Origin of the sequence: Candidatus Skiveiella danica (genome assembly GCF_022705245.1) — a bacterium.
Lineage (GTDB): Bacteria > Pseudomonadota > Gammaproteobacteria > Burkholderiales > Burkholderiaceae_C > Skiveiella > Skiveiella danica.
The window spans coordinates 56,378-112,209 of record NZ_JAKJEW010000002.1 but is presented as its reverse complement, the minus strand read 5'-3'; the positions used below and the strand labels follow the sequence as shown (position 1 = coordinate 112,209).

The window sequence follows — 55,832 nt, the reverse complement described above, 5'->3', positions numbered from 1 at the left end:
CAGCACCGGCAATGCGGGCGACGTTTTCCTGCCCAAGATCGCCGGCGTGAAGGTCTACCGCTCAGCGGCCGAAGGGGTTGAACTGCTCAGCCTGAGCAAGTTCGACGAAGTGATCTTCGAAGGCGAGGAGCAGAACGGCTTCATGAAGGTCGCCACGGCGAGGGGTTCGGGCTGGGTCAAGGCGATCATGATGCGCAAGCAATAAGCCTTGCCGCTGCGAAAAAAGGGCCTGCTATGCAGGCCCTTCGTGCTTTGGAGCGATCACTCACTTTGGTGAAAACCATTCCCGAGTCTAGAGAGAGAAAATCTTCCCCGGGTTCATGATGTTCTTGGGGTCCAGCGCGCGCTTGATGGTGCGCATCATGTCCACCGCGCCCGCTCCGGCTTCGGAGAGCAGGAAATCCATCTTGTGCAGCCCGACGCCGTGTTCGCCGGTGCAGGTGCCCTCCAGCTGCAGCGCGCGCGTGACCAGCTTGTGGTTCAGTACCTCGGCGATTTCGCGTTCCTCGGGTTTGTCGGGGTCGATCAGGTAGCCAAAGTGGAAATTGCCATCGCCCACATGGCCGACCAGGAAGTAGGGCAGGCCGGACGCATCGGCCTCGGCCACCGAGTCGAGCAGGCAGTCGGCCAGCCGGCTGATCGGCACGCAGGTGTCGGTGCTGATGGCCCGGCAACCGGGCTTGCTCTGGATCGCGGCGAAGTAGGCGTTGTGCCGCGCCGTCCACAGCCGGGTGCGCTCCTCCGGGGTGGTGGCCCATTCGAAGGCTTGGGCGCCGTGCTCGCTGGCAATGTCCTGCACCGTCTCGGCCTGCTCCTTCACGCTGGCCGGCGAGCCGTGGAACTCCATCAGCAGCAGGTGCTCCTCGCGCAGTCCGAGCTTCGCGTAGGCGTTGACCATCTTCACGGTGTTGGCGTCGATCAGCTCCACGCGGGCAATCGGCACGCCGAGCTGGATGGTCTGGATGGTCGTCTGCACGGCTGCGTCGATGGTCGGGAACGAGCAGATCGCCGCCGAGATCGCCTCGGGCAGCGGGTAGATGCGCACCGTGACCTCGGTGATCACGCCCAGCGTGCCCTCGCTGCCGACGAACAGGCGCGTCAGGTCGTAGCCCGCGCTGGACTTCTTGGCGCGCGTGCCGGTGCGGATGACCTCGCCGCTGGCGGTGACCACTTCGAGCGCCAGCACGTTTTCGCGCATGGTGCCGTAGCGCACCGCGTTGGTGCCGCTGGCGCGTGTGGCGCTCATACCACCGAGGGTGGCGTCGGCGCCGGGGTCGATCGGGAAGAACAGGCCGGTGGACTTGATCTCGTCGTTGAGCTGCTTGCGCGTGACGCCGGGCTGCACTGTCACCGTCAGGTCTTCGGCGTTGATGCTCAGCACGCGGTTCATGCGGCCCACATCGATGCTGATGCCGCCCTGCACCGCCAGCAGGTGGCCTTCGAGCGACGAACCCACACCGAAGGGGATCACCGGCACCTCGTGCTCACTGGCCAGCTTCACGGCATCGGCCACGTCCTGCGTGCTCTCGGCAAACACCACGGCGGCCGGTGGCGGCACGGTGGTGAAGGCCGACTCGTCGCGCCCGTGCTGCTCGCGCACGGCCAGCGCGGTGGAGCAGCGCTCGCCGAAGCGGGCCTTCAGGGCGTCGATCAGCGCGGCGGGTACCGTGCGTTGACGCACGTCGGGCACGAGATGGGCGAGGGCGGCGGGTGCATTCATGGCGGGTCTCCTGACTTTGCCGGCAGTTTACGGCCAGACCCGCTGCCGCGCCGGGGGCAGGGCCGGCAGCACTTCGCCGGGATCGGGCCGGGAGCATCGGCGTCCGCAGGAAACGCTATGTCATTGATAGCTGAAGGCGCTCAGCCGACAATGGGAAATGCCCGGGACGACACAGAATCCCGGATTTGGGGACGCCGCTCAGCCTGTGGGCATGGCCGGGCTTCTCAAGCGGTCGCCGGCACGCGCTCTTTCAGCGCAAACTTGAGGTCTTCCTTCAGGATGTGGTCGGTGATGACCTCGTAGGCGATGAAACCGACCAGCTCGCTGAGCTCCAGTTCGTGCTGGCGGTAGCGGTCGCGCAGCGACTGGGCTTTGGCCAGCAGCGCCGCATGGTGGGCCTGATGCTGCGCGGACAGCGGGAACCGTGTGCGCGCCATCACCGCCTCTTCGGTGATGAAGTGCTCCTGGATGTGCTCGGTGAGCTCGTCCAGCAGGAACTCGATGTGGTCACGCGCCTTGTTCTTCACCGCCGCGTTGATCAGGTTGTCACCGATGTCGAACAGTCCCCTGTGCTGGGCGTCGATCTGGGGATGGCCGCATTCGAACGACTTGCGCCAGCGCAACTGGATCAGCGACTGCGCGGAATCGCCGTCCGAGGTGCGGCTCATGCGCGAATGCTGGCGCGAGTTCAGCCGGGATTCGCTTTGCTCCAGTTCGCGCTGGAACCGGGTGCGTCTCAACAGTTCAATCCCAGCGACCGCCATCAGGATAAGGCCGCTGAAGACAGCGAGCGAACTGCGCAAGGCCACCATGGCCAGCACGCCGCCGGCCAGGTAGACAAACGGCAAGGCGTGGAAAAGACGGTCAGAAAGCGGGCTGCTTGCCAAGGGATTCTCCAAAAAAAATCCCCGAAGACACCGTGTTTTCGAAGACCGGAGAAATGTAGCAAAAAGTTTCAACGCGGCATTGATAAAAATCAAACGCCAGGAACGGGAGGGGGCCCCCGGCGACTGCGCGGGCATACGGCTTGATAGCACGGGAAGACGGTCCCGCAATGGGCGGAGGCGCAGGAGCACGAAAGGCCGCCGCCGGGCTTCAGGCCGCCGTCGCTGACGGCCGATCCTTCAGCGCGAACTTGAGGTCTTCCTTGATGATGTGCTCGGCGATGACCTCGTAGGTGATGAAGCCGACCAGCTCGCCCAGATCGAGCCGGTGGCTGCGGTAGGCGTCGCGCAAGGACTGCGCCCGCGAGAGCAGGTCGGCATGATGGGCCCGGTGCTCCCCGGAGAGCGGATACCGGGTGCGCGCCAGCACGGCTTCCTCAGTGACGAAATGCTCCTGGATGTGCTCGGTCATTTCGTCGAGCAGAAACTCGATGTGGTCGCGCGACTTGCCCTTGACCGCCGCATTGATGAGGCCGTCGCCGATGTCGAACAGCTTGCGGTGCTGGGCATCGATCACCGGATGGCCGCATTCGAAGGACTTGCGCCAGGACAGCTGGATGAGCGACTGGGTGGAATCGCCATCGAGGTTGCGGCTCATGCGCGAGTCCATGCGCGAATGCTGGCGCGAATTCAGGCGGGATTCGCTGCGCTCCAGCTCGCGCTGGAAACGGGCGCGGCGCAGCAGCTCGATACCGCCGACCCCGATCAGGATCAGGCCGCTCAAGACAGCCAATCCGTTGCGCAGGGCGAGCATGGCCGCCACGCCGGTCACCATGTAGATGAACGGCAGCGCCTTGAAGAACCGGTCTGAACCCTTGCTTCGTGCCATCTGGAAGGAGAAATCTGTATCCAAGTGTAAACGGATTGTCGAGGGCGTTGCGCTCCGCGGGCCCCGGCGGCGCGGAGCCATCCGGTTTCCCTCGGTGGCGCCACCGCAGACGAGCGAGGGCGCTCGCGGCGACAATCGGCACCACGAAGGAGACACACCATGGGCAACCGACTTACGCAGATCGCTACCCGCACCGGCGACAACGGCACCACCGGCTTGGGCGACAACCAGCGCGTCAGCAAGAACAGCCTGCGTGTGCACGCGATGGGCGACGTGGATGAGCTGAACTCGAACCTGGGCGTGCTGCTCTGCGAGCCGATGCCCGACGAGGTGCGCAACCTGCTGGTGGAGATCCAGCACCAGCTGTTCAACCTCGGCGGCGAGCTCAGCATTCCCGGCTTTGAGCTGCTCAAGCCCGAGGCGGTGCTGGCGCTGGACGAAGCGCTGGCCACCTACAACGAGCAACTGCCGCGACTGCAGGAGTTCATCCTGCCCGCCGGCACGCGCGGCGCGGCGCTGGCCCATGTCTGCCGCACGGTGGCGCGGCGTGCCGAGCGAGCGGTGGTGGCGTTGGGCAACGAGGAGGCGCTGAAGGAGACGCCCCGCCAGTACCTGAACCGCTTGAGCGACCTGATGTTTGTGCTGGCCCGCGTGCTGAACCGCCACCGCAGCGACGGCAGCGTCGGGGACGATGTGTACTGGCGCAGCGAGCGCTTGAAGCAGGGCGCGGCCGAGTGAGCGAAACGGCGGCACTTGCTGAATACTCACGAATCCATAGCGCACGGTGACCCTTCCACGCTGGGGAAAGGCACTTTTGATTCAGTTTTTCACCGCGGGTGCTCGCCCAGCCCCTGACTGACGCGCTCGCTCATCCAGCGCAGCAAATCGATCCACATCTGGCGCATCTCGGCATTCAGCGGCGTGCGCTGGGCGTTCGGCAACTCCACCGTCACCACCGGCACGCCCTTGTGCACGCCGCCGTAGTTGCCCAGCGAGCCGGGGTAGATGCCCACCTGGTCGAGGTACAGGCGTCCCAGGCGCGCCGGAGGCACACTGGGCCCGTCGAAATCGAGCACGCCGAAGGGCGCGTGGATGCTCACGATCAGGTGCGGCTTGAAGCGCGCCATCTCGTCGTGCAGGTAGCGGCTCTCCGGCTCGGACAGCGGCCGAGGGCCGGGCCAGCGGCGCGGGTCCTTGCGAGTGCGCTGTTCCCAGTAGAACGGCGCTTCGCGGTCCCAGCGCGGGGTGGGGAAGTTCCGGTTCAGGTCGACGCCATTGGCGTTGACGCGCCGCGGCGGGCGCGCCGTCAGGCCGTCCGGGTTCAGCGCGGGAATGAAGCGCCAATGCACCGGCTGCGCCAGATCCATCGGCTGGCTCTGTGCCAGGGCGAGCCAGTGCAGGGCGACCGAGGTCGATGACAGCTCGTCACCATGCATGCCGCCGAGCACCAGCACGCGCAGCTTCGCGTCAGGGCTGGGCATGTCGCGCAGCAGGATGGAGCGCCCCTTCACCGAGCGCGCCGGGCCGGGCACCAGCAAGGCATCACGGCACAGGGCGGCCGACACGTTGGGCAGGTGTGCCACCAGCTCGTCGCAGGGGGGCACAGCGGGCCGTTCGGCGCCGGTTTTAGGGATTTTTTCGGCCCATCCCAGCGCCGGAAGGCCACAAACTGCTATCAAAAAGAGACGGGTCAGACGCTGGCGCAAACGCCGTCCGGCGGCGGCCGGGAGCCTGGTGAGCGGCGCGAGGGGCGTCAAAGGGCTGATCACCCCGTCATTATTGGCCCGATCACTCGTCGCGCTCGCCGGCTTCGTACAGCGTCTCGCGGCCCATGCGGTCGATGACCAGTTCGGCCGTCCAGGGCAGCATCAGCGCGCCGCAACGGCTGTCGCGGTACATGCGCTCCAGCGGCAGGTGGCGCATCATGCTGGTGCCGCCGCAGGTGCGGATGGCCAGGCGCGCGATGTCGTTGGCGCCTTCCATCACGCTGTAGTGCGCGGCGTACAGGCGCAGCTTCTCGTCCTTGCTCGGGTTGGGCTTGGCCTCCTGCACCGCGCGCAGGAACAGCGAGCGCATGCTCTCCAGCTGGATGCGCATCTGCGCCACGGCCATCTGCTTGGTCGGGAACTGGCGGCGCTTGACCGGCGGCTCGCCGGGTACTTCGCCGCGCAGGTACTGCACCGTGAAATCGTAGGCGCCAGCGGCCAGGCCCATGTAGGTGGCAGCGATGGTGAAGAACATCGCCGGCCAGGTCTGGGCGCCCTTGAAGTACACGCCGCGCGGCATGAGCTGTTCGTCGTCGCTGACGAACACATCCTGGAAGGTGAGGGTGCGGCTGACCGTGCCGCGCATGCCCAGCACATCCCAGTCGCCGCTCACGGCCACGCCGGGTGCGTCGGCGGGCACGGCCATGTAGAGGGTGTCACGCGCGTCGGGCTTGTCGTCGCCCTTGTCCTCGGTGCACAGCACGCCGTAGAAGTTGGCGGCCCCGGCGAGCGAGGCGAAGATCTTGCGCCCGTTGATGCGCCAGCCCCCTTCCACCTTGCGCGCCGTGGTGCCGAACGGCGCGCGGCCTGCGGCGGCGGCGCTGCCTTCGCTGAAGGGCTGGGCGTAGACCGCGCCGTCCTTCACCACGCGCTCGAAGTGGATCTGGCGGCGGCGCAGGTGCTCGGCGCGCTCCTGGTCGCTCATCGGGATGCCGTCGGCCAGCACACCGGTCCACATGGTGGAGCAGATGTGCATGTTGTAGGTCAGCGCGGTGGTGCCGCAGAAGCGCCCCAGCTCGGCGGCCACGAACATGTAGGTGGCGTAGTCGGCGCCCAGGCCGCCGTCGGCCTCGGGCACGCACAGGCGCAGCAGGCCGGCCTCGCGCAGGTCGTCGTAGTTGGCAAAGGGGAAGCTGCCCTCGCGGTCCCACAACGCGGCGCGGCCGGCGAACTTGTCGCGGCCCAGTTCATGCGCCAGGGTCAGCAGGCGGCGCTGCTTGGCCGTCAGTGGGGTGTCGCCGACGGCTGGGGTGAAGCTCAAAGGGGCTTGCTCGGTCATGGGTGGTGTCTCCTGGAAGGTCGGTGGATGCGATCGGTTCGTGCGGTGCAATGGGTCAGTCGAGGGAGCCGCCCAGCGTGGCCAGCACGCCGCGCCACAGGGCGTCGCGCTCGGCGTGCGGCTCGGGGTCGGTGCGCCCGCTGGCCTGGTCAAAGACCGCCGTCTGCACCATGACGATGCCGCTGGCAGGCTGCACGTAGATTGTCTGGCCGTGGATGCCCTGCAGCGCGAAGGTGCGGGTCTTCAGCGGGTACAGCCAGAACTGGTAGCCGTAGCCGAAGAAGGGGGTGGCGCGGCGCGGGCCAAAAGCCGGGGGCCGGCGCGTGGCGTCGGTGGCCTCAAGCAGGTACACGCGTGGCACGATGGCGCGGCCGTCCCGCTGCCCGTCCTGGGCCAGCAGCAGAGCGGCGCGGGTTCGTGCTTCGGCCATGAGCAACAACAATCCGGTCTGCTCAGTGCAGGGTGCGCCGGGCCTGCGCCGCCGTGTCGGCGAGGAAGCCGAGCACCAGGGCATCGAATTCGTCGGGCGCCTCCAGGTTCTGCAGGTGGCCGATGCCGGGCAGCTCGGCATAACGGCTGCCGGCGATCTGGCCCGCCATCTTCTGCATCACGGCCGGCGGCGCGTTGCGGTCGAATTCGCCGGCCACCAGCAGCGTGGGCACCCGGATCAGCGGCAGCGCGGCGCGGCGGTCGAAGGTGACGATGGCCTCCAGCGCCTTGCGGTAGGCCGGCGGGTGCACACCCGCCATGCAGCGCGTGGCCAGTGCGACGCCTTCGGGCAGCGAGCCGGGGCCGATCATCTGGGGCACCAGCACCTGCGCCAGGTCGGCCATGCTCTGGCCCGCGTCCAGCGGCGCGGTGCGCTGGGCGATGAAGTCGCGCTGCCAATCGCCATCGGGCTTGCCGAAGGAGGGCGAGGTGCCGCACAGGATCAACCGGTTCACCAGCTCGGGCCGGCGCGCCACCACCTCCTGCGCCACCATGGCTCCCATGCTGTGCCCCAGCAGGATGACCGAGCCCCCATGCTCGGCACGGCGGCGCTCGTCGTCGGCACCGAGCAGGGCTTCGATCAGCGCGATGCAGCTCTGCGCCAGACCCTTGAAGGTGTAGGGCTCGATCGGCGCGCTGTGGCCGTAGCCGGGCATGTCCCAGGCCACTGCGCGGTAGCCCAGCGAGGCGAAGGTTTCAACCTGCGGCGCGAACGCGCGGTGCCCGCCGCCGATGCCGTGCAGCATCAGGATGATGGGGCCGGAGCCCAGCGAGGAAAAGGTTGGCAAGGCGGTCATCGGGAAGCCTGTGTACGCGCTCGGTCAGTCCACCACGCGGCCGTGGTCGACCACCGTGGCGCCGTCGAGCTGCACTGTGCAGTGGCGCATCGGCAGGTCGAAGTGGCCCAGCGTGTAGCGCCCGGCCACCTCGTTGGCGCCGGTGCTGTAGAGGAAATTGCCGGCAAAGGCGCGCAGCTCGGTGCCGTTGAAGTCGCGCTTGTCGTACAGCGCCATGCTGTCCCAGCGCGCGGCGTCGCACAGGCCGTAGCCGACGTGTGAAACCGCGTACGCCTCCCGGTCGCCCCACGCCTCGATGTAGCTGCGCATCAGCTGCGCGTCCAGCCCCGCGCCCTCGATGGCGGTGACGTAGTCGTTCTCGATGGTCAGCGTGATCGCCGATTCGACGTACCGCTTGAAGGTCAGGTTCACATCGCCGGACGCCAGCACCAGCGTGCCGTTCACGCTGCCCGCCGCCGGGAAGGCCAGCGCAATGCCGCCGGGCCAGTGGGTCAGGGTGCCGGGCCGTGTGGTGAAGCCCCAGTTGCCGCCGGCCACTGCGCCTTCGAGCGAAATGCGCAGATTGGTCCCCGCCGGGGATGAGACGGTCATGGCCTTGGCCGCGCGCAGGCGCTTGATGTGGTCCTTCACGCGCGCCTCCGTGGCGTCGTCGGGCATCAGGCGCACCAGCGCCTCGGGGTGTTCATTGCTGATGTAGATGACGCGGGTGCCGCCTTTCAGGATGGCGGGCAGCTCGGGGGCATGCATCAGGCCTTCCACGGTGCAGTCCACCACCAGCGTGCTGGCGGCCAGCGCGTGGATCACCGGCTTGATTTGCTGGATCGCGTCCGACGCGCCCGTCGACCGGGTGGGTGGCCCGGCGCGGCCCACCACGCTGGGCAGCGTCAGAGTGAACACTTGCGCACCCAGACGCTGGGCCGCGAGGCGCGCCAGCAGCGGCAGTATCGGGCGGCTCTGGGTTTCGGCCAGAATGGCCACCGTGTCGCCTTTTTGCAGCGCGCAGCGGCCCAGCACCGCCTCGAAGGCGTCCAGCCAGGCCGGTTCGATGATTTCCTGCAGCATGAATCGCCTTTCACCAATCCCGCGCTCCCGGAATGGGCATTGCGGTTCGTCCGAATCGGTATCATTATTCATGAAATTTCATGTAATTGGCAATCCACGATGAGCCCACCCCGCAAGGCCGCGCCGCCGGTGTTTTCACCGCGGGAGTTCCGCGCCAGCCTGGGCATGTTTGCCACGGGTGTCACCATCGTCACGGCCCGCACGGCCGAAGGCGAGCAGGTGGGGCTGACCGCCAATTCGTTCAATTCGGTCTCGCTCGATCCGCCGCTGGTGCTCTGGAGCCTGGCGCGCGCGGCCGGCTCGCTGCCGGCCTTCAGTGCCGGCTCGCACTACGCGATCAACATCCTGGCGGCCGACCAGAAGGCGCTGGCCGAGCGCTTCGCCGCGCGCGGCGCGGACCGCTGGACCGGCGTGGCCTTCACCGAGGGCGCCGGCCGCGCACCGCTGCTGGCCGGCGCGGCGGCCACTTTCGAATGCTTCAACCGCAGCCGCTACGAGGAGGGCGACCACGTCATCTTCGTCGGCGAGGTGGAGCGCTGCAGCCACCGCGCGGACGCCTCGCCGCTGCTGTTTCATGGCGGCAAGTTCTACACCGAGCACCCGTTGCAGGCCGACAGCTCGGCCCCGCAGGCGCCAGACCCGCGCTTCGTGGGCGGCTACCTGGGCTACCTGCTCGGTCAGGCCAGCCATGCGGTGTACCGCAACTTCGAGCGCTCGGTGGCCGCGCAGGGGCTCACCCACATCGCCTGGCGGGTGCTGGCGCTGCTGCATGACGCCCATGCGGCAGCCACTGCAGCTGGCGCGGGTGCAGCGCCTGCGGCGGACGGCACGATCCCAGGCGTTGATGGTGCGGTGCCCGTGGGCCAGCTGGCGCGCGACGTGCTGGCCAAGCAGCCCACCGTGACCAAGCTCGTGCAGCGCATGGCCGACGAAGGCCTGCTGGTGCTGCGCGCCGACCCGCAGGACCAGCGCCGCACCCTGGTGGCGGCCAGCGAGGCGGGGCTGAAGGCGGCGCGCATTCTGATCACCGAAGCCCGGGCCCAGGAGCAGGGCCAGCTCGCGCACTGGTCCGCCAGCGAGGTCGACGCCCTCAAACGCATGCTGCAGCGGCTGGCGGCGGGTGGGTGATGGGCCTGCCAACAGAATTTCAAACAAAATCAGCCCCATCCCAGCATATTCAGGTCATTGTTTGCTATCAATAAATAAGTTACTGATGCTCGTGACCCTGGCCACCGACGTCGCAGCTGTCGCCTCGCGGACCGCCTTGCCGGGCGCGCGGCCCGTACCATGCACGCCATGACCGTCCGCAAAGACCACCTCGACGTCACTGCGACCACGCTGCTGTTGGCCTGCTGCCTGTTCTGGGGTTTCCAGCAGGTGCTGGTGAAAGCCACGCTGGCCGAGGTGCCGCCGGTGTTTCAGGCGGCGGTGCGTTTTGCGGGGGCCACGCTGCTGCTGTGGATCTGGTGCCGCATGCGCGGCGTGGCGCTGTTCACGCGCGACGGCTCGCTGGGGGCGGGCCTGCTGGCCGGCGCTTTGTTCGCCGGGGAGTTCGCCTGCATCTACCTGGGGCTGCAGCACACCTCCGCTTCCCGCCTGACCGTGTTTCTCTACACCTCGCCGTTCTGGGTGGCGGCCCTGCTGCCGTTGTTCGTGAAGACCGAGCGGCTGCGTCCGGTGCAATGGGCTGGGCTGGCCTGCGCGTTTGCGGCCGTGGCCTTTGCGCTGCGCGAGGGCTTCCTCGGTGGCGGTGCGGGCGTCACCTGGCCCGGTGACTTGCTCGGGCTGGCAGCGGGCGCCCTCTGGGGCCTGACCACGGTGACCATCCGCTCGACGACGCTGGCGCGGGTTTCGGCGGAGAAGATGCTGTACTACCAGGTGGCGGTCAGCACCATCGTGCTGCCCTTCCTGTCAGCGGGCCTCGGCGAGCACTGGGATTTCGAATTCAGCGCCTTCGCCGCGGTGTCGCTGCTGGTGCAGACCGTGGTCGGCGCGTTCGCGAGCTACCTGGCGTGGATGTGGATGCTGGGGCGCTACCCGGCCACGAAGATTTCGGTGTTCGTGTTCTTCACGCCGATCTTCGCGCTGCTGTTCGGCGCGCTGTGGTTGCGCGAGGCGGTCACGCCCAGCCTGCTGGCCGCGCTGGCGCTGGTGGCGGCGGGCATCGTGCTGGTGAACCGCAAGCCGGGCTGAGCGGCTCGTTGCTCAGTGAGGCTGCGCGCGCGTCGCCGCGCCAAGGGGGGCCATCCGGTCTTCGCGCAATCCCCTCGCGGCGAGTACCTGCTGGTAGAACTCCTGCATCCGCCGCGCCAGGCGGCTGGCCGACCACCCTTGTGCATAGTCGCGCCCGGCCGCGCCCAGTGTCTCGCGCAGGGCGCTGTCGTTCAGCAGCCGCATCACCTTGGCGGAAAAGTCGGCCGCATCCTCCTGCGCGATGTGGACCCCGAGCCCCTCGCGCAGCACGTCGCGGGTGCCCAGCTCGGCGGTCGAGACCACCGGCACGCCTTGCGCCATGGCCTCCAGCAGCACCAGACCCTGGGTCTCGGTGCGCGAGGCGAACACGAACACGTCGGCGGCGCGGTAGCAGCTGTTCAGCGCACGGTGGCGGTCCAGGTAGCCGATGAACAGCGTGTGGGCACCGAGGCCGAGGCGGCGCGCCTCGTGGCGCAGGCTCTCCAGGGCCGGACCCTCGCCTGCGATCACGAGCAAGACACCGGCAATCGTCTTGCGGACTTCATCGACGGTTTTCAGCAGGAACTCGATGTTCTTTTCGTGCGCCACGCGACCGACAAACAGCAGCACCGGCCGGTCTGGGGGGATGGCGTGGTCGCGGCGGAAGCCGGGGCGGTCGCCCGGCACAAACCGACCGGCCTCCATGCCCGTGGGGATGACTTCGGTCGGCGTCGTGATGCCGTAGGCCTTCAGCACCTGCAACATGGGGTGCGACGGCACCACCATGCCATCCAGGCGGTTGCCCTGGTGCCGGGAGAACCGCTTGGCCAGGAGCCGTGTGACCGCACGCGGAATCAGCGGGACGTAGTGGTGCAGGTACTCTTCAAAGAAGGTGTGGTAGGTCTCCACACAGGGAATGCCCAGCTGCCGTGACAGCCGGACGCCCAGGTAGTGGGCCACGAACGGCGTCTGGATGTGCAGGATGTCGTAGCGCTCGGCGCGCAGTTGTTCGGTGCGCCCGATGACCCACCGGTAGCTCATCAGGCGGTCTTCGGGGTCGAACGGGATGCGCCGCGAAGGCACGCGCGTGATCTCCGCTTCGTCGTCGCCGGCGCTGCCGTAATCCGGCGCAATCAGGTGCACCGTGTGGCCCTGATCGCGCAGGTGGTGGCGAAAGGTTTCGATCGACGTCGAGACGCCGTTGACCCGGGGGAAATAGACGTCGGAGATGAACAGAATTTTCATGTCGGATGAGCGGTTGAATCCACCACGAGTTGATCTGGGTACATGCGGCGCACAGCGGGCGGGTCGGGTGGCTCCGTGCGGGGTCAGCGCAACAGGACCAGGGCCCAGACCAGCGCCAGGTTGACCAGGCTGAGCAGCACGGCGGCGCTTCCGATGTCCTTGGCGCGCTTGGCGAGCCGGTGGTTGTCCAGCGAGATGCGATCCACCGTCGCTTCGATGGCCGAGTTGATCAGCTCGACGATCAACAGCAACAGGACGCAGGCAATCATCAAGGCCCGAGCGGCCATGTCTTGCTCCAGCACAAAAGCCAGCGGCACCAGCACGCCGGCCAGCAGGACCTCCTGGCGAAACGCATCTTCATTGCGAAAAGCCTCCCGAAGGCCAGCGCACGAATAGCCGAAGGCAATCAGCAGCCGCCGGATCCCGGTCTTGCCTTTGTGCGGGCTTTCCATCGGCTCCATGTCAGGCGGCGAGCAACGGGGGTGTGGCCGGGACCACCACCCGATTCCAGTGGATCAGCTCCATGCGCCCGTCCAGGTGCTCGACGATGGCGGTGCAGCTGTCCACCCAGTCGCCGCAATTGATGTAGGACAGGCCATCGACTTCCTTGATCATCGGCCAGTGGATATGGCCACAGATCGCGCCGTCCAGGCCCTTCTCGCGGGCGTGGCGGATCACGGATTCTTCAAAGTTGAAGATGAAGTTGATCGCCGTCTTGACTTTGCGCTTGGCATAGCCGGCAAGCGACCAATAACCCGGGCGCTTGAGCGTGCGGCGCAGCCAGGAGAGATAGATGTTCAGCCGCACGAGCAGGTTGTAGGACTGGTCTCCCAGGATCGCAATCCACCGGTGGTGCCGCGTCACCTGGTCGAATTCATCACCGTGCAGCAGCAGATAGCGCCGCCCGTCGGCGGCGGTGTGGATGTAATCGTTCTCGACCAGGATGTTGCCAAACGAGGAACCGATGTATTCCCGGATGGCTTCATCATGGTTGCCGGGAATGAAGATGACCTTCTCGCCATGGCGCGCGCGCCGCAGCATTTTCTGGACGAAGGTGTTCTGTGCCGGCGGCCAGTGGATGCCGCCCCGGCTCATGGACCAGAGGTCGACGATGTCACCGAGCAGGAACACATGTTCGGCCGAATACGCTTTCAGAAAATCCAGCAGGTGGTGGGCCTGGCAGGCTTTTGTGCCCAGATGAATGTCGGAGAGAAAGATGGAACGGACCTGGCGCATCGTCACACCGAAGCCGGGGTCAGGGAAACGAAGCAGCAAGGCTTCAGGTCTGTGGGCGTGGGTCTCTCGAAATCGCGTTCCATGCCCTAGCATGGCAGGCGCATGTTGCAGTGGCGTGACAGCCTATTTCATCGGCACGAAGTGACCGTTCCAGCCGACCGTTGCGATCCTGAGCCGGTCCGCTGCCAGTCTTGATATCCGGAAGGTCCCCCCTTGACCCAGCGATTGGCGCATGAGCCAGTTCGCCGCCGGCCCCAGGCGGATCTGCTCTCGGGAAAACACGATTTCCAGATCGACGCCGGACAGGCAGATGACCCCGGTGCTTTCAGCCCAGAGGCCTTCCCGGGTCTTGGTGAATTCAAGCGCCAGCACGCCCTGGCGCTCCGAGATGGAGACCAGCAGGGGCTTGCCATCGCCCATGGTGGTCTCGGTCCATTTCAACGGAAAGGCCGGCTCTCCGGTCATGCGCGCCAGTTCCTGGACCGTTGCAGCGCACCCGGGTGTCGCGGCGGACACCGAGATGCACGCCACGTTCAGGCACGCCAGAAGGAACAGGCTTGTCGGGCGCATCACCTGGGGTCCGTCAGACGCGACGGTTCCCGTCCCGCCAGGACAGGCCTGTGGCGGCGCCGGCGTCGTTGCGTGCTCTTCTTCGTTCAAAGTGTTTCAGGGCCACGTAGGTCGCGGTGCCCATCAGGATCGAGACGATCAGGAAGGCGCCGTAGGCCAGCGGCCAGGGCATGCCCTGCGTCATCATGGAGAACTCCGACATGCCGCCCATGCCGGCCAGGATGTTGACGGGCATGAACACCACGCCGAAGACCGTCAGCTGGTTGATGCGCTTGTTCTGGTTGATGTTGATGAAGCCGACGGTGGCATCCATCAGGAAGTTGATCTTGTCGAAAAGAAACGAGGTGTGGCTGTTCAGCGACTCGATGTTGCGCAGGATCTGCTTGGCATCCTCCAGCTGGGCAGCCGACAGGGTCTTGCTGCGCATCAGAAAGTTGATGGCGCGCTGGGTGTCCAGGATGTTGCCGCGGATGCGGCCGTTCAGGTCTTCTTCCTCGGCGATGTCGCCCAGGATGGCGGCTGCCTGCCCGTCGCTGATGGTCTCGCTGAGCACCTGGCGGCCCACTTTGCCAAGCGTGGCGTAGATGGCTTCCAGCGAATCGGCCGAGTATTCGACGTCGGCCCCGTACAGATCGAGCAGCACGTCGTGGCTGTCGGATGCATAGCCCACCTGCGTGGCCGCCAGTCGTCGCTGCAGGCGGAACACCGGCAGCTCTTCATTGCGCAGTGAAAACAGAATCCCCTTGTGCAGGATGAAGGCGACCGGCACGCTGCGGGAGTCGCCTTCCTTGTCGAGCAGAAAGTTGGAATGCAGGTAGATGCCTCCGCTTTCCTCGACGTGGTAGCGCGTGCTGACTTCCAGGTCCGTCACATCGTCGGGGTCGGGCAGGGTGAGGCCGAAATGCGCGCCCACATAGGCCCGCTCGGCCTTGGTGGCGCCCAGCAGGTCGATCCAGATGGCCGAGAGTCCGTCGAGGTCTTTCCGGCTTTCGATCACCACCTGCCGGAGCTTGCCGTCGACCCGTTCGAACGCCTGAATCTGGCTGTCGCCAAAGGAGGGTTCCCGGCTGCCGACCAGCTGCTCCCGGCGCGCATCCGACATTTCCCAGAGGACTTCGTTTTCGCGGCCCGGCGGCACCTGCGCCCACAGATACGTGGCATCGGCCAGGGGCAATGCCTCAAGGATCGCGCCGAGCTCGGGGGTGCTGAGGGGGGCCATCAACTGGTGCAGTTCAGCCAGATGCTGTCGGTGCACCAGCGTTTCCACGATGTCCTGGCGAGGCATGTGCTGCCCCTGCACCATGCCCTCGACGCGCCGTTGCTTCTTCAGGATGTCCGCAACCCTGTCCAGCAACCCAGGCAGGTCGGCAGGTGGGTTCAGTCGGGCGTCCACGGCGTTGACAGGGCGGGGCGTCGCAAGGGGGGCTGGGCTTCCGGCCGCCGGTCACCCTGGGCGAAACGACGGCCGCTGGGGTCGAGGGACATCGTTCGGCGTGCCGCTCAGGCGGACGGCTTGGCGCGGTTGATTTCCGCCGACTGCAGGGAGACGTCGAACAGGCGCGCCTTGCCCGCGTAATACCGGTCGAGGCGCCACTCATCCAGAATTCTCAGCGCCAGCGCGAAACGCTGGAAATCGAGGGTGTAGAGCTGGGAGATAGGAAAGTCCACCTCCGATTCCAGGGCCAGCACCAGACGGGACAGGGTCTGGGCGGCGGGGTCGAAAGGGTCCTTTTCAATGAACTTCCGGGCTTCCTTGAGGGCATGCATGGGTGGGCTTTCGAGAGGGCGGTCAAGCGGCAGGTGAATCCATCGGATCGATGGAGGATCCCGCGCGATTGGTCGTTGAAGGGGGTGCCCGATTGTGCGCTGGAGCTCACCCTTCGTTGATGAAGGTTTTGTGACAGGGGCGCGCCGGGTCAGCCCGCGCTGCCGGTGCCTGAGCCCCAGTAAAGGCGGTTTGGATTGTCGACGCGCGCCGCCTCGACAGCGGCGCGGTCCAGCAGCCAGTCGTCCAGCGCGTGGTGCAGCGCCGGGTAGTCGGCATGGGCTTCATGGTTGGTGCAGGGCCAGTCGCTGCCCCAGAGCAGACGGTCGAGCCCCAGTTCGCCCAGCCACAAGCGCGCCAGCGCGCCGGCGTCCAGCCCGCCCAGCCGATAGGCGCCGCTGAGCTTCACGTGCACGGGCGCCTGCCGCGCGCGGGTTGCGAGCGCACGCACGGTGGCGTCACCCGCCGCCATGGTTTCGGGCTTGCCCAGGTGGTCGATCACCAGCGGCAGTGCGGCGGGCAGTTGCGCCAGCACGCCGGGCAGCCGGCCGATGTCGGTGTGCAGCTCCACGTGCCAGCCCAGGGCGGCCAGGGCGTCCCACAAGGCGGTGGCGGCAGACCACTCCGGAATGTGGTGCGAGACGCCTGACAGGTTCAGCCGGATGCCGCGCACGCCCGCAGCGTGCAGTCGCGCCAGCGTGTCCGCGTTGGCGGTGGGCGCCACCACGGCGACGCCGCGCAGCGTCTCGGGGTGCTGCGCCAGCGTGGACAGCAGCAGGCGGTTGTCGGTGCCCAGAAAACTGGTCTGCACCAGCACGCCGCGCCGCACGCCCAGCGGCCGGGCGGCGGCCTGCCATGTTGCCAGGGGCGCGGCATAGGCTGGCGTGTAGCGCGCGCCGGGCTGAGCCTGGTGCGCGTCGAACACATGAAAGTGGCTGTCCACCGCCGTTTTTGACAAATCAGGAACCATGGTTTACATTCTAGTCATCTAGAGGACTAAATCAATGGATGCCGCCTTTTCTTCTGCCGCCGGCCTTGGAGCCGACCAGCCTGCGCCCGGCCAGAGCCGCTACGGCTGGCTGGCCGCCAGCCTGCGCGCACGGATCACGCGGGGGGAATGGGTGCCCGGCACGGCGCTGCCGGCCGAAGCCGCACTGGCGCGCGAGCACGGCGTGGCGCTGGGCACATTGCGCCAGGCGCTGGCGCTGCTGGTGGCCGAGGGCCTGCTGGAGCGCCAACACGGGCGTGGCACCTTTGTGCGCGCGGGGCTGGGCGGGGCGTCGATGCTGCGCTTCTTCCGCTTTCGCCACGGCGGTGACCTGACAGCCACGCCGACCTCCACCATCCTGTCGCGCCGCGTGGTGGCCGCCGTGCCGGAAACGGCCGAGGCCCTGGGCCTGCCGACGGGTGCCAGCGTGCTGGAACTGGAGCGCCTGCGCAGCCTGGACGGCGAGCCCTGCCTGCTGGAGCAGCTGTGGCTGCCGCTGCCGGCTTTCGACGCGCTGAAAGATTCCGACCCCGCCGCCTGGGGCGACCTGCTCTACCCGCTGTACCAGGGCCTGTGCGGCGTCACGGTCAACAGGGCCGAGGACGACCTGCGCTTCGGCCTGCTGACCCGCGAACAGGCCGCGCTGCTGCGCCTGGACGCCGGCCACCCCTGCGTGCAGGTGAACCGCCGCGCCTTCGACCTGGCCGGGCGCTGCATCGAGCAACGAACCACGCTGGGTGATGCCTTTGCCTTCCAGTACACCGCGCAGGTGCGCTGAGCACCGCAACCCCCCAAAATCAAAGGAGACAGCCATGTGGATCATGAATTTCAAGCCAAATAAGGCACTTCCCAGCGTCGTGCGGTCACTTTCAGCTATTGCATTGATAGCGTTTTCAGCTACGGCGTCGGGCCAGGCCCCGGCCGCCTGGCCCACCAAACCGATCGCGCTGGTGGTCACCTACCCACCCGGCGGCGGGGCCGACGCCATGGCGCGCCTGATCGCCCCCAAACTGGGCGAGGCGCTGGGCCAGAACGTGATCGTCGAGAACAAGCCGGGTGCCGGCGGGCAGATCGGCGCGGCCGCCGTGGCCAAGGCCGCGCCGGACGGCTACACGCTGATGCTGGACGCCTCGTCGTTCGCGGTGAACCCGTCGCTCTATCCCAAGCTGCCGTATGACACCGAGAAAGCCTTTCGCCCCATCGGTGTGATCGCGCTGTTTCCCAACGTGGTGCTGGTCAACGCCCAGTTCCCGGCGAAGAACGTGGCCGAGCTGATCACGGCGGCCAAGGTCAAGAAGGACGCGGTGTCGTTTGCCTCGTCCGGCAACGGCTCGGCACAGCACCTGGCCGGCGCGCTGTTCGAATCGGCCGCCAAGGCGGACATGGTGCACGTGCCCTACAAGGGCGGTGGCCCGGCCCTGAACGACGTGATCGGCGGGCAGGTGCCGGTGTTCTTCGGCAACCTGGCCTCCACGCTGCAGCACATCCAGAGTGGCAAACTGCGCGCCCTCGCGGTGACTTCGGGCAAGCGCACGCCCATCCTGCCGGACGTGCCCACGCTGGCCGAGGCCGGCGTGCCCGGCGCCGAGGTGTACGAGTGGAACGTGGTGCTGGCCCCCGCCGGCACGCCCGAGCCGGTGGTCGCCAGGCTGTCGGCCGCGCTGCAGAAGGCGCTGGATGCGCCCGAGGTCAAAGCCCGCATCGCCACGCTCGGCGGCGAGATCCAGAAGGGCAACCCCGAGGCCGCTCAGGCCTTTGTCAACCAGCAGATCGCGCTGTGGGCCCGGGTGGTGAAAGCCCGTGGCATCACGCTCGAATGAACCCGCAACTCTTTTCACCGTGCAACCCAGGACTGACATGACCGACGCTTTCTCCTCCCTCACCCGCCGCCAGTGGCTGGCCACCTCCGGCGCCGTTGCGCTGGCCACCTCGCCCTGGCTGGCGCGCGCCCAGGCCGACTGGCCGACCAAGCCGCTGCGACTGGTGGTGCCTTTTGCGCCGGGCGGGAGCTCGGAGATCGTCGCGCGCGCGGTGGCCGGCGAAATGGCCAAGACCATGGGCCAGAACGTTTTCGTGGACAACAAGCCCGGCGCGGCCGGCAACATCGCGATGCAGGAGGTGGCCAACTCCACCGACGGCCATACGTTGATCCTGGGCCACATCGGCACGATGGCGGTGAACCCCTACATCTTTGCCAAGGTGCCCTACGAGATGAAGGACTTCATCCCGATCACGCTGGTCTCCAAGGTGCCCAGCCTGTACGTGGTGCATCCGGACCTCCCGGTGAAGAACCTGACCGAGTTCGTCGCCTACGCCAAGGCCCGGCCCGGCCAGCTCAACTACGGCTCTGCGGGCAATGGCAGCGCCGGCCACCTGGCGTTTGAATACCTGAAGATGGCCACCGGCATCTTCGTGGTGCACGTGCCCTACCGCGGCACCGGGCCGATGCTGACCGACCTGCTGTCCGGCCGGCTTCAGGCCGCGGCCGTGGGCGCACCGGCGTTGCTTCAATTCATCAAGGCCGGCAAGCTGCGCTGCATCGCCACCGGCTCCGCGCAGCGCCTGCCCCAACTGCCCGATGTGCCCACGGTGGCCGAACAGGGCTTCAAAGGCTTCGAGATGACGCAGTGGTATGGCCTGCTGGTGCCCGCCAAATGGCCCAAGGCGCACGTGGCGAAGATCGAGGCCGAGGCCATCCGGGCCACGCGCAGCGCGGCGGTGAAGGACAAGCTGGCCCAGGACACCGCGCTGGCCGTCGGCAACACCGGCGCCGAGTTCGACGCCTTCATCAAGGCCGAGCAGGCGCGCTGGAAGCCGGTGATCGCGCGCGCGCAGATCAAGCCCGACGGCGTGTAGTCGCCGCCACGGCCGTCGCGCGGGGCCGGTGGCAGGGTGCGCGGCGCCTTGGGCACAATCCGGCAATCGGGTTCCGTTCAGGTGCTGGACATGCTTGGATTCCTTCCTCCGCTCGCGCGCGGGGTCATTGCATTTTTGCTGCTGCTGCTCAACACCCTTTTCTGGGTCGGTCCGTTGCTTGCCTTGGCGCTGGTGCGGCTGGCCTTGCCGTTCAAGGGCGCGCGCCTGCGCATCGATCCCTGGACCAACGCCATCGCCACGCAGTGGATCGCCGGCAACAGCGGCTGGATGCGGTTGACGCAGCGCACCGTCTGGGACGTGCAGGGCGTGGACGAACTGGCCTACCACGGCTGGTACCTGGTGAACTGCAACCACCTGGGCGCGGTCGACATCTTTGCCTTGCAGCACGTGCTGAACCGGCGCATCCCGCTGCTCAAGTTCTTCATCAAGCAGCAGTTGCTCTACGTGCCGATCATGGGGCTGGCCTGGTGGGCGCTGGATTTTCCGTTCATGAAGCGGCACTCCGCCGCGGCGCTCAAGCGCAACCCCGCCTTGCGCGAACAGGACCGCGAGACCACCCGGCGCGCCTGCGAAAAGTTCGCCCTGGTGCCGACCAGCCTGATGAACTTCACCGAGGGCACACGCTTCACGCCGGCGAAGCACGCGGCCCAGGGCTCACCCTACCGCCACCTGCTCAAGCCCCGCACCGGGGCGCTCGCGCTGGCCCTGCATGCGATGGGCCGGCAGTTTCATTCCCTGCTCGATGTGACGCTGGCCTACCCGGACGGGGTGCCCACCTTCTGGCAGTTCCTGTGCGGGCGCGGGACGCGGGTGGTCATGCGGGTGCGCCAATTGCCCATTCCGGTGGCTTTCTGCGACGGTGATTACGAGCGCGACCCCGAATTCCGCGCGGCCCTGCACGACTGGTTGCACGCCCTGTGGGCCGAGAAGGACCGCGAGATCGACCGCCTCCTGCGTGTCTGATGGCCGCCCGGCGGGGGCACATTTCTCCCTCCGACAAGGGGAATTGCTTGGTGCCGGCCGTGCTTGCGCCTAAGATGCCGCCCAATCGCCCGAAACATTCCGGGACCCCCGGGGAAGGATGCGCCATGTACAAGAAAATCGTGCTCGCCTACGACGGCTCCGAATCGGGCCAGCAGGCCCTGCTCGACTGCCATGAAATCGCCCAGTGGAGCCAGGCCGAACTGACTCTCATTGCCGTCATGCCACTGCCCCTGTCCGTCATCGGGCCCGAAGGCGGCGTCTACGACCCGGAGCTGGAACGTGAAGAAAAGGCCCACTTCCAGGAGATCCTGGACGCCGGTGTGCGCAAGCTCGCCGATGCCGGCTTGGTGGCGCGCGGCGAAGTGGTGACCGGTGACGCGGTGAGCGAAATCGCCGCCTGTGCGCGGCGCATCGGCGCCAACCTGATCGTGGTGGGCCACAAGCACCTGGACGGCTGGGCGGCGCGCTGGTGGCGCGGCTCGGTGTCGCGCTCGCTGATCGATGACGCGCCCTGCAGCGTGCTGGTGGTCATCACGCGCTGAACCCTGCCGGCCGCGGCCGCTCACGGAGCTTCGAACAGACCGCCCGCGTTGGCGATCTCCCAGGCGATCTGCGGCCGCTTCTCGATGCCGCGCCGTATCGCGGCGGGAATCGCCTGGCGGGTCTTGCGGCACAAGCCAGGCTGCTCCTGCACCCTGATCAGGATGCCGCGCAGGCTGCGCACGCCGCGCGGGCTGGTGACGAGGGTCAGGCGGATGCCGAGCTGCTGTTCCATTCTTTCTTCCAGGTGCCGCAGGTCGGCCAGGTCGCGCAGGTTTTCCAGCCGTTGCAGCAGGCTCTTTTCGTCCGCGCGCGACAGGCGCAGGATGCGCAGGTCACCCTGCGGGTCCGCCAGCAGCCTGTCGCGTGCGCAGATGCAGGCGCCGGGCGGGCATTCGGTGCGCAGGGGAAACGGTGGCAGGTGCGAAGTCACAGGCGCAGTCCATCCCCGTCGCGTGCCGGGCGGGCGGCCCGAATGATCGTGATCAAGCGGGTGGATGGTGCGATCCGTGGCATGGTCTGGCTGTTACGCTGTCGGCATCGGATCGTATCCGAGGCGCGGCGTGCAACTTTCCTTTCGAGGTGCGACATGAATTTCCAGACTCTGACCGTCACTGCCCTGGTCGCCGGGTTCTTTGCCGCCGGTGTGGTGGCCCAGACCTCCGCGGCACAGCCGGCTGCGCCATCGGCGTCTGCCGTTGCCGCCGGGCGTGCGGCCGTGAACGCCGACAAGGAGAAGTTGAGCCGGGACAAGGCGATGCGTGCCGATCCGGCCGTCATCAAGGCGGACCAGGCGCAGCTCGATGCCGACCAGAAGAAGCTCAAGGCAGACCGGGCCCAACTCCATTCGGAGAAGAAGCAGATCAAGGCCGACAGGAAGAAGGCCAAGGAGGAGCGGTCGCAGGCCACGGCGGAAAAAAAGGCGCGCGACGCAGAAAAGAAGAAACAGAAGGCCGAGAACAGGAAAGCCAAATCCGAGAAGGCCCAGCCGCAGCCCGCACAGAACCCCGCGTCGGCTCCAGCGGCAAGGTAGGCGCAACGTGCTTCGGGCCAGAGCCGCCGCGCTCACTGCGCGTGGGCGCTCCCGGCCTGTCAGGACATGGCCTTGCGGCAGTAGCAGTAAACGAATTGTTGGACGGTGCCTGCGGGTGTGTGATGCGCCTCTTTCTCGTGCCGCAGCAGTGTGAAGGGCGAGCCGAACTGCGCGTGCAGCTGGTCCGGGCTGTAGCGCATGACGGGCAGACCGCTGCATCGGTCAGGGCCGTCTTCGGAAAAGGTGGCAACGATCACATGGCCGCCTGGCTTCACGGCACGCAGCACGGCTTGTACGTAGGCCTGCCGCTCTTCGGGGCTTGTCAGGAAATGAAAGACGGCGCGGTCATGCCAGACGTCATAGGCGTGGAAAGGGAGATCGGCCTCGGTGATGTTGGCCTCGATCCACTGAACCGATCGGGCTTGGATACCCAGGCGCCGCTGTGCGGCAGCCAGGGCCGTACCGGACAGGTCCAGCACGGTCAGCGACCGATAACCGGCGCTCAGCAAATCGTCGACCAGCGTCGATGCGCCACCCCCGACGTCGATGATGGAGGCCTCCAGCGAAACGCCGGTTTCGCGAATCAGGCGCAGGGAATGCTCGGGATGTTCCTGAAACCAGCTGACCGTGTGGGCGGGTTTGGTCTCATAGACATTCTCCCAATGGGCCTTGGGTTGCATAAGGCATCTCCTCGACGTGACGGGTGGGCTCGGGGCCGCAAGCGGATCCCATGCTCACGGGCAGCCGTTATGTAGCTTCCATTTGTCCTCGTGCCCCATTTTCCGGGCAAATTCAGGGACACGGCAACGCTCTTCTTCCGCGGCACTTGGCGGCGGTGAGCCGGGGGCTGGTGCCACAGTGGTCGTTCCCCGGATTGGCGATTCGGGCAGCGCGCCCGCGGCAAACCACAGCCCCGCAAGAAACGCCACCAGGGATCCGTATTGAGCCGCGGACACCTGCTGGATGGGTTGCCGGTCTTGTACGTCGCAAACTCCACCGGGACAGAGTTGGGCTCGTTCCCGGTTGAACAGGTTGTAGATCCTGCAGCCGATGCAGATGCCAAAGGCCGTCTCGAAAAAAAGCAACAGCAGGCACAGTGCGCAGACCAGGATGTTGACGGGCCCCCGGACGTTGTTGAACACCACCAGGTAGAGCATCGCTGAAGCGAGGGCCAATCCAATCGCCCAGGCAAACCGCTTCTGGGGTGCACCCACGTACTCGGGCAACTGGTTTCGCACTGCAATGCGTCCCAAAACGAGGCTCGGAGAAAAGCGGGGATTGACCAGCACCCTCAGGAAAAAGTCCGCAAAGAACCCCGTCACCACCAGTTTGGTGGGTGCGAAATTCCCGCTCAGCCAGGCGTTCATGAAGGCAATCAGAGCCAGCAGGAACAGGATGCCCGCCCCGGCCCGTGCCTCCCGCTCGTTGATGACGGGAACCGCATAGTCCGCGTGATGTTCGCCGAACTGGAAAATATTGGTCATGACGGAATTATGGGGGTGCAACCGGCCAGGTCGACCCTTGTGAGGGGTTTTCTAAACTTGCCTTTCGCTGCTGGTGCGTGCGCATCAGACGGGTTCATTCGTCTGTCTTGTGGAGATTCAGGGGTGCGGTTTGGCAAAGGGATTCGGATTCTGGCGACTTCTTTCGTGATGGCATTGCCGCTGGCGCAAGCCGCGGACTGTGGCGCACCGGTCATCGAGGTGGTGGACGCGGCGGCGCTGAAGGGCATCAAGCGCGTCGCCGTGACCTCGTTCACGGTGCAATACGTGACGTCGCAGGTCTGGGACACCTCGTTTACCTCGGGCGGCACGGGCCACGGCGTCAAGGGGCCGGGCGGCTCGTTCGTCGGCACCGGCATCCGGCAGACCGCCGGCCAAGGCGGAAAAGGGCAACGGCGCCGGCGCCATCACCAGCGTTTTCTACACGCCGGCGGGCGTGCCGCTGGTGCTGGACGACAAGTTCGACCACCTGGCCGCCGGGCGCTTCGGCTCCAACGTGAACGATCCGATGCTCACCTTCGCGGGCAAGATCAAGGCAGGGGCCTAGCGGGCGGCGATCAGCTTCGGCAGGTTGCCCATGGCCGCCATCGCTCCGGCCTTGAACCGGGCCATGATGGCCAGCTTTTCTTCATCGGCCGGATCGATCTCGGAAATCATCTTGCCGAACCCGTCGAGCCGGCTGTTGCGCAGCCATTGGCGCAAGGCCTTGTCCTGGCCCCACTTGAACTGGTTCATCATGTTGCCCATGACGCAGGCCGGGTAGGCCTCGATCGCGTGGGGGAAGGCAATCGTGGTGCAGAGCTGGTTCTTCACCGCGTCATCGTCATGGTGCGCCTCCACGTAGGCCACCAGGGCCGCGCTGAACGTGGGCAGCGGCATGCGCACGATCTGCAGCACCAGCTTGTCGCCCTGAAAGATCGGCTGCACGGGCTTGGGTTCAACGGCAGACGCGGTGCAGTCGATGAACAGAGAGGTGCCGGCCACGGGGACGCGCCCCTGGTCCAGCACCATCTCGCCTGTTTCGATGGCCTGCACACGGCCCAGGCGGATCACCTGCGTGATCCGGCGCAGCAAATCCACCTCTGCCTTGGACAGGGTCGCGTAGTGAAACATCGTCGGCTTGCGCTGCGGGTCGATGCGCATCATCTGGTCGCTGGCCTCCAGCCGTTCGAACAGATCATCGAGCGACGTCGCCCGGGCGCAGGCCTCCATCAGTGCGGCCTGCCCGCCCATGCTTTCCTTGAAAAATGCCATGCCGGGCTGGGTGCTCGCGCGGTTGACCACCCAGGAGTCACGCGGCATGACCCAGCTGATGGCCTCGGGCGGCGCGCCGGAGTTGAGCAGCCACACGCCCACGTCCATCGCCGTCTTGCCGGCGCCGACGATCACGAAGTGCGCCGGGCGTGGCGCCTGGCTTTGCCACAACTGCGGCAGTGCGTTGGGGGTGACCAGCCGCACGCCCTCGGCCACCCGGTATTTGGGCGTCTGGGTCGAAGGCACCCGGGTGTTGTACCAGGTGGCGTCCACCGTTTTCTTGCGCACCGTGACCGTCGTTTCCTCGCCGGACAGGAGCGAGACGAAGCGGCCGTCCCCTATGTAGTCGCACATCGGGTGGTAGCTGACGCGCCCGCTGGGCAGCAGCTTCTGGTTCATCACGCGGTCGAAATACCCGCTGACCTCGGGGCCGGAAGCCAGCTCGTAATAGCCCTTGTTGACGCCGACCGTGTCGATCCGGTCGGCCCCGAGCGCCATGGAGTTGACGCCATAGAACGCCGAGGGCTGGTGCAGCGCCACAAAGGAATAGGCGTCGTTCCAGTGTCCGCCGGGCTTGCCATGCCGATCGACCAGGGTGATGTGCGCGTCGGTCTCGTCCAGCAGCGTGTCGGCAAACGCCAGCCCCACGGCGCCGCTGCCGATGATCAGGTAGTCCGTCTCGATGCGCGCCATGGGTGCCCCTTGGTGAAGATGGCCTGGCGCCAAGGAAGCATGGGTTGCGACCGGCCAGCTATCTCGGCGCAGTATCGCGGTTGCCGCCTTACCCGTCCAGCAGGCGGGTGTGCCGGCGGCCGCCGAATTCGGCCTCGACGGATCGGCGGCGCTCAGGCCCGCGCCTGGTGCTGCGCGGCGAAGGCCTCGTACTAGGCCAGGCAGCCGGGGTTCGCCATCGCCTCGCGGTTCAGCACCTTTTCCAGCGGGTGGCCCAGCAGCAGCTTCTTGATTGGCAGCTCCTGCTTCTTGCCGGAGAGCGTGCGCGGGATCTCGGCCACCTGGAAGATCTCGTTGGGCAGGAAACGCGGGCTCAGCGACACCTTGATCGCCTCGTTGAGACGGGCTTTCATCGCCTCGTCCAGCGCCTGCCCCTCGCGCAGCACCACGAACAGCGGCATGTAGCTTTCGCGGCCCAGGTATTCGAGGTCCACCACCATGCTGTCCATCACCTCGGGCAGGGCCTCCACCGCGCTGTACAGCTCACTGGTGCCCATGCGCAGGCCGTGGCGGTTGATGGTGGCGTCGCTGCGCCCGAAGATCACGCAGCCGGTGCTGCCCGTGGCGGGGTTGCCGATGCGCAGCCAGTCGCCATGGCGCCAGACGCCGCCGGCGTCCGCAGGCCGGTCACCCCCTCCGGGCTTGCGCCCGTGGCCGGGGGGGTACATCTCGAAGTAGCTGGAGAGCAGCCGCGCGTTGTTCGTGTCGCCCACGAAGTACAGCGGCATCGACGGAATCGGCTGCGCGCAGACCAGCTCGCCCACCTCGCCCAGCACCGGTTCGCCGGCGTCGTTCCAGGCCTCCACCGCGCAGCCCATCAGGCGGCATTGCATCTCGCCCGGCACCTGCGGCAGCTCGCGGTGGCCGCCGATGAAGGCGCCGGCAAAGTCGGTGCCGCCGCTGATGTTGCACCACCAGATATCTTGTTGGGCTTCGGTTTTTGCGATCGCGGCAAACTGGGCCGTGCCCCACTGCTGCGCCTCGGGCGACAGCGGCGAGCCGGTGGTGCCCAGCGCGCGCACTTTCGACAGGTCGCCGCAGGTGGACAGGTCCACGCCGGCCTTCAGGCAGTTGGCAAAGAAGGCCGCGCCCGCGCCGAAGAAGGTGACGCCCAACTCGGCGCCGAAGCGCCACAGGGTGGTCCAGTCGGGCTTTTCCTTGCTGCCACCGGGGTTGCCGTCGAAGATCACGCAGGTGGTGCCGTTGAGCAGGCCGCTGGTCTGGGCGTTCCACATCACCCAGCCGGTGGAGCTGTACCAGTGGTAGCGCTCGCCCCAGTTGTTGGGGTGGTAGCTGCAGCCCACGTCGTTGTGGATGATCTTCAGCGCCAGCGCCACGATCACCGTGCCGCCGTGCCCGTGCACGATGGGTTTGGGCAGGCCGGTGGTGCCGCTGGAGTAGACAATCCACAGCGGGTGGTCGAAGGGCAGCCAGAGCGGCTCGAAAGCCGCCACTTTGGCATCATTTCGGGCGATTCCCAGCACAAACGGATAATAGTCAACTATCAAATCCGATGATTTGTCGTCGCCCGCATGGCCCAGGTTGCGGTGCAGGATGACGTGGCGCAGCGTGGGCAGGGCGGCGCGCATCTCGGCCACCACGCCCAGCCGGTCGAAGTCGCGCCCGCCGTAGGTCACGCCGTCGCAGGCGATCAGCACCACCGGGTCGATCTGGCGGAAGCGGTCGAGCACAGCGTTCGTGCCCATGTCGGGCGCGCAGACGCTCCAGACCGCGCCGATGCTCACCGTGGCCAGAAAGGCCACCATGGTCTCGGGAATATTGGGCAGGTAGGCGGCCACGCGGTCGCCGGGTTGTACGCCCGCTTCCCGCAGGTGCAGCGCCAGCGAGGCCACCTGGCGGCGCAGCTCGGGCCACGACAGCTCGTGCTGCTGCCCCTTCTCGTTGCGGCTGATGATGGCCGCAAACCCCGCCGCGTGCGCCGGCCCCACATGGCGCAGCACCTGCTGCGCGTAGTTGGCCTGCGCGCCGGGAAACCATTTCGCGCCCGGCATCACGTTCTTCGCCAGCACCGCGGTGTGCGGCGTGGGCGAGCGCAGATCAAAGTAATCCCAGATGCTCTGCCAGAACGCGTCCAGCTCGGTGGTGGACCAGCGCCACAGCGCGTCGTAGCTGTCAAAGCTCAGGCCGCGCGTGTCGCGCAGCCAGTTCTGGTACAGGCGGATCTGGGGGATGAAGGCCGGGGTAGGGGTCTCGCTCATGCCGATGAGGGTAGCAGCGGCGTGCACCCTGCGCATCGGGGAATCCGCGAGCCTGTCCGGCGCCGGCAAGGGCGCCGTTTGCCCTATGCTGTGCGTCCCCACGAACCCGAGGCCGCCATGACCCTGCCCACCCCCATCCTCGAACCCGTCGCCGACCTCACCGTCTTTGTCGCCACGCCCATCGAGGCCGGCCAGGTCACCGGCCTGAACAGCCGGGGCCGGCGCCGCATCATCCCGATCACGGGTGGAAAAGTGACGGGTCAACTCAGCGGTACCGTGCTGCCCGGCGGCGCGGACTTCCAGATCGTGGTGTCCGACACCTGCGCCGACCTGGATGCGCGCTACCTGCTTCAGCTCGACAATGGCGAACACGTCTTCGTGATGAACCGTGCGCTACGCCGGGGCTCTGTGGAGGACATCGCGAAGCTGGTGCGCGGCGAGCCGGTGGACCCGGCGGCGATCTACTTCCGCTGCGCGCCCACCTTCGAGGTCTCATCGCCCTCGCTGGCCTGGCTGACGGAAAGCCTGTTTGTCGGCACCGGGGCGCGCTTTCCGGACCGGGTGGAGATGCGCTTTTTTCGCGTGATGTGAGCCTGCAGGGCGCCCGGTGTGCTCTGGCGAGGGATGGAGCGCTTTGAGCGGCGAGACCCATTGCCAGAAAGGGCCGGGTTGCTACAGTGGTATCGAACAAGTTTGGAGAACTTCATGAACATCGCCACTCCCGCTCGCCGGCTGCTGCAGATCTTTTTTCTGACCTTTGCCGCCTGCGTGGCTTTTTCCGTGCCGCAGGCTGCCCAGGCCTACGAGGACGGTTGGCGCACCTGCGCCGATGAGGGCCAGATCTGCCGCGTGAACGGCCGCGCCGTGGTGCGCTACGGCGCCGAGGGTCGCTGGACCAGCCGCTCCGTCGTCAACGGCGTGGAGTGCAACAACGACGCCTTCGGTGACCCTGCACCCGGTGATCCCAAGCGCTGCCAGGTTCGCGTCAGCGGCTACGACGGAAGCGGCAGCTACCGGGAGACGGCGCTGGGCTGGAGCTTTTGCGCGGCCGAAGGCGAGATCTGCCGCTTCAGAGGCCAGGCTGAAGTGCGTTTCGGCCAGGGCAACAGCTTTGTCACGCGCACCGCCTATGACGGCGTGCGCTGTGATGTATCGGACTTCGGCGACCCGATCCGCGGCGTGACCAAGTTCTGCGAAATTCGCCGATCCGGCGGTCAGCGGTATGAGAACAGCAGCCAGGGCTCCTGGGACGGCTGGGGCTCCGGCGCGTCCGCCGGCGGCTGGCGCTATTGCGCCGCCGAGGGCGAAACCTGCCGCGTTCGGGGGCGTGCGCTGGTGCGATTCGGCGACGGGCGCAACTTCAAGACCCGCAACGTGAACGGCGAAGTCGCGTGCGATGCGGGCATCTTCGGCGACCCGGCCCGCGGTGTTACGAAGCACTGCGAGGTGCAGGCCAATGCCTACGGCCAGGTCGACACCTCCGATTGGCGCCGCTGCGCAATGGAAGGCGAGATCTGCAACTTCAGGGGATCGGTGCAGGCGCGCTTTGGCACAGCCGGCCGCTACGTCTACCGCGACGGCGTCAACGGGGTGTATTGCAGCACCAACTTTTTCGGCGCCGATCCCTACCCGGGCCGGGCGAAATCCTGCGAGATCAGGCGCTGACGCTCACTTGATCATCTTCCACACCAGCTCCAGTCCCACCGCCCACAGGTCGCCGTTGCCGGCCGACGGGCCGCTGAACAGGTTGGAGCGCTCGGCCTTCGCTTCGCGCTCGGCCTTCAGGCGGTCGCGCTCGATGCCGATCAGCGCATCGGCCAGGTCCAGCGGCCGGGCGGTGGCCTGGCGCTGCGCGGCGCCGGCGTAGCCTTCCAGCGCGCGCGCCACGGCGGTGGGGTCGAGCAGCGAAAACGCCGATCGGCAGTGCGGGCAGGCGTGGTCCTTGCGCAGGTCCACTGGCGCGCCGCAGCCGGTGCAGGTGATGATCGCCACGCGCTGCGCGATGTCGTCGATCTCGGGTTTCGTGAGCTGGCGCACAAAGCCTTTTTCCACCATGAACGAAGAAAAGGCACTGAAGCGGCCGTGCCGGCTGGGGCAGCGGTAGGTGACGTAACGCCCGCTGCGCACCACGTCGAAGCCCTTTTCCAGCGTGCGCTCGCAGCGCGGGCAGGCCAGCCGCGCGGCCAGCGGGTGGCGCGGGGCATCGCGCTGCTCGTGCAGCAGCCGGAACAGCTCGACCACCGAGGCCGGCGCAAGTTTGAGGTTTTCCTGCGGGTCGAACCACAGGCCCTGGCAGGCAAAACAGATGTCCAGCTCCAGCGGCCGCCCGTCCTGGCTGGCCAGCGGGTGGATGGACATGGGCGCTTTGCAGGAGGGGCAGGACGTGGGGCCGGGCATGGGGGTGGACTCGCTGGCGGGATGCTATCCAGACAATAGCAAACTATGACCTGTCGACGCTGGGATCGTGCCAATTTTGTTCGAAAAATGCGCGGGAGCGCCTTTTTTCAGCTCCTCAGCCCCCCACCCGCGTCGCAATGGCCGCGCCCATCTCCTGCGTGCTGGCGTTGCCGCCCAGGTCCGGGGTGCGCGGGCCGGTGATGAGGGCCACCTCGATCGCCTGCACGATGGCGTCGTGCGCCTGGCGGAACCTGGCATCGCCACGGCCCAGGAAGTCCAGCATCAGCGCGCCGGACCAGATCATCGCCACCGGGTTGGCGATGTTCTGGCCATAGATGTCGGGCGCGGAGCCGTGCACCGGCTCGAACAGCGAGGGGAAGTTTCGCTCCGGGTTCAGGTTGGCCGAAGGCGCCAGACCAATGGTGCCGGTGGTGGCCGGCCCCAGGTCCGAGAGGATGTCGCCGAACAGGTTGGACGCCACCACCACGTCGAATCGCCCTGGCTGCAGCACGAAGCGCGCGCTCAGGATGTCGATGTGCTGCTTGTCGACTGTCACCTCGGGGTAGCCCTTGGCCATCGCATCCGCGCGGCCGTCCCACCATGGCATGCTGATGGCGATGCCGTTGCTCTTGGTGGCCACGGTCAGGTGCTTGCGGTTGCGGCTCTGCGCCAGCTCGAAGGCGTACTTCAGCACGCGGTCGGTGCCATGGCGCGAGTAGACCGACTCCTGGATCACGATCTCGCGCTCGGTGCCGGCGTACATCACGCCGCCCAGGTTGGTGTATTCGCCCTCGGTGTTCTCGCGCACCACGAAGTAGTCGATGTCGCCGGCCTTGCGCCCGGCCAGCGGGCAGGGCACGCCCTCGAACAGGCGCACCGGGCGCAGGTTGATGTACTGGTCGAACTCCCGGCGGAACTTCAGCAGCGAGCCCCACAGCGACACATGGTCGGGCACGGTGGCCGGCCAGCCGACGGCGCCGAAGTAGATCGCGTCCATGTCCTGCAGTTGGGCCTTCCAGTCGTCCGGCATCATCTGGCCGTGCTGCAGGTAGTAGTCGCAGTGCGCCCAGTCGAAATGGGTGAATTCGAGTGGCAGGCCGAAGCGGCGCGCGGCGGCTTCGAGCACGCGCAGGCCCTCGGGCATGACCTCGCGGCCGATGCCGTCACCGGCGATGACGGCAATGCGAAGGGGGCGGGTGTCGGGGGTGGAAGCGGTCATGGCGTGGAAGGGGGTCGGTTTCGGATCCCGCCATTGTCATGCGGGCGGCCCGCACTGGCCATCCGTGTTCGCCACATCCAGGCAGACCGATGCGCGAGCACTCAGGGCAGCGGCTCGGCGCCGGCCACCACGCGGCCGTCGACCAGCTCGATCTGCCGGTCGCAGCGTGCGGCCAGGCGCGGGTCGTGGGTGACGATCAGGCAGGCGCTGCCGTGGTCGCGGTTGAACTCGCGCAGCAGGCCGAACACCTCGTCGGCGGAGACTGTGTCCAGATTGCCCGTGGGCTCGTCGGCCAGGATCAGCCGGGGCCTGAGCGACAGCGCCCGCGCAATCGCGACGCGCTGCTGCATGCCGCCCGACAGCTCGCCGGGGCGCTTGGACTCGGCGCCTTTCAGGCCCACGCGCGCCAGGAGCTCGCGCGCCAGGGCCTCGGCCTCGGGCGTGGCCGTGCCGTGGGCGATGATGGACGGCAGCAGCACGTTCTCCAGTGCGGTGAAGGCCGGCAGCAGGTGGTGAAACTGGAACACGAAGCCGATGGTGGCGCCGCGCAGCCGCGTGAGGCCGGCATCGTCCAGCGACTGGGTCTGCTGGTCTGCAATCTCCAGCGTGCCGGCGGTCGGCCGCTCCAGCAGGCCGATGATGTTGAGCAGCGTGCTCTTGCCCGAGCCCGACGGCCCCTTGAGCGCCACGAACTCCGCCTCGCGCAGCGCCAGCGTGATGCCGTGCAGCACCTCGGTCTCGACCGGCGTGCCCACGTTGTAGCTTTTGTGGATGTCGGTGAGCTTCAGGATGGGGGTGGGTGGGGCGGTCATGCGTGGGGGTATTGTGAACGCATGGGTTGTGTTAGCCGGGGTGCGGCCGCGTTGGGGACTTGGGACAGTCGAATGAAATGCGCCAGAAGCGGTTCGACTTGGCGGCTATCGGGCCTGGAGACTGAAAGCGGGTCTACGCCATCGTCTTACCAACAACCCCAGTCGTTGGAGCTTCTTCCTGACGTCGGCAGCAAAAAAAACTTGCCAGATTCCATTGGCGGTTGCCATGTGTCAAAGATCAGAACCGCAATTAGGTGCAACGTTAATGGAAGGAACGATTTTTACTTGGAGGAAATCATGGCCAATCAATCCAAAAACAAATCCTTCGTCACGCCTCGGTGCACTGCAGTAGTCGCGATCTCACTTGCCATGGGAGTATGTCTGACTTCCGTCGCGCCACCTGCCACTGCGCAGACCCTGAAAAAGGTTGCCGACAGCAACAAGATCACCGTGTCATACCGCGAGTCATCGGTGCCTTTCAGCTATTTGATCAGTCCGACCAAGCCGGTAGGCTTCGCCGTCGATTTGACCGAAGCCATCATTGACGATGTGCGCGCGAAGCTCAAGAAAAAAGACCTTGAAGTTGCCTACATCCCGGTGACCGGACAAACCCGCATTCCTTTGCTCGTCAATGGGACTTACGACCTGGAGTGCGGCTCTACCACGAACAACTCCGCGCGGGGCAAGGAGGTGACTTTTGCGATCAGTCATTTCTATACCGGAACCCGCCTTTTGGCGAAGAAATCCTCGGGTATCAAGAACTACGCCGATCTGGCAAACAAGACGGTCGCCACCACCGCTGGAAGCACGAACGAGAAGGTGCTCCGTGCGTACAGTGCAGACAAGAACCTCAACATTCAGATCATCTTGGGCAAAGACTATGAAGATGCCTTGCAGTTGGTCGAAACTGACCGCGCGATGGCATTTGCGATGGACGATATCTTGCTATTCGGCCTGAGGGCAAACTCCAAGAATCCTGGCTCCCTTGAAGTTGTCGGCGATACGCTGCAGGTCGAGCCGTATGGATGCATGCTGCGCAAGGACGATCCGGAGTTCAAGAAGCTCGTTGATGGCACCATTACGCGCCTGATGAAGTCGGGCGAATTCAGCAAGCTGTATGCCAGATGGTTTGAAGCGCCGATTCCGCCAAAAGGTATGGTTCTAGGCATGCCCATGAGTGAGCAGTTGAAAGCCAACATGAAAGCGCTCAGCGACAAACCTGCGCAATAGATGTGCAAATTGATGGCTGGTTTCAATGGTGTTGCGTTCGGCGCTATTTTGGCCACCCCTATCTATTGCGACTGACCAAAGGCGCCAGTGCTGCAGCCCACATGCGAACTCGGCTTTCTAGAACCCAAAGGGGATCACCGGTTTTGGCAGGCTTGGTCAAAATAGCATCGGCGGCAACACCTAGCTTCACTTGGTCGCCGGGGCTAGACCCTCAGTCGGGAAACCCGACCAGTACCGTGAATTGATCTCTCCGCGTAGGGCTGCCACCAGACCCCCGCACTGCCAAGGCGCGCCCTCACGCCCTGATTGCCTGCACCGGGTCCATCCGCGCCGCGCTGCGCGCCGGAATGGCCGCGGCCGCCAGCCCCACGCCACAGGCCACCACGGACGCCAGCAGCACCAGCATCGGGTCCAGCTGCGCGGCGAACATGGCGCTGCCGTCGGGGCTTTTGAACACGTGTGAGAACACCACCAGCAGGCCGTAGGCCAGCGCCGAGCCCAGCGCCGAGCCGACCAGCCCCACCAGCCCGCCCTGCAGCAGAAAGATGGCCATGATGCGGCGCCGCCCCGCGCCCATGGCGCGCAGGATGCCGATCTCGCGCTGCTTCTGCACCACGCTGACCACCAGCACGCTGGAGATGCCCAGGGCCACGATGATCACCACGAAGCTGCGGATCAGGTTGTTCGACACGGTCTGGTTGCTCAGCGCGTTGAGCAGGCCGGAGTTGGTCTGCATCCAGCTGTCGACGGTGAGGCCGGTCTGCGCGCGCAGGGTGTCGGCGACGGCGTCGGCGCCAAACAGGTCGCGCACCGTGAGGTCGATGTTGGACACGCCGCCCGGCAGGTCGAGCAGCGACTGCGCCAGCTTCAGCGTGACGAAGACCCAGCGCCGGTTCAGGTCGCGGTTGCCCATGTCGAACAGGCCGGTGATGTCCAGCGTTTCGCTGCGGCCGGTGGCGCTGGTCACGCGCAGCTTGTCGCCCACGGTCAGGCCCAGGTCGCTGGCCAGGTCGGTGCCGATCAGCGCGCCGGTGCCGGCCACGTCGAAGCGCCCGCGCGTCATGAAGTCGTCCATGCGCACCACGCGGCGGTATTGCTCGGGCTCCACGCCCAGCAGCACCACGCTCTTGTTGCTGTTGCCGCGCGCCGCAAAGGCCGGCCCGCTGACCACCGGCGACACGGCCAGCACGCCGGGCGTGGCGGCGGCCAGCGCGGCGATGCGCTCCCACTGGTCGACGGAGCGCAGGCGCTGTTCGCGCGGCTGCACCAGTGCCGCCACGGCCTGGTCCGTGCGCGGTGTGACCACGCGCTGCGTGGCTTCTTCCAGCGGCTTGATCACCACATGGGCCTGCGAGCCCAGCACCTTGTCGATGATGGTGCCCTGCAGCTGGTTGATGAGCTGGGTGAGAAAGATGATCACCGCCACGCCACCCGTCACGCCGGCCAGGATCAGCGCGCTTTGCATGCGGCCCTCGCGCAGAAAGCGCAGCGCCACCAGCAGCTCGAACGGCATCCAGCGCGCCTGCGAGCTGAGGGCGGGGCGGGTGCGGTGGAAGCTGAATTTCATGCGGGGTGGCGCGGCTAGGTGGTCAGCGCGAGATGAAGGAGGGCACTTCCATGCCTTTTTCCGGTGCCAGGGTCGGGCCGCGGCGCACGCGGTCGCCGGGCAGGGCTTTTTCGGTCTGGGGAATGGCCTCGTCGCCTTCTTTCAGGCCTTCCAGAATTTCCACCGAGCCGATGCCGCGCAGGCCCAGGCGCACCGGCACGCGCACCGCGCGGCCTTGCTGCAGCGCCAGCACCCAGGGCTTTTCACGGTCGGCGTCGCGCACCGAACTCGATGGCAGCACCAGCGCGTCTTTCTTTGAGCCGGCCAGAAGTTCGACCGACACCGTCATGTCCGGCTTCAGGAAGGCGGGCGGCTTGGGCACTTCCAGGCGCACGTCCACCGTGCCGCGTTGCGGGTCCACGGCCGGGGAGACGTAATAGAGCTTGGCGTCGAAGCGCTGGCCCGGGAAGGCGTCGGCCACCGCCTGCGCGGCCATGCCGGGGGTGAGCAGGCGCAGGTGTTTTTCGTCCACGGCCGCGTCGATGCGGGTGTTGCCCTGCGCGGCCAGCGCCAGCAGCGTGCGACCGGGCTGCGCCATGCTGCCGGGCTCCACATTGCGCGCCAGCACCACCGCATCGACCGGGCTGGTGATCTGCAGCCGCGCGAGGCGGGCGGTGGCCACTTCCACCGCGGCCTCGGCCTGCGCCACGCGCGAGGCGGCCATGGCGGGCTCGATGCCGCTGGCCTGGTTGGAGGCGGACTGCACGCGGGCGGACTCCAGCGCGCTGCGCGCGGTGTCCAGCAGGCGCTGTGCGTCGTCAAGCTTCTGTTGCGAGAAGAAGCCTTTGGCCACCAGGTCACGGGTGCGCTCGAAGTCGCGTTCGGCGGCCTTGAAGGTGGCCTCGGCCTGCACCACGGCCTGGCTGGCCACCGGGGCCGACACCGTGGCCTGCTGGGTCGCGCGGCCGCGCGCCTCCACCAGTGCGGCGCGGGCCTGATGCAGGGCGGCGCGCGCTTCGGCGTCGGACAGGCGCACCAGCAAGTCGCCGGCCTTGACGCGGTCGCCCTCGCGCACCTTCACCTCCAGCACGGTGGCGGTCACTTCGCTGCCAATGTCCATTCGCGCCGGTGCGTTGAGCCGGCCCGTGGCCACCACCGACTGCACGATGCCGGTGCGTACCACCGGTGAGACCTGCACCTTGCTGCCGCGTTGACTGGCCCACAGCGCGGCCCCGGCCACGACCAGCACGGCCACCCCGGCGGCGCCCCATTTGAAAAGCGGTTTCATCGGGCAAGCGTAGCAGCAACTCCATGACGGCGACTGTGGGATGGCGAGCAGAGCGATTTTCACGGCACCATCGTCCTTGAGTTGCATCAAGAACCCGTCTACGATGGCCGCTTCGCCAAACCGGAGAACTCGATGGGCATGCTGGACTGGACCGAAAAAAGCGCGGAGGTGCTGCAGCAAGGCGGCGTGATCGGCCCGGACGAACGCCTGCCGTGGCCACAGACCGCGGTGATGGGCGTTCAGCACGTCATCGCGATGTTCGGCGCCACGGTGCTGGCGCCCATCCTCATGGGATTCGACCCCAACATCGCCATCCTGATGAGCGGCATCGGCACGCTGATCTTTTTCGTGGTCACCGGCGGCAAGGTGCCGAGCTACCTCGGGTCGAGCTTTGCCTTCATCGGCGTCGTGATCGCGGCGACGGCCTACGCCGGCAAGGGGCCGAACGCCAACATCGGTGTGGCCCTGGGCGGCATCATCGCCTGCGGCGCGCTGTACACCCTGATCGGCGTGCTGGTGCAGGCCATTGGCACCGACTGGATCGAGCGCTTCATGCCGCCGGTGGTCACCGGCGCCGTGGTGGCCGTGATCGGCCTGAACCTGGCCAGCATCCCGGTCAAGAACATGGCGGCGAGCAATTTCGACAGCTGGATGCAGGTCGTCACCTTCGTCAGCGTGGGCCTGGTGGCGGTGCTGACGCGCGGCATGGTGCAGCGCCTGCTGATCCTGGTCGGCCTGATCGTCGCGACCCTGATCTATGCCGTGCTGACCAACGGGCTGGGAATGGGCAAGCCGATGGACCTGAGCGGTCTATTGAACGCCGCTTGGTTCGGCGCGCCGGCCTTCACCGCGCCCGTGTTCACCGGCAACGCCATGCTGATGATTGCCCCCGTGGCGATCATTCTGCTGGCCGAGAACCTGGGCCACATCAAGGCCGTGACCGCGATGACCGGCAAGAACCTGGACGTCTACATGGGCCGCGCCTTCATCGGCGACGGCATCGCCACGATGGTCTCAGGCAGCGCCGGCGGCACCGGGGTGACCACGTATGCCGAGAACATCGGCGTGATGGCGGCCACCAAGATCTATTCCACCGCCGTGTTCCTGGTGGCGGCGCTGATTGCCGTGCTGCTGGGTTTTTCGCCCAAGTTCGGCGCGGTGATCCAGGTGATTCCGCTGCCGGTGATGGGCGGTGTGTCCATCGTCGTTTTTGGCCTGATCGCCGTGGCCGGCGCCAAGATCTGGGTCGACAACAAGGTCGATTTCTCGCAGAACAAGAACCTGATCGTCGCGGCCATCACGCTGGTGCTGGGCACCGGCGACTTCACGCTGAAGTTCGGCCAGTTCGCGCTGGGCGGCATCGGCACCGCCACCTTCGGCGCGATTCTTTTGTATGCCCTGCTCAACCGCAAGGCCTGAACCTTTTCCCTTTGTCCAACCCACTGTCCTGCAGGAGCCGCCAATGAGCCAGAATCCCCACACCGCCTTTCCGTTGGTTCGCACGCTCGGCGCCGTCGCCGTGTTGCTTGGCCTGGTGGCCTGCGCCGCGCCACGGCCCGACGCATCGGCCACGGCCAACCTGCAGGCCACGCGCGGCAACACCGCCAGCGGCACCGTGCGATTCGTGCAGACCGGCGACAAGGTGCAGGTCACCGGCGAGGTCAAGGGTTTGAAGCCCAACGCCGAGCACGGTTTCCATGTGCATGAGAAGGGCGACTGTTCCAGTGGCGACGGCATGAGCACCGGCGGCCACTTCAACCCCACCACCACGGCGCACGGCCAGCATGGCCAGGGCGCACACCATGTGGGCGACCTGCCCTCGCTGATGGCTGATGCCCAGGGGGTGGCCAAGATCGACTTCACATCGACCACCCTGACGCTCAAGCCCGGCACCACCAGCATCATGGACAAGGGCCTGATCGTGCACCGCGACCCGGACGACTACAAGACGCAGCCGACCGGCAACTCCGGCCCGCGCGTGGCCTGCGGGGTGATCCGCGCGTCCTGAGCCTTGGCGGCGGCGGGCGGCCGGGATAATCCCTGGCCATGACGCCTTACGACGATTTCCTGGCCGCTTTCCCGGACTACGCCACCACCCTCGCCCTGGACGACCTGCGGGCCGCGCAGTTCGCCCGGCTCGACCGTCAGGATCAGGTCTACCTGGACTACACCGGCGGCGGCCTGTATGCCGCCAGCCAGGTGCAGGAGCATGCGGCGATGCTGGCCGAGCAGGTGCTCGGCAATCCGCATTCGGTCAACCCGAGCTCAACGGAGACCACGCGCCGGGTCGAGCAGGCCCGCGCCGCGGTGCTGGATTATTTTGGCGGCACCAAGGACTACACGGCGATCTTCACGCTCAACGCCTCGGGCGCGCTGAAGCTGGTCGGCGAGGCCTACCCGTTTGCGCCGGGTGGCCGGCTTCTGCTGACCGCCGACAACCACAACTCGGTCAACGGCATCCGGGAATTCGCACAGAGCCGCGGGGCCCGGGTGGACTACGCGCCGCTGACCCGCCCCGAGCTGCGCATCGACCAGCCTACGCTGCACGCGCTGCTGGCGCAGGCGGATGCGGGGCAGTCCAACTTGTTCGCATTTCCGGCGCAGTCCAATTTTTCAGGGGTCAAGCACCCGCTCGATCTGGTGGAGACCGCGCGCGCGCAAGGCTGGCACGTGCTGCTGGACGGCGCCGCCTTCGTGCCCACCAGCCGCCTGGACCTGCGCACCGTGTCGCCCGATTTCGTGGTGATGTCGTTCTACAAGATGTTGGGCTACCCCACGGGCGTGGGCTGCCTGCTGGTGCGCAACGAGACGCTCGCCACCTTGCGGCGCCCCTGGTTCGGCGGCGGCACGGTCAACTTTGCCACGGTACAGGGGCGCATGCATGTGCTGTCCGAAGGCGAGGCCGGGTTCGAGGACGGCACGCTGAACTACCTGAGCATTCCGGCGGTGGAAACCGGTCTGCGCCACCTGCAGCGCGTCGGCATCGAGACGATCCAGACGCGCGTGCAGTGCCTGACGGGCTGGCTGATCGCCCAGCTGCTCGCGTTGAAGCATGGCAATGGCCGGCCGATGGTGCGCCTGTACGGGCCGGCCAGCCAGGACATGCGCGGCGGCACGCTCACCCTGAATTTCTACGACCCGAACGGGCACCTCGTGGACTACCGCCGCATCGAAGAGCTGGCGGCACAGGCGCGCATCTCGCTGCGCACGGGGTGCTTCTGCAATCCCGGCGCCGGCGAGGCGGCCGAGGACCTGGACGAAGGCGATATGCGCGCGGCCATCGAGCAGGCGGGCCGCGAGATCAACCTGCAGCGCTTCCTGCACGTCATGCAGGCGCGCGGCGGCAAGACCGCCGGCGCGATCCGCGTCTCCACCGGCCTGGCCAGCAACTTTGCCGATGTCGAGCGGTTCATGCGCTTTGCCGAAGGGTTCAGGGACCAGACCGCGCTGACCGTTGGCACGGTCTCCTTCGACATCGAGTCCTGCCGCGTGGTGCGCGACGGGGGTTGATTGGTTAAGGCTGACCGGCGCCCCTCAAAACAGTCCTCTTTTCATAGCGGATATCGGCCATTTGACGCTGGGAAACGGGCAAAATCATGCACCAAATTGGCGCCTGAAGGCCCAGAAACAGACGACTGAGGGTTTACCCTAATTTTTGACCGAAGTCATGCTAGGATGCGGCCTTGTTGAGGTGCGGTCCGTGCCGCGTCCGCCGCTTTGTCAAAGGTCTTTCTGTCATGCCCCTGTCCGATCGTGTGCTTCATCCGGGCCTTCGCCGCAAGATCATGTCCGCTGAGGCGGCGGCCGCCTTGATTCCGGCCGGCGCGAATGTCGGCACCAGCGGCTTCACGGGGGCCGGCTACCCGAAAGCGGTGCCGCAAGCGCTGGCGCAGCGCATCAAGCTGCTGCACGCAGACGGCGAGGATTTCCAGATCGGCCTGTGGACCGGCGCCTCGACCGCGCCCGAGCTCGACGGCGCACTGGCCAAGGTGCATGGCATCGAGATGCGCCTGCCCTACCAGTCCGACCCGGCGGTGCGCAAACAGATCAACAACGGGCAGATGCAGTACACCGACATCCATCTGTCGCATGTGGCGCAGTTCGTGTGGTTCGGCTTTCTCGGCCACCTGGACGTGGCGGTGATCGAGGTGGCGGGCATCCTGCCCGACGGCCGGCTGATCCCGTCGTCTTCGGTGGGCAACAACAAGACCTGGCTGGACCAGGCCGACGCCATCATTCTGGAGGTCAACACCAGCCAGAACCCGGCGCTGGAGGGCATGCACGACATCTACTACGGCACCGAGCTGCCGCCGTACCGCATTCCGATCCCGCTGCTGCAGCCGGGCGACCGCATCGGCGAGCCCTACCTGCGCTGCGACCCCGACAAGGTGATCGCCGTGGTGCACACCGACCTGCCCGACCGCAGCAACCAGTTTGCGCCACCGGATGAGAACTCCCAGGCCATCGCCGGCCACATCATCGAGTTCCTGCAGCACGAGGTGAAGCACGGCCGCCTGCCCAAGGATCTGCTGCCGCTGCAATCCGGCGTGGGCAACATCGCCAACGCGGTGCTGGCTGGCCTGAACGACGGCCCGTTCAGGAACCTGACCGCCTTCACCGAGGTGCTGCAGGACGGCATGCTGGACATGCTGCGCTCGGGCACGCTGGCCATGGCGTCAGCCACCGCGCTCTCGCTCAGCGACGAAGCCACCGCAGACTTCAACGCCAACATCGGCTTCTACCGCGACCGCATCGTGCTGCGCTCTCAGGAGATGAGCAACCACCCCGAGCTGATCCGCCGCCTGGGCCTGATCGCGATGAACGCGATGATCGAGGCCGACATCTACGGCAACGTCAACTCGACCCACGTGATGGGCTCCAGCATGATGAACGGCATCGGCGGCTCCGGCGACTTCGCGCGCAACGCCTACCTGTCGATCTTCATGACGCCCTCGGTGGCCAAGGGCGGTTCGATCTCGTGCATCGTGCCCATGGTCTCGCACGTGGACCACACCGAGCATGACGTCCAGGTGATCGTGACCGAGCAGGGTCTGGCTGACCTGCGCGGCCTGTCGCCGACCCAGCGCGCGCGCCTGATCGTGGAGCGCTGTGCGCACCCGGACTACCGGCCCGCGCTGCTGGATTACATGGAGCGTGCGCAGCGCGAGTCCCTGGGCCAGCACACGCCGCACCTGCTGGACGACGCGCTGGGCTGGCACTCAGGCTACCTGAAGACCGGCAGCATGATGGCGGCCTGACAGCCTCAGCGCCGGCCGTTCGCGGTCATCGGCGGGCGCGGGGCTGGGACAATGGCGCTTTCATGAAAACTGGAAGCGCTCCCATGTCCCTTTGGAAACAAGCCGTCTCGATCGACGTCCTTCACGCCATCCACGTCGACACCGCGGTGGCCCGCCTGGGCATTGAATTCCTGGAAGTCGGCGAAGATTTCATTCGCGCCCGCGTGCCGGTCAACACCCACACCCGCCAGCCCTACGGCCTGCTGCACGGCGGCGTGAGCGTGGTGCTGGCCGAAACCCTGGGATCCTGCGGCGCCGCGTTTACCTTGCCTGAGGGTTACCGTGCCGTCGGCCTGGACATCAACGCCAACCACCTGCGTGGTGCCACCAGCGGCTGGGTCACCGGCATTGCAAGGCCGGTCCACGTGGGCCGCACCACCCAGGTCTGGCAGATTGAGTTGACCAATGACGCCGGCGAACTGACCTGCGTCTCGCGCATCACGATGGCGGTGTTGGCGCCGAAAAACTGACGATTTTGGCCATAGCCCAGCGTGGAAACGTCGGTTTGTGCTATGAAAAAGATAGCGTCATTCGCGATCGGAGCGATCGATCGGATCGCCCGGCGTGGCTGCATTCCAGCGAAAAAAGTCAAAAGCGGAGCACCCGCTTACGCAGATTCACTTACTAGGGTTTTCCCCTGACGGGCACTACAATCGGCCACCCCAACCCGACAAGACAGGCGGCCCGGCCACCCCGGACCCACCTGCGCAGGAGACAAGAATGCCCGCCGAAAACGAAAAAGCCGAAGAAAAACGCGCCCAGTTGCGCCGCGCTGCTCTCGAATACCACGAGTTTCCCACCCCCGGGAAGATCTCCATCGCGGCCACCAAGCAGTTGGTCAACCAGCACGACCTGGCGCTCGCGTACTCGCCCGGTGTGGCCGCGCCATGCGAGGAAATCGCCCGCGACCCCTCCACCGCATTCAAATACACCAGCCGCGGTAATCTGGTCGGCGTGGTGACCAACGGCACGGCCGTGCTGGGGCTGGGCGACATCGGCCCGCTGGCGAGCAAGCCGGTGATGGAAGGCAAGGGCGTTCTGTTCAAGAAGTTCTCGGGCATCGATGTGTTCGACATCGAGATCAACGAGAAAGACCCGGACAAGCTGGTGGAGATCATCGCCGCGCTGGAGCCCACCTTCGGCGGCATCAACCTGGAAGACATCAAGGCGCCCGACTGCTTCTACGTCGAACGCAAGCTGCGCGAGCGCATGAAGATCCCGGTCTTCCATGACGACCAGCACGGCACCGCCATCGTGGTGGGCGCCGCCATCCTCAATGGCCTGAAGGTCGCTGGCAAGGACCCGAAAAAGATCAAGCTGGTGACCTCCGGTGCTGGCGCCGCCGCGCTGGCCTGCCTGGGCCTGCTGGTCAAGCTGGGCATCCCGCGCGAAGCCATCTGGGTGACGGATCTTGCCGGCGTGGTCTACGAGGGCCGCACCGAGTTGATGGACGAGGACAAGATCCAGTTCGCGCAGAAGACCGAGGCCCGCACGCTGGCCGAAGTGATCCAGGGCGCGGATGTGTTCCTGGGCCTTTCCGCCGGCGGCGTGCTCAAGCAGGACATGGTGCGCGGCATGGCCGAGCGGCCGCTGATCTTTGCGCTGGCGAATCCCACGCCGGAAATCATGCCCGACCTCGTCAAGGCCGTGCGCGATGACGCCATCATGGCCACCGGGCGCACCGATTTCCCGAACCAGGTCAACAATGTCCTGTGTTTCCCCTACATCTTCCGCGGCGCGCTGGACGCCGGAGCCTCCACCATCACGCTGGAGATGGAATTGGCGGCCGTGCACGCGATCGCCGAGCTGGCGCAGGCCGAGCAGAGCGAGGTGGTGGCGGTGGCCTATGCGGGCCAGCAGCTGGCGTTTGGCCCGGAATACCTGATTCCGAAGCCGTTTGATCCTCGCCTCATGATGAAGATCGCGCCGGCCGTGGCCAAGGCCGCGGCGGACAGCGGCGTGGCCCTGCGCCCGATCGCCGACATGGACGCCTACCGACAGCGGCTGCAGAGTTTTGTGTATGCCTCCGGCACGATGATGAAACCGATTTTTCTGGCGGCCAAGCGCGCGCAGAAGAAGCGCGTCGCCTATGCCGAAGGCGAGGAAGAGCGCGTGCTGCGCGCGGCCCAGATCGTGGTGGACGAAGGCGTGGCCCGCCCGACCTTGATCGGGCGCCCGGCCGTGATCGCCAAGCGCATCGAGAAATTCGGCCTGCGCCTGAAGGAGGAGCTGGACTACGATGTGGTCAACGTCGAGCTGGACCCGCGCTACCGCGACTTCTGGCAGACCTATCACCGCATGACCGAGCGCAAGGGCATCACCGAGCAGATGGCCAAGATCGAAATGCGCCGGCGCCTGTCGCTGATCGGCGCGATGCTGCTGCACAAGGGCGAGGTCGATGGCCTGATCTGCGGCACCTGGGGCAGCACCGGACTGCATCTGGAATACATCGATCAGGTCATTGGCAAGCGAACGGGCGTGCACACCTATGCGGCGATGAACGGCCTGATGCTGCCGGGTCGCCAGGTGTTCCTGGTGGACACGCATATCAATTACGACCCCAGCGCCGAACAACTGGCCGAGATCACGATGCTGGCCGCCGAGGAAATGATGCGCTTTGGCCTGCGGCCCAAGGCAGCCCTGTTGTCGCATTCCAACTTCGGCTCATCCAGCCAACCGAGCGCGCTGAAGATGCGCCGCGTGCTGGAGTTGCTGAAAGCCCAGGCCCCCTGGCTGGAAGTGGACGGGGAGATGCACGGCGATGTGGCCCTGGACGGCGCGGCGCGCCAGGCCCTGATGCCCAACAGCACCCTGATGGGCGACGCCAATTTGCTGGTGCTGCCCAATATCGACGCGGCCAACATCTCCTACAACCTGCTCAAGACTGCCGCGGGTGGCAATATCGCCATCGGGCCGGTGCTGCTCGGGGCCGCGAAACCGGTGCACATCCTCACCGCCAGCACCACGGTGCGGCGCATCGTGAACATGACGGCATTGACGGTGGCGGACGCCAATGTGGCACGTTGAGGCCCAGCCAATTAGCAAGCACTAACTTACTGCAGGCGCGTTTCTGAATGAAATGCCCATTTTTTGGGCATCCGCTTGCTTTTTCTGCGTGGTTCGGTCACACTACGGCCTGAAATTTCGGGGTTTACCCGGAGTTCTCACCAAGTGTATTTCCATGTTGCGAGCTGCATTCGTCCACAAGTACAAGCTATTGCTCGCAGGTGGCCTGCTGTTGGGCAGTCTGGCAAGCCCTGTTTTGGTGCATGCCCGGCAGTCAACGTCGGCAGATGCCGTTGCGGTCATTGCCGTGGCGGAACTGCCTGCGCAGGGTCGCCAGACGCTTCAGCTGATCCGGGATGGCGGGCCGTTTCCTTATGAGAAGGACGGCACGGTGTTCGGGAATCGGGAGCGCCTGCTGCCCGCCAAACAGCGCGGCTATTACCTGGAATACACGGTGAAAACGCCGGGTTCGCGAAATCGGGGAGCGCGACGCATCGTGTGTGGCGGTCAACCGCGCACACCGGATGCCTGTTATTACACCGGCGACCATTACGCCAGTTTCCGGCGGATTGTCGAATGAGGGTGTTGAGTTCCGAGAAGTCCGGCCCCCAGGGTCGCAACCAGTTTTATTGACTATTAAGAAAGAGCAGCGGAGATGGATACGCCACTTCGTAACGTGAGAACCAATATCGTGCAGTCGATTCGCGCCTTCCGCGTGAGCGACCTGCAGGAGGCCGCACAGGGGCTGGGTCATCACTTTTTATACGCCAACCTGTCGTCTGCCCAGAGCAAGCAGGACGTGCTGGACCTCATCGCCCAGCAATTCACGTTTCCAGCCCACTTCGGCAAGAATTTCGACGCCTTGTACGACTCGATGACGGACCCGTTGCACAAGTCGGGCCCCCAGCCGGGCTTCATCGTGGTGCTGGAGCAGGTACCGGCCAACGGCAAGTTCGACAAGGAAGCGCGCGAGCAGCTGCTCGACATCTTCCGGGATGCCGCCGACTACTGGGGCGAGCGAAAAGTCCCGTTTAGGTGCTTCTATTCTTTTCTGTAGCCCGTTCCGCACAAACCAGCCAAGCGGAACGGGCTAACGAGGCAAAGGGCGAGGCCGCCAGCGGCCCAGCCGAGGGCATCGAACTGATGACCGAAAACGGAGAAAAAATGCCCACCAGCCTGCTGGTGGACATCACACCGCAGGCGCTGCGCATGAGCAGCCCCTTCAATGCGGGTTACTGGCTCACGGCCGCCTGAGCGGCCGGGAACCTGATTCATTCGCCAGGTTGGCCGAGGAATTGGCCTGTGTCTGAAGCCCGCCCGGATGGCGGGCTTTTTATTTGGCCGGCTCGCGATGGGCCCGTTGCCGGCGGACCTACGCCGGTGTGGCCAGGGCCAAGGCCACATACTCGGCCACGGGCACCTCTTCCGCGCGCCGCTGCACGTCAAAGCGTCCGCTCAAGCCTTGGGCGTCGAGCCAGCGGCCAAGGGTGTGCCGCAGCAGTTTGCGGCGCTGGCTGAAGGCCACCTGCACGATCTCGCTCAGGCGCGCCACATCCACCTGTGCCGGCGCGGCGTGCGGCACCATCCGCACCACGGCACTGTCCACGCGCGGGGGCGGATCGAAGCTTTCCGGCGGCACGAACAGCACGTTTTCCATGTCATAGCGCCACTGCAGCATCACCGAGAGCCGGCTGTAGTCGCTGGTACCCGGCTGTGCCACCATGCGGTCGATGACTTCCTTCTGGAGCATGAAGTGCTGGTCCTCGATCATGTCCACATGCCGCAGCAAGTGAAACAGGATGGGCGTGGAGATGTTGTAGGGCAGGTTCCCGACGACTCTGAGCTTTGTAGCGCCCGACGGCCGCTCGATGCTGGAGAAGTCCACCTTCAGGACGTCGGACTCGATCACGGAAAGCTGCGGGTGGGCGCGCAGCCGGGCCGCCAGGTCGCGGTCGAGCTCGATCACCGTCAAGTGCCCCAGACGCTCGACCAGGGGCTGAGTCAGTGCGGCCAGGCCGGGCCCGATTTCCACCATGGCCTGCCCCGGCCGGGGATCAATGGCGCGGACGATGGCATCGATGATGCCGCTGTCGGTCAGGAAATGCTGGCCGAAGCGCTTGCGCGGAATGTGTTTCATCAGGCTGCCGCCCGGCCACCCCAAGCAGGGCGAGCCCCCTTGGGGGGCTGAAGGCTGCGGCTCCAAGCTCGCCCGCGCGGGCTTGGACAGCCTGAAGAGGAGCTGCCTCTGGCGGCTCCGCGGCCTGCAAGGCGCGAAGCACACGCAGTGCCAAGCGTGGGGGCCAATACCTTCACTGCGGCGGCTCGCGGAACTCGACATAGGCGCGGGCGCGCACGTCCTGGGCCCAGGTCAGGTAGGCTTCTTCCATCTTCTTTTCCCGCACCAGGCCGCGCACGATCTCGCGCTGCTCGCGCGGGCTGAGTTGGCTTTCACGCCGTTCGGTCAGCTGGATCAGGTGGACACCGAAGCGCGAAACCACGGGCGGACTGATCTGACCGGGCGCCAGCTTGTTCATGGCCTCTTCGAACTCAGGCACGAACTGTCCAGGGCTGACCCAGCCCAGATCGCCTCCCTCGCGGGCACTGCCGTCCTGGGAATTCTCGCGGGCCAAGGTGGCGAAATCGGCCTGGCCAGCCACGATCCGGCGCCGGAAGTCCGCGAGACGCTCGGTCGCTGCCGACTCGCTCAGTTGGGCGCTGGGGCGCAACAGGATGTGCCGGGCACGGCTTTGGGTGACGGTCATCGCGGGCAGGCTGCCCTGGCGACGCTCCAGCACTTTCAGTACATGGAAGCCCGCACCGGAGCGCACCGGCTCGGAGACACCGCCCTTGGGAAGCCCGCGGGTGGCCTCCACGAAAAGGGCGGGGTACCGGTCCGCCGCGCGCAGGCCCAGCTGGCCGGCGTTGCGGGCGCGGTCGGGGGCGTCGGAGAACTCCTTGACCAGCGCGGTGAAATCCTCGCCGGCGCGGGCGCGCTTCGCGATGCTTTCCGCGCGGGCCTGCAGCGTGGCGACCTGGGACGGCTCCGCATTCTCCGGAACCGCCACCAGCACCATGCCCAGGTCAATTTCGGCATTGGCCTGGTCGGCGCCGCCCTGCTTTTCCAGGATGAACTGGTCGATGTCGACCTCGGTGACGCGGGCCTTGGCTTCCAGTTCGCGCTCGCGCACCTTGGTCAGCAGGATCTGGTCGCGCAGGTCTTCCCGAAACTGGCTGACCGACATTCCGTCCTGGGTCAAGCGACGGCGCAACTCCGTCACGGTGATCTGGTTCTGGCTGGCAATCGCAAGCTCGGCCTGATCCACCGCGGCGTCGTCCACCTTGATGCCGGCCTCGCGGGCGAGCTGCACCTGGGACTTCTCGTTGATCATGCGTTCCAGCACCTGGCGCGCGAGCACGTCACGCGGCGGCAGCGCGCCACCCTGCTGGGCGAGCTGCTGCTCGGTGCGGACCAGCTTGGCCAGGACCTCGTTGTTGGTGATGGGTTCGCTGTTGACCACGACCACGATGAAGTCCGCCTGGCGGGGTCCGGTGCTGGCGGGCCGCGCGTTCAGGCTGCTGCCCAGGCCGGAGGAACCCAACCCGCTGGCCCCCAGGCTGCCCGACGGGCGCAGGCCTTGTGCCGTCGCGGTCGCCGGCAGCAACGCGGTCACCAGCAACGCGCTCGCCAGGACGCCCTGTCCGATTTTGCGGGTCGGTACGGTCATGGCAAGAAGGCCCGGTTGTTTCTTAGTCATAGTTGCTGAAGCGGCTGGGGGTGGTGGTTTGATCCCGTAGGTACTGGTAGCGCGAGATATGGTCCCGAAGGGTTTTGAGCGGACTGGTTCCGAGGCGCGAAAAACCAACGAGTTCAAGCTGCATGGTGATGTTCGTGTTGGCCGACGAGGTGCTGGTCTGCAGGCGGCTGACCACGATGCGCGTGAGCCAGCAACCGGCGTCGTATTCAAACCCGAGCAACGCGTCCGTCAGCTGGCGATTCATCAGGCTGTAGCTCATGCGTCCCACGGTGTACCAGCGGCCCGGGCCCTGCCCTTTGCCTTTGCCCAGTTCCAGGCCTGTGTCGCCCCACAGATCGTTGATCGGCCACTGCCAGCCGACATCCAGTGTTTCGCTGGTACCCGCCTGCAACCGGTACGCCGCATTGAATACCCGGTAATTGCCCGGATTGTAGGTCCCGCCCACGGTCGTGCGCACCGAACTGGCCGTCTTGGCGTCGAACTCGATGAACGCGCGCGCGCTCCAGCGCGGGTCCCAGTTGACGATCCCACCCACCAGGATGTCGCTCCACCCGGTGGGCACCGGCGCCTGCCCGGGCAATGTGACCTGTTGGGCGGAAAAACGCAGCCGGTTGGCAATGCCTAACTGCGCGGCCTGGGCGCCGGTGGCCGGATCCAGCAGCCGGGTCGACAGGCCCAGGGTCAGCAGGTTGTTGTCGGCGATGCGGTCGTTGCCGGCATAGGAGTTTTCCTGGTAGATGGTGGTGAAGTTGTAGTCGAAGCTGGTCGTGTCGTAATTCGGCAGGTAGTTCTGGTTGCGATACGGCGTATAGACATAGAAGGCGCGCGGCTCCAGCGTCTGGCGCAGGTCGCGGCCGAAATAGCTGGTGTCGCGCTCGAAGATCAGGCCGCTGTCCAGGCTGACCGTCGGAACGGTCACGTTGGCCCGCGCGTCGCCGTTGCTCAAGTTGCCGTCGAAGGCGTAGTTGGTCGCTTGAAGCATCAGTTTCGGCGTGACGAACGCGCCCGGCTGAATCCAGGGCCGGCTCACTTGCGCAGCGACGAAAGCCCGCTGGCCATTGGGCTGACCGGTCAACGAGGGCACCGACTCAAACTTCGTGTAGTCGGCGTTGACGCTGTAGTCGAACCCGGCGCCGGCACTGCCACCGTAGCGCGCGGTCAGCTGTGGCATGCGGTTGTACGGCGGCGTGATCGGTGCGGAGCTGTCCTGCAGCGTCTGCCAGTACAGAGCGCGTGCGGCGGCCGAAAACCCGCCCTGGCTCCAAGTGAGGTTGGCATCGCTCGGCAACAGGCGCGTGGTCAGCGAGGTGCTGACCCGGGTGAAGTCTTTCCAGTAGTTGTCATCGCTGACCCGGTTCAGGTTGAGGTTCAGTCCCATGCCGCCGGGCAGGGTGCCGTTGTGAACGGCCGCAAACCCCCAGCGTTTTTCGTCGCGCAGGCGGTCCCAGGGCATGTAGTTGCCCCAGATCTGGCCCTGGTAGGGTGCCTCCAGGTAGCGGAATTCACCGGCCAGGTCGACGCCTCGCTTTGACATCAGCGTGCCCCACACCGTGGCATCGCGGTTTGGCGCCAGGTTCAGGTAGTACGGCTGAGAGACCTCGACACCGTTGACGTTGCCCAGCCCGATGATCGGCGTGAGAAAGCCGGACTTGCGCTTGCTGCTCAGGGGAAAGCTGATCTCCGGAATGGGCAGGATCGGGATGTCCATGAAGCGCAGCGTCGCGCCTTCGGCAACGCCCGTTTCATCCTCGTTGTCGATGTTGATGCGCTGGGCCTTGAGCACCCAGTCCGGCAGCCATTCCGGGCCTCCGTCCCGCCTGCAGGTGCTGTAGCGGGCGTTGTGCAGGATGGCGTGCTTGTCGTCCAGGAAGTCCATGCGCTCGGCATCACCCTGTGCGCCGTTGCGAAGCAGGTCGAAGGTTGGCTTTGTCAGATACCCGCGGAAAGCTTCGACCTCCAGTTCGGCCTCGGGCGCCTGGTACACGTTGCCTTCGCGATTGATGCGCACGTTTCCGCGCGCCCGCGCGGTGTCGTCAGGCAGGGTGTATTGCAGCCAGTCGCCACGCAGCACGGTGGAGCGGTTGCGCAACTCGGCCTGGCCTTCGATGACCACCCGCTCATCGATCTGGCCGTTCAGGCTATCGCCGGACAGAAAGGTGGGCATGTCCCGGCGCACCAGGCTGGGGATTCTTTCTTCCAGCAGCGGTGTGCGGCGCAGCTTCATCGCATCGACGTCGGCGCCCTGAGCCCAGGCCACGCCCTCCAGCAAGCCGGCCACCAGGACGGCCACAGGGGTCCGTCGGCAGGGCGATCTTGGCTTCGGGGGCTTCATCGAGGGCGGCAAGGGGGCAGTCGTCAAACGGGAAGGGCCGGCTCTCGGTCGGATGGCGGACAGGTCGGGCGGGGCTTGGCGGGGTTGGATTTGTAGAATGGATTATCCATGAGCAAACATCTACCTGACCCGAGCGTGGCCGCATCGCCGCAACCCCCCGCACCCGTCTGGGCCGATCCCGCACGCGCCGGGGCCTTTCATGAGTGGCTGGCGCGCGAGGCCCCGATGCACGGGCTGGTGCCCGATACGGTGCGCGTGGCCTCGGCCGATGCGAGCTTTCGGCGCTACTTCCGGGTGGACCGGGTAGGCGGAGCGGGCAGTTGCATCATCATGGACGCGCCACCCGCGCAGGAAAACTGCACGCCTTTCGTGCACGTGGGCCGGCTGATGGAAGCCGCCGGACTCAAGGTGCCGCGCATCCTGGCCTGGGACGAGCCGCAGGGCTTCATGCTGCTCAGCGACCTGGGCACACAGACGATGATGGGCGTGATCGATCCGGACCGCCCGGAGGCCAACGCACCCTGGTACGCGCAAGCCACGGACGCGCTGATCGCCTGGCAGCGCGCCTCCCGCCCCGGCGTACTGCCGCCGTACGACGAGGCGCTGCTGCGCCGGGAGCTGGCGCTGTTTCCCGACTGGTACCTCACGCAGCACAAAGGCGTGGCTTTGGAGGGCAAACAGCGCGAAACACTGGACAAGGCCTTCGACCTGATCGTTGCGCGCAACCTGGCCGCCCCGAAAGTCTTTGTGCACCGCGACTTCATGCCGCGCAATCTGATGATCCCGGCGGTGCCCGGACAGACTCCGGCGACGCAACTTGGCGTGCTGGACTTCCAGGATGCCGTGTATGGCCCCGTCACCTACGACATCGCCAGCCTGATGCGCGACGCCTTCCTGACCTGGGAGGAGGATTTCGTGCTCGATGTGACGGTCCGCTATTGGGAAAAGGCGCGCAAGGCCGGACTGATGGACTTCGAGGACTGGCACAGCGACTTCGGCGCGTTCTACCGCGCGGTGGAATGGATGGGCCTGCAGCGCCATCTCAAGGTGGCCGGCATCTTCGCGCGCCTGACCCTGCGCGACGGCAAGCCCCGCTACCTGGCGGACGCGCCGCGCTTCATCGGCTACATCCGCGCCACGGCCAGCCGCTACCGCGCACTCGGGCCGTTGCTGCGCCTGATCGACGAGGTGGAGGGCACCACGGCGGTCTCCGGATATGCTTTCGGTCGGGTTTAGAGAAGAAATGGCTATTTCCCAACGTCGCGTGGTTCTATTCAGCTATTGTTTTGTGACTTTCCAAGAGCCATGCCGCGCTTCCACTGCCCCGTGCCGCTGACCTGCGGCGAGATCATCGACCTGCCGCCGGGGGCCGCGCGCCATGTGCAGGTGCTGCGCCTGCAGCCGGGTGCGGTGATCACGCTGTTCAACGGCGGACCAGACGGACCCGGCGGGGAATTCGACGCGACCGTCACCCGCATGGGCCGCTCCGATGTCCAGGTGCTGGTCGGAGCCCATAAGGGCGTCGAGCGCGAAGCGCCGCGCGCGGTGCACCTGCTGGCTGGTATCACCGCCAATGAGCGCATGGACTGGCTGGTGGAAAAAGCGTCTGAGCTCGGCGCGGCCAGCCTCACGCCGCTGCTGAGCGAGCGCAGCGTGCTCAAGCTCAAGGGCGAGCGCGGCGACAAGAAACGCGCGCACTGGCAGGCGGTGGCCGTGGCGGCTTGTGAGCAATGCGGTCGCAACCAGGTGCCACCGGTGCACGAGGCGCTGAGCCTGGCCGACTGGCTGGCCGCCCACGACCGGCCCGCGCAGGACGGCCGGGAACCGGGCACGCGCCTGCTGCTGTCCCTGCATCCCGACGCCCGTCCGCTTCGGGAAGCCGTGCCCGACAGCGGCGCGGTCTGGCTGCTGTCCGGTCCCGAGGGCGGGCTGGCGCCGGCGGAAGAAGCCGCAGCGCTGGCCGCGGGGTTTGTGCCGGTCACGCTGGGGCCGCGGGTGCTGCGCGCCGAAACCGCACCGCTGGCGGTGCTGGCAGCGCTGACGCTGGGCTGATCACAGTCCCAGTTCGTCCCAGATCGGTGCCACGCGCACCAGCACCTCGGGGCTCATGGTCAGTGGACGGCCCCATTCACGCGTGGTCTCGCCCGGCCACTTGCTCGTGGCGTCCAGGCCCATCTTGCTGCCCAGGCCGCTCACCGGGGAGGCGAAGTCGAGGTAGTCGATGGGGGTGTTCTCCACCATCATGGTGTCGCGCACCGGGTCGACGCGGGTGGTGATGGCCCAGATGACTTCGCGCCAGTCGCGGATGTCCACGTCCTCGTCGACCACCACGATGAACTTGGTGTACATGAACTGGCGCAGGTGGCTCCACACGCCCATCATCACGCGCCGTGCATGGCCTGGGTAGGCCTTCTTGATCCGCACCAGGGCCATCCGGTAGCTGCAGCCCTCGGGCGGCAGGTAGAAGTCGGTCACCTCGGGAAACTGGCGCTGCAGCAGCGGCACAAACAGCTCGTTCATGGCCAGCGCCAGCACCGCCGGCTCGTCGGGTGGCTTGCCGGTGTAGGTGGAGTGGTAGATCGGGTCGCGGCGCAGGGTGATGCGGTCGACGGTGAACACCGGGAACTCGGCCTGCTCGTTGTAGTAGCCGGTGTGGTCGCCGAACGGGCCTTCCATGGCGTGCTCGTAGCCGCTCTTGTGTGTGGCGTCGGGCCGGATGCTGCCTTCGAGCACGATCTCCGCCGAGGCTGGCACCTGCAGCGTGCTGCCCAGCGCGGCGACCACCTCGGTGCGGCTGCCGCGCAGCAGGCCGGCGAACTGGTATTCGGACAGGCTGTCGGGTACCGGCGTGACCGCGCCCAGGATGGTGGCCGGGTCGGCGCCGATCGCCACCGCTACCGGATAGGGCGCGCCCGGATGGGCCATGCCGTGCTCGCGGAAGTCCTGCGCGCCGCCGCGGTGCGCCAGCCAGCGCATGATGAGCTGGTTGCGTGACAGCACCTGCTGGCGGTAGATGCCGAGGTTCTGGCGCGACTTGTTCGGTCCGCGCGTGATGACGAGGCCCCAGGTGATCAGCGGCGCCACGTCGCCCGGCCAGCAGTGTTGCACCGGCAGGCGCGCCAGGTCCACGTCCGCGCCTTCCCACACCACCTCCTGGCAGGGGGCCGAGCCGACTACCTTGGGCGTCATGTGCCACAGCGTCTTGAGCAGCCCGCCCAGGCCCAGCATGTCCTTGAAGCCTTTGGGCGCCTCGGGCTCCTTGAGGTTGGCCAGCAGCTCGCCGAAGGTCCGCAGCTCCCGCACATCGGCCACGCCCATGGCGCGCGCCACCCGGGCCGTGGTGCCGAACAGGTTGCCCAGCACCGGCATCGTGTGGCCGGTGGGCTGCTCGAACAGCAGGGCCGGGCCGTTCGCACGCAGGGCGCGGTCGCACAGGGCGGTCATCTCCAGAACCGGTGATACGGGCACGGTCACCCGTCGCAGTTCGCCCGCCGCTTCCAGTTGGACCATGAAATCACGCAGGTCTTGGTAGGCCATGTTCAATCTCCGCCGGCCGTGTCCAGCCCGTCCCAGCGCGGCGCCAGCGTCTGCGGCAGGTTCGGCAGGTCCAGCAGGTCGATGACGCGGGCCACGGTGTGGTCCACGATCTCGTCCACGGTCTGCGGGCGTTGGTAGAAGGCCGGCACCGGCGGAAAGACGATCGCACCCATCTCCGTGACGCTCACCATGTTGCGCAGGTGCGCCAGGTTCAGCGGGGTTTCGCGCGCCATCAGCACCAGGCGGCGCCGCTCCTTGAGCATCACATCGGCGGCGCGGGTGATCAGGTTGTCCGCAAGCCCGTGCGCCACCGCCGCCAGCGTGCGCATGGAACACGGTGCGATGACCATGGCGTGGCTCTGGAACGAACCGCTGGCAATGGCCGCGCCCACGTCACGCACGTCGTGCAGCCGGTGCGCCAGCGTGGCCACCGCCGCGCGGTCCAGCCCCGCTTCGTGCTGCAGGTTCAGCCAGCCCGAATCGGAAACGGTCAGGTGGGTTTCGACGCCGGACATTTCACGCAACAACTGCAGCAGGCGCAGTCCATAGACCGCGCCGCTGGCTCCGGAGATGGCGACAATGATGCGGCGCGGGTGTGTCGTAGTGATCATGGACCGGACTGTGCCTGAAAAAACGCTCAGCGGGCACCGCCGTGTGCTTGCACCTTCGCCGCATCCGCTGCACGGGCGACAGCGGCTCAAGGGCGGGTTCTATAAACTGCCACTGATGAACCGCAACCTCATTCTGCTCGCCTTGTGTCAGGGCCTGTTCCTGACCAACAACGTGGTGTTCATCGCCATCAACGGACTGGTCGGCCTGAGCCTGGCGCCGCTGGGCTGGATGGCGACGCTGCCGGTGATGGGGTATGTCGTCGGAGGGGCGATTTCGACCAGTCTTGTGGCGAAGACCCAGTCCCGCTACGGGCGGCGCATCTCGTTCCAGCTGGGGCTGCTGGTGGCCCTGCTGTCCGCGCTGCTGTGCGCTTATGCCGCCTGGAGCCGCAACTACTGGTTGCTGTGCACCGCGACGGTGGTGGCGGGCTACTACAGCGCCAATGGGCAGCTCTACCGTTTCGCGGCGGCTGAGCTGTCGGTGCCGGCGTTTCGCGAGAAGGCAGTTTCGCTGGTGATGGCCGGGGGCTTGATTGGAGCAGTGATCGGCCCGAACCTGGCCGCGCGCACGCGGGGGCTGACCGAGGCGCCTTTCGCCGGTGCCTACCTGAGCCTGGCCGTGGTGGCGTTGCTGGCGATGGCCCTGATGGCGTTCGTGCAGTTTCCACCGGTGCCGCCACGGGCGGCCGGTGCGCCGGCAGGCCGCCCCCTGTCGCAGATCATGCGCCAGCCGGTGTTCGTCGTGGCGGCGGTCAGCGCCGCCTTGAGCTACGGTGTGATGAACCTGCTGATGGCCGCC

At 66.5% G+C, this 55,832-nt stretch carries 53 protein-coding genes and 1 pseudogene (2 of these 54 running past the window's edge); 24 read left to right on the top strand and 30 right to left on the bottom strand.

The window, feature by feature from the left end; genetic code table 11:
- Nucleotides 1–205, top strand: partial view of a CsgG/HfaB family protein gene (locus ACMUOY_RS01705; protein WP_413890441.1) — the 3' portion only. The gene continues 803 nt to the left of window position 1, outside the view; 205 of the gene's 1,008 nt are visible here — the last part of the coding sequence; its start codon lies beyond the left edge, outside the window; its stop codon occupies nt 203–205.
- 87 nt (nt 206–292) lie between these two features.
- Here ACMUOY_RS01705 and ACMUOY_RS01700 read toward each other — a convergent pair whose 3' ends face one another.
- The 3 genes from ACMUOY_RS01700 to ACMUOY_RS01690 form a co-directional block, all read right to left on the bottom strand.
- Nucleotides 293–1,720 carry an FAD-binding oxidoreductase gene (locus tag ACMUOY_RS01700; protein WP_413890439.1) on the bottom strand — a complete coding sequence of 476 codons (1,428 nt, stop codon included), beginning with the start codon at nt 1,718–1,720 and terminating at the stop codon, nt 293–295.
- Nucleotides 1,721–1,944: 224 nt separating this feature from the next.
- Nucleotides 1,945–2,568: a bacteriohemerythrin gene (locus ACMUOY_RS01695; RefSeq protein ID WP_413890437.1), complete on the bottom strand. Its 624-nt coding sequence runs from the start codon at nt 2,566–2,568 to the stop codon at nt 1,945–1,947.
- A gap of 247 nt (nt 2,569–2,815) precedes the next feature.
- Nucleotides 2,816–3,493, bottom strand: a complete 678-nt coding sequence (locus ACMUOY_RS01690) for a bacteriohemerythrin (protein ID WP_413890435.1) — start codon at nt 3,491–3,493, stop codon at nt 2,816–2,818.
- A gap of 159 nt (nt 3,494–3,652) precedes the next feature.
- On the opposite strand from ACMUOY_RS01690, the gene ACMUOY_RS01685 reads away from it, so the two are divergent.
- Nucleotides 3,653–4,231 (top strand): cob(I)yrinic acid a,c-diamide adenosyltransferase, encoded by a 579-nt coding sequence (locus tag ACMUOY_RS01685; RefSeq protein WP_413890433.1) that lies wholly within the window; start codon nt 3,653–3,655, stop codon nt 4,229–4,231.
- 89 nt (nt 4,232–4,320) lie between these two features.
- Here the strand turns inward: ACMUOY_RS01685 and ACMUOY_RS01680 are convergent, their stop codons facing one another.
- The 5 genes from ACMUOY_RS01680 to ACMUOY_RS01660 form a co-directional block, all read right to left on the bottom strand.
- Complete coding sequence (locus tag ACMUOY_RS01680; RefSeq protein ID WP_413890431.1) at nt 4,321–5,097, bottom strand: DUF2817 domain-containing protein; 777 nt, start codon at nt 5,095–5,097, stop codon at nt 4,321–4,323.
- Nucleotides 5,098–5,281: 184 nt separating this feature from the next.
- Nucleotides 5,282–6,538 (bottom strand): acyl-CoA dehydrogenase family protein, encoded by a 1,257-nt coding sequence (locus ACMUOY_RS01675; protein ID WP_413890429.1) that lies wholly within the window; start codon nt 6,536–6,538, stop codon nt 5,282–5,284.
- 55 nt (nt 6,539–6,593) lie between these two features.
- Nucleotides 6,594–6,968 carry a hypothetical protein gene (locus ACMUOY_RS01670; protein ID WP_413890427.1) on the bottom strand — a complete coding sequence of 125 codons (375 nt, stop codon included), beginning with the start codon at nt 6,966–6,968 and terminating at the stop codon, nt 6,594–6,596.
- Nucleotides 6,969–6,990: 22 nt separating this feature from the next.
- On the bottom strand, nt 6,991–7,824 hold the full coding sequence (locus tag ACMUOY_RS01665) for an alpha/beta hydrolase (RefSeq protein ID WP_326539941.1): 834 nt from the start codon (nt 7,822–7,824) through the stop codon (nt 6,991–6,993).
- A gap of 24 nt (nt 7,825–7,848) precedes the next feature.
- A complete protein-coding gene (locus ACMUOY_RS01660; protein ID WP_413890425.1) occupies nt 7,849–8,886 on the bottom strand; it encodes a peptidase M29 in 1,038 nt (345 codons plus the stop codon).
- Between the two features lie 99 nt (nt 8,887–8,985).
- On the opposite strand from ACMUOY_RS01660, the pseudogene ACMUOY_RS01655 reads away from it, so the two are divergent.
- Both ACMUOY_RS01655 and ACMUOY_RS01650 read left to right on the top strand, forming a co-directional pair.
- A pseudogene (locus tag ACMUOY_RS01655) lies at nt 8,986–9,492 on the top strand (flavin reductase family protein); the annotation flags it as partial.
- A gap of 690 nt (nt 9,493–10,182) precedes the next feature.
- A complete protein-coding gene (locus ACMUOY_RS01650; RefSeq protein WP_413890423.1) occupies nt 10,183–11,079 on the top strand; it encodes a DMT family transporter in 897 nt (298 codons plus the stop codon).
- A gap of 12 nt (nt 11,080–11,091) precedes the next feature.
- Here the strand turns inward: ACMUOY_RS01650 and ACMUOY_RS01645 are convergent, their stop codons facing one another.
- From ACMUOY_RS01645 to ACMUOY_RS01615, 7 genes are all read right to left on the bottom strand, one after another.
- Nucleotides 11,092–12,303 (bottom strand): glycosyltransferase, encoded by a 1,212-nt coding sequence (locus ACMUOY_RS01645; protein WP_413890421.1) that lies wholly within the window; start codon nt 12,301–12,303, stop codon nt 11,092–11,094.
- 83 nt (nt 12,304–12,386) lie between these two features.
- Nucleotides 12,387–12,755, bottom strand: a complete 369-nt coding sequence (locus ACMUOY_RS01640; protein WP_413890419.1) for a diacylglycerol kinase — start codon at nt 12,753–12,755, stop codon at nt 12,387–12,389.
- Between the two features lie 10 nt (nt 12,756–12,765).
- Nucleotides 12,766–13,578: a UDP-2,3-diacylglucosamine diphosphatase gene (locus tag ACMUOY_RS01635; RefSeq protein WP_413890417.1), complete on the bottom strand. Its 813-nt coding sequence runs from the start codon at nt 13,576–13,578 to the stop codon at nt 12,766–12,768.
- An 84-nt stretch (nt 13,579–13,662) separates the two neighbouring features.
- Nucleotides 13,663–14,109, bottom strand: a complete 447-nt coding sequence (locus ACMUOY_RS01630) for a hypothetical protein (protein WP_413890415.1) — start codon at nt 14,107–14,109, stop codon at nt 13,663–13,665.
- A 13-nt stretch (nt 14,110–14,122) separates the two neighbouring features.
- Nucleotides 14,123–15,502, bottom strand: coding sequence for a magnesium and cobalt transport protein CorA (locus tag ACMUOY_RS01625; RefSeq protein WP_413890413.1), 1,380 nt, complete (start codon nt 15,500–15,502; stop codon nt 14,123–14,125).
- Nucleotides 15,503–15,609: 107 nt separating this feature from the next.
- A complete protein-coding gene (locus tag ACMUOY_RS01620; RefSeq protein ID WP_413890411.1) occupies nt 15,610–15,876 on the bottom strand; it encodes a hypothetical protein in 267 nt (88 codons plus the stop codon).
- A gap of 149 nt (nt 15,877–16,025) precedes the next feature.
- On the bottom strand, nt 16,026–16,844 hold the full coding sequence (locus tag ACMUOY_RS01615; protein ID WP_413890409.1) for an amidohydrolase family protein: 819 nt from the start codon (nt 16,842–16,844) through the stop codon (nt 16,026–16,028).
- A 34-nt stretch (nt 16,845–16,878) separates the two neighbouring features.
- Here ACMUOY_RS01615 and ACMUOY_RS01610 point away from each other — a divergent pair, with 34 nt between their 5' ends.
- From ACMUOY_RS01610 to ACMUOY_RS01590, 5 genes are all read left to right on the top strand, one after another.
- Nucleotides 16,879–17,640 carry a GntR family transcriptional regulator gene (locus tag ACMUOY_RS01610; RefSeq protein WP_413890407.1) on the top strand — a complete coding sequence of 254 codons (762 nt, stop codon included), beginning with the start codon at nt 16,879–16,881 and terminating at the stop codon, nt 17,638–17,640.
- A gap of 34 nt (nt 17,641–17,674) precedes the next feature.
- Complete coding sequence (locus ACMUOY_RS01605; protein WP_413890405.1) at nt 17,675–18,682, top strand: tripartite tricarboxylate transporter substrate binding protein; 1,008 nt, start codon at nt 17,675–17,677, stop codon at nt 18,680–18,682.
- 37 nt (nt 18,683–18,719) lie between these two features.
- On the top strand, nt 18,720–19,718 hold the full coding sequence (locus tag ACMUOY_RS01600; protein ID WP_413890403.1) for a Bug family tripartite tricarboxylate transporter substrate binding protein: 999 nt from the start codon (nt 18,720–18,722) through the stop codon (nt 19,716–19,718).
- A 90-nt stretch (nt 19,719–19,808) separates the two neighbouring features.
- A complete protein-coding gene (locus ACMUOY_RS01595; RefSeq protein WP_413890401.1) occupies nt 19,809–20,702 on the top strand; it encodes an acyltransferase in 894 nt (297 codons plus the stop codon).
- A gap of 125 nt (nt 20,703–20,827) precedes the next feature.
- A complete protein-coding gene (locus tag ACMUOY_RS01590; protein ID WP_413890399.1) occupies nt 20,828–21,265 on the top strand; it encodes a universal stress protein in 438 nt (145 codons plus the stop codon).
- 20 nt (nt 21,266–21,285) lie between these two features.
- Here ACMUOY_RS01590 and ACMUOY_RS01585 read toward each other — a convergent pair whose 3' ends face one another.
- Entirely contained in the window at nt 21,286–21,696 is a 411-nt protein-coding gene (locus tag ACMUOY_RS01585; protein WP_413890397.1) for a hypothetical protein, read from the bottom strand.
- 156 nt (nt 21,697–21,852) lie between these two features.
- Between ACMUOY_RS01585 and ACMUOY_RS01580 the strand changes: the two genes are divergently transcribed.
- The gene (locus ACMUOY_RS01580; protein WP_413890395.1) at nt 21,853–22,296 is read left to right on the top strand and encodes a hypothetical protein; all 444 of its coding nucleotides are present in this window, start codon (nt 21,853–21,855) and stop codon (nt 22,294–22,296) included.
- Between the two features lie 59 nt (nt 22,297–22,355).
- Here ACMUOY_RS01580 and ACMUOY_RS01575 read toward each other — a convergent pair whose 3' ends face one another.
- From ACMUOY_RS01575 to ACMUOY_RS01560, 4 genes are all read right to left on the bottom strand, one after another.
- Complete coding sequence (locus ACMUOY_RS01575) at nt 22,356–22,976, bottom strand: class I SAM-dependent methyltransferase (protein ID WP_413890393.1); 621 nt, start codon at nt 22,974–22,976, stop codon at nt 22,356–22,358.
- A gap of 54 nt (nt 22,977–23,030) precedes the next feature.
- A complete protein-coding gene (locus ACMUOY_RS01570) occupies nt 23,031–23,780 on the bottom strand; it encodes a DUF4395 domain-containing protein (protein WP_413890391.1) in 750 nt (249 codons plus the stop codon).
- 561 nt (nt 23,781–24,341) lie between these two features.
- Nucleotides 24,342–25,745 carry an NAD(P)-binding protein gene (locus ACMUOY_RS01565; protein WP_413890389.1) on the bottom strand — a complete coding sequence of 468 codons (1,404 nt, stop codon included), beginning with the start codon at nt 25,743–25,745 and terminating at the stop codon, nt 24,342–24,344.
- A gap of 191 nt (nt 25,746–25,936) precedes the next feature.
- Nucleotides 25,937–28,003 carry an acetoacetate--CoA ligase gene (locus tag ACMUOY_RS01560; protein WP_413890387.1) on the bottom strand — a complete coding sequence of 689 codons (2,067 nt, stop codon included), beginning with the start codon at nt 28,001–28,003 and terminating at the stop codon, nt 25,937–25,939.
- A 117-nt stretch (nt 28,004–28,120) separates the two neighbouring features.
- On the opposite strand from ACMUOY_RS01560, the gene ACMUOY_RS01555 reads away from it, so the two are divergent.
- Nucleotides 28,121–28,594, top strand: coding sequence for a DUF3237 domain-containing protein (locus ACMUOY_RS01555; protein ID WP_413890385.1), 474 nt, complete (start codon nt 28,121–28,123; stop codon nt 28,592–28,594).
- A 114-nt stretch (nt 28,595–28,708) separates the two neighbouring features.
- A complete protein-coding gene (locus tag ACMUOY_RS01550) occupies nt 28,709–29,668 on the top strand; it encodes a hypothetical protein (RefSeq protein WP_413890383.1) in 960 nt (319 codons plus the stop codon).
- 3 nt (nt 29,669–29,671) lie between these two features.
- On the opposite strand, the gene ACMUOY_RS01545 is transcribed toward ACMUOY_RS01550, so the two are convergent.
- From ACMUOY_RS01545 to ACMUOY_RS01535, 3 genes are all read right to left on the bottom strand, one after another.
- Entirely contained in the window at nt 29,672–30,400 is a 729-nt protein-coding gene (locus tag ACMUOY_RS01545) for a zf-TFIIB domain-containing protein (protein ID WP_413890381.1), read from the bottom strand.
- A gap of 115 nt (nt 30,401–30,515) precedes the next feature.
- Complete coding sequence (locus ACMUOY_RS01540; protein WP_413890379.1) at nt 30,516–31,619, bottom strand: isocitrate/isopropylmalate dehydrogenase family protein; 1,104 nt, start codon at nt 31,617–31,619, stop codon at nt 30,516–30,518.
- Between the two features lie 101 nt (nt 31,620–31,720).
- On the bottom strand, nt 31,721–32,431 hold the full coding sequence (locus ACMUOY_RS01535) for an ABC transporter ATP-binding protein (protein ID WP_413890377.1): 711 nt from the start codon (nt 32,429–32,431) through the stop codon (nt 31,721–31,723).
- Nucleotides 32,432–32,800: 369 nt separating this feature from the next.
- Between ACMUOY_RS01535 and ACMUOY_RS01530 the strand changes: the two genes are divergently transcribed.
- On the top strand, nt 32,801–33,661 hold the full coding sequence (locus ACMUOY_RS01530; RefSeq protein ID WP_413890649.1) for a transporter substrate-binding domain-containing protein: 861 nt from the start codon (nt 32,801–32,803) through the stop codon (nt 33,659–33,661).
- Between the two features lie 295 nt (nt 33,662–33,956).
- Here ACMUOY_RS01530 and ACMUOY_RS01525 read toward each other — a convergent pair whose 3' ends face one another.
- On the bottom strand, nt 33,957–35,228 hold the full coding sequence (locus ACMUOY_RS01525) for an ABC transporter permease (protein ID WP_413890375.1): 1,272 nt from the start codon (nt 35,226–35,228) through the stop codon (nt 33,957–33,959).
- A gap of 22 nt (nt 35,229–35,250) precedes the next feature.
- Complete coding sequence (locus tag ACMUOY_RS01520; RefSeq protein ID WP_413890373.1) at nt 35,251–36,495, bottom strand: efflux RND transporter periplasmic adaptor subunit; 1,245 nt, start codon at nt 36,493–36,495, stop codon at nt 35,251–35,253.
- 132 nt (nt 36,496–36,627) lie between these two features.
- Here ACMUOY_RS01520 and ACMUOY_RS01515 point away from each other — a divergent pair, with 132 nt between their 5' ends.
- The 8 genes from ACMUOY_RS01515 (at nt 36,628) to ACMUOY_RS01480 (ending at nt 45,855) form a co-directional block, all read left to right on the top strand.
- A complete protein-coding gene (locus ACMUOY_RS01515) occupies nt 36,628–37,914 on the top strand; it encodes a solute carrier family 23 protein (protein WP_413890647.1) in 1,287 nt (428 codons plus the stop codon).
- 43 nt (nt 37,915–37,957) lie between these two features.
- The gene (locus ACMUOY_RS01510) at nt 37,958–38,503 is read left to right on the top strand and encodes a superoxide dismutase family protein (RefSeq protein ID WP_413890371.1); all 546 of its coding nucleotides are present in this window, start codon (nt 37,958–37,960) and stop codon (nt 38,501–38,503) included.
- A 38-nt stretch (nt 38,504–38,541) separates the two neighbouring features.
- On the top strand, nt 38,542–40,005 hold the full coding sequence (locus ACMUOY_RS01505) for an aminotransferase class V-fold PLP-dependent enzyme (RefSeq protein ID WP_413890369.1): 1,464 nt from the start codon (nt 38,542–38,544) through the stop codon (nt 40,003–40,005).
- 227 nt (nt 40,006–40,232) lie between these two features.
- On the top strand, nt 40,233–41,753 hold the full coding sequence (locus ACMUOY_RS01500; protein ID WP_413890367.1) for an acetyl-CoA hydrolase/transferase family protein: 1,521 nt from the start codon (nt 40,233–40,235) through the stop codon (nt 41,751–41,753).
- A gap of 83 nt (nt 41,754–41,836) precedes the next feature.
- Nucleotides 41,837–42,262, top strand: coding sequence for a hotdog fold thioesterase (locus ACMUOY_RS01495; RefSeq protein ID WP_413890365.1), 426 nt, complete (start codon nt 41,837–41,839; stop codon nt 42,260–42,262).
- 250 nt (nt 42,263–42,512) lie between these two features.
- Complete coding sequence (locus tag ACMUOY_RS01490; protein WP_413890363.1) at nt 42,513–44,819, top strand: NADP-dependent malic enzyme; 2,307 nt, start codon at nt 42,513–42,515, stop codon at nt 44,817–44,819.
- Between the two features lie 154 nt (nt 44,820–44,973).
- Complete coding sequence (locus ACMUOY_RS01485; RefSeq protein ID WP_413890361.1) at nt 44,974–45,378, top strand: ribonuclease domain-containing protein; 405 nt, start codon at nt 44,974–44,976, stop codon at nt 45,376–45,378.
- Nucleotides 45,379–45,453: 75 nt separating this feature from the next.
- A complete protein-coding gene (locus ACMUOY_RS01480; RefSeq protein ID WP_413890359.1) occupies nt 45,454–45,855 on the top strand; it encodes a barstar family protein in 402 nt (133 codons plus the stop codon).
- A 315-nt stretch (nt 45,856–46,170) separates the two neighbouring features.
- On the opposite strand, the gene rsmA is transcribed toward ACMUOY_RS01480, so the two are convergent.
- The 3 genes from rsmA to ACMUOY_RS01465 form a co-directional block, all read right to left on the bottom strand.
- Nucleotides 46,171–46,935: a 16S rRNA (adenine(1518)-N(6)/adenine(1519)-N(6))-dimethyltransferase RsmA gene (rsmA, locus tag ACMUOY_RS01475; protein ID WP_413890357.1), complete on the bottom strand. Its 765-nt coding sequence runs from the start codon at nt 46,933–46,935 to the stop codon at nt 46,171–46,173.
- Nucleotides 46,936–47,107: 172 nt separating this feature from the next.
- The gene (locus tag ACMUOY_RS01470) at nt 47,108–48,523 is read right to left on the bottom strand and encodes a peptidylprolyl isomerase (RefSeq protein WP_413890355.1); all 1,416 of its coding nucleotides are present in this window, start codon (nt 48,521–48,523) and stop codon (nt 47,108–47,110) included.
- 22 nt (nt 48,524–48,545) lie between these two features.
- On the bottom strand, nt 48,546–50,885 hold the full coding sequence (locus ACMUOY_RS01465; protein WP_413890353.1) for an LPS-assembly protein LptD: 2,340 nt from the start codon (nt 50,883–50,885) through the stop codon (nt 48,546–48,548).
- 108 nt (nt 50,886–50,993) lie between these two features.
- Between ACMUOY_RS01465 and ACMUOY_RS01460 the strand changes: the two genes are divergently transcribed.
- Both ACMUOY_RS01460 and ACMUOY_RS01455 read left to right on the top strand, forming a co-directional pair.
- Nucleotides 50,994–52,121, top strand: coding sequence for an aminoglycoside phosphotransferase family protein (locus ACMUOY_RS01460; protein ID WP_413890351.1), 1,128 nt, complete (start codon nt 50,994–50,996; stop codon nt 52,119–52,121).
- A gap of 69 nt (nt 52,122–52,190) precedes the next feature.
- Entirely contained in the window at nt 52,191–52,937 is a 747-nt protein-coding gene (locus tag ACMUOY_RS01455) for an RsmE family RNA methyltransferase (RefSeq protein WP_413890349.1), read from the top strand.
- Here ACMUOY_RS01455 and ubiD read toward each other — a convergent pair whose 3' ends face one another.
- Nucleotides 52,938–54,422, bottom strand: coding sequence for a 4-hydroxy-3-polyprenylbenzoate decarboxylase (gene ubiD / locus ACMUOY_RS01450; RefSeq protein ID WP_413890347.1), 1,485 nt, complete (start codon nt 54,420–54,422; stop codon nt 52,938–52,940).
- Nucleotides 54,423–54,424: 2 nt separating this feature from the next.
- Complete coding sequence (locus tag ACMUOY_RS01445; protein ID WP_413890345.1) at nt 54,425–55,033, bottom strand: UbiX family flavin prenyltransferase; 609 nt, start codon at nt 55,031–55,033, stop codon at nt 54,425–54,427.
- A gap of 115 nt (nt 55,034–55,148) precedes the next feature.
- On the opposite strand from ACMUOY_RS01445, the gene ACMUOY_RS01440 reads away from it, so the two are divergent.
- Nucleotides 55,149–55,832: the 5' portion of an MFS transporter gene (locus tag ACMUOY_RS01440; protein WP_413890343.1), read on the top strand. It continues 498 nt past the right edge of the window; only the first 684 of its 1,182 coding nucleotides appear in the window; it begins with the start codon at nt 55,149–55,151; its stop codon lies beyond the right edge, outside the window.

Coding starts and splice junctions, on each gene's coding strand:
- ACMUOY_RS01700 (WP_413890439.1), bottom strand. CDS start 1,720: ATGAATGCACCCGCCGCCCTCGCCCATCTCGTGCCCGACGTGCGTCAA.
- ACMUOY_RS01690 (WP_413890435.1), bottom strand. CDS start 3,493: ATGGCACGAAGCAAGGGTTCAGACCGGTTCTTCAAGGCGCTGCCGTTC.
- ACMUOY_RS01685 (WP_413890433.1), top strand. CDS start 3,653: ATGGGCAACCGACTTACGCAGATCGCTACCCGCACCGGCGACAACGGC.
- ACMUOY_RS01675 (WP_413890429.1), bottom strand. CDS start 6,538: ATGACCGAGCAAGCCCCTTTGAGCTTCACCCCAGCCGTCGGCGACACC.
- ACMUOY_RS01670 (WP_413890427.1), bottom strand. CDS start 6,968: ATGGCCGAAGCACGAACCCGCGCCGCTCTGCTGCTGGCCCAGGACGGG.
- ACMUOY_RS01665 (WP_326539941.1), bottom strand. CDS start 7,824: ATGACCGCCTTGCCAACCTTTTCCTCGCTGGGCTCCGGCCCCATCATC.
- ACMUOY_RS01660 (WP_413890425.1), bottom strand. CDS start 8,886: ATGCTGCAGGAAATCATCGAACCGGCCTGGCTGGACGCCTTCGAGGCG.
- ACMUOY_RS01650 (WP_413890423.1), top strand. CDS start 10,183: ATGACCGTCCGCAAAGACCACCTCGACGTCACTGCGACCACGCTGCTG.
- ACMUOY_RS01645 (WP_413890421.1), bottom strand. CDS start 12,303: ATGAAAATTCTGTTCATCTCCGACGTCTATTTCCCCCGGGTCAACGGC.
- ACMUOY_RS01640 (WP_413890419.1), bottom strand. CDS start 12,755: ATGGAAAGCCCGCACAAAGGCAAGACCGGGATCCGGCGGCTGCTGATT.
- ACMUOY_RS01630 (WP_413890415.1), bottom strand. CDS start 14,109: ATGCGCCCGACAAGCCTGTTCCTTCTGGCGTGCCTGAACGTGGCGTGC.
- ACMUOY_RS01620 (WP_413890411.1), bottom strand. CDS start 15,876: ATGCATGCCCTCAAGGAAGCCCGGAAGTTCATTGAAAAGGACCCTTTC.
- ACMUOY_RS01615 (WP_413890409.1), bottom strand. CDS start 16,844: ATGGTTCCTGATTTGTCAAAAACGGCGGTGGACAGCCACTTTCATGTG.
- ACMUOY_RS01610 (WP_413890407.1), top strand. CDS start 16,879: ATGGATGCCGCCTTTTCTTCTGCCGCCGGCCTTGGAGCCGACCAGCCT.
- ACMUOY_RS01605 (WP_413890405.1), top strand. CDS start 17,675: ATGTGGATCATGAATTTCAAGCCAAATAAGGCACTTCCCAGCGTCGTG.
- ACMUOY_RS01600 (WP_413890403.1), top strand. CDS start 18,720: ATGACCGACGCTTTCTCCTCCCTCACCCGCCGCCAGTGGCTGGCCACC.
- ACMUOY_RS01595 (WP_413890401.1), top strand. CDS start 19,809: ATGCTTGGATTCCTTCCTCCGCTCGCGCGCGGGGTCATTGCATTTTTG.
- ACMUOY_RS01590 (WP_413890399.1), top strand. CDS start 20,828: ATGTACAAGAAAATCGTGCTCGCCTACGACGGCTCCGAATCGGGCCAG.
- ACMUOY_RS01580 (WP_413890395.1), top strand. CDS start 21,853: ATGAATTTCCAGACTCTGACCGTCACTGCCCTGGTCGCCGGGTTCTTT.
- ACMUOY_RS01575 (WP_413890393.1), bottom strand. CDS start 22,976: ATGCAACCCAAGGCCCATTGGGAGAATGTCTATGAGACCAAACCCGCC.
- ACMUOY_RS01570 (WP_413890391.1), bottom strand. CDS start 23,780: ATGACCAATATTTTCCAGTTCGGCGAACATCACGCGGACTATGCGGTT.
- ACMUOY_RS01565 (WP_413890389.1), bottom strand. CDS start 25,745: ATGGCGCGCATCGAGACGGACTACCTGATCATCGGCAGCGGCGCCGTG.
- ACMUOY_RS01560 (WP_413890387.1), bottom strand. CDS start 28,003: ATGAGCGAGACCCCTACCCCGGCCTTCATCCCCCAGATCCGCCTGTAC.
- ACMUOY_RS01555 (WP_413890385.1), top strand. CDS start 28,121: ATGACCCTGCCCACCCCCATCCTCGAACCCGTCGCCGACCTCACCGTC.
- ACMUOY_RS01550 (WP_413890383.1), top strand. CDS start 28,709: ATGAACATCGCCACTCCCGCTCGCCGGCTGCTGCAGATCTTTTTTCTG.
- ACMUOY_RS01545 (WP_413890381.1), bottom strand. CDS start 30,400: ATGCCCGGCCCCACGTCCTGCCCCTCCTGCAAAGCGCCCATGTCCATC.
- ACMUOY_RS01540 (WP_413890379.1), bottom strand. CDS start 31,619: ATGACCGCTTCCACCCCCGACACCCGCCCCCTTCGCATTGCCGTCATC.
- ACMUOY_RS01535 (WP_413890377.1), bottom strand. CDS start 32,431: ATGACCGCCCCACCCACCCCCATCCTGAAGCTCACCGACATCCACAAA.
- ACMUOY_RS01530 (WP_413890649.1), top strand. CDS start 32,801: ATGGGAGTATGTCTGACTTCCGTCGCGCCACCTGCCACTGCGCAGACC.
- ACMUOY_RS01525 (WP_413890375.1), bottom strand. CDS start 35,228: ATGAAATTCAGCTTCCACCGCACCCGCCCCGCCCTCAGCTCGCAGGCG.
- ACMUOY_RS01520 (WP_413890373.1), bottom strand. CDS start 36,495: ATGAAACCGCTTTTCAAATGGGGCGCCGCCGGGGTGGCCGTGCTGGTC.
- ACMUOY_RS01515 (WP_413890647.1), top strand. CDS start 36,628: ATGGGCATGCTGGACTGGACCGAAAAAAGCGCGGAGGTGCTGCAGCAA.
- ACMUOY_RS01510 (WP_413890371.1), top strand. CDS start 37,958: ATGAGCCAGAATCCCCACACCGCCTTTCCGTTGGTTCGCACGCTCGGC.
- ACMUOY_RS01505 (WP_413890369.1), top strand. CDS start 38,542: ATGACGCCTTACGACGATTTCCTGGCCGCTTTCCCGGACTACGCCACC.
- ACMUOY_RS01500 (WP_413890367.1), top strand. CDS start 40,233: ATGCCCCTGTCCGATCGTGTGCTTCATCCGGGCCTTCGCCGCAAGATC.
- ACMUOY_RS01495 (WP_413890365.1), top strand. CDS start 41,837: ATGTCCCTTTGGAAACAAGCCGTCTCGATCGACGTCCTTCACGCCATC.
- ACMUOY_RS01490 (WP_413890363.1), top strand. CDS start 42,513: ATGCCCGCCGAAAACGAAAAAGCCGAAGAAAAACGCGCCCAGTTGCGC.
- ACMUOY_RS01485 (WP_413890361.1), top strand. CDS start 44,974: ATGTTGCGAGCTGCATTCGTCCACAAGTACAAGCTATTGCTCGCAGGT.
- ACMUOY_RS01480 (WP_413890359.1), top strand. CDS start 45,454: ATGGATACGCCACTTCGTAACGTGAGAACCAATATCGTGCAGTCGATT.
- rsmA (WP_413890357.1), bottom strand. CDS start 46,935: ATGAAACACATTCCGCGCAAGCGCTTCGGCCAGCATTTCCTGACCGAC.
- ACMUOY_RS01470 (WP_413890355.1), bottom strand. CDS start 48,523: ATGACCGTACCGACCCGCAAAATCGGACAGGGCGTCCTGGCGAGCGCG.
- ACMUOY_RS01465 (WP_413890353.1), bottom strand. CDS start 50,885: ATGAAGCCCCCGAAGCCAAGATCGCCCTGCCGACGGACCCCTGTGGCC.
- ACMUOY_RS01460 (WP_413890351.1), top strand. CDS start 50,994: ATGAGCAAACATCTACCTGACCCGAGCGTGGCCGCATCGCCGCAACCC.
- ACMUOY_RS01455 (WP_413890349.1), top strand. CDS start 52,191: ATGCCGCGCTTCCACTGCCCCGTGCCGCTGACCTGCGGCGAGATCATC.
- ubiD (WP_413890347.1), bottom strand. CDS start 54,422: ATGGCCTACCAAGACCTGCGTGATTTCATGGTCCAACTGGAAGCGGCG.
- ACMUOY_RS01445 (WP_413890345.1), bottom strand. CDS start 55,033: ATGATCACTACGACACACCCGCGCCGCATCATTGTCGCCATCTCCGGA.